The organism is Stenotrophomonas daejeonensis, from assembly GCF_001431505.1.
GTDB lineage: Bacteria > Pseudomonadota > Gammaproteobacteria > Xanthomonadales > Xanthomonadaceae > Stenotrophomonas > Stenotrophomonas daejeonensis.
The window spans coordinates 1-57,297 of record NZ_LDJP01000068.1 but is presented as its reverse complement, the minus strand read 5'-3'; the positions used below and the strand labels follow the sequence as shown (position 1 = coordinate 57,297).

Below are 57,297 nucleotides of genomic sequence, written 5' to 3'. Positions count from 1 at the left end.
GACGGCGGCAAGGGTCGCACCTTCCTGCACGTGCAGGAATACGCCGCGCCGGCGGCGATTCCCGACGCCGACGTGCGCCGCCGCCGCAACGAACTGCTGGCCGCCGCGCGCGAAGTGTTCGCGGTGCCGGCCGAACAGGTGGCGTTGAAAACGCGCGAGCGCGGCAAGGGCGGCAGCAAGTACGGGCGCTTCGAGCAGCGCGGCGAGTTCATCCTCGTGCGCGAGAACGATGCGCTGCTGCGGGTCAACCTGTTCGACTACCTCGACACCGGTCTGTTCCTCGACCATCGCCCGTTGCGCCGGCAGATGGCCGGGCAGGCGCGCGGCAAGCGCTTCCTCAACCTGTTCTGCTACACCGGCGTGGCCAGCGTGGAGGCGGCGGTGGCCGGTGCGGCTTCGACCACCAGCGTCGATCTGTCCGGCACCTATCTGCAATGGTGCGCCGACAACCTTGCACTCAACGGCATGGGCGGCAGCGCTCACCAGTTGGTGCAGGCCGATGCGATCCAGTGGCTGGAAGCCGAGCGCGGTCAGTTCGATGTGATCTTCTGCGACCCGCCGACCTTCTCCAACTCCGCGCGCGCCGAGGATTTCGACGTGCAGCGCGAGCAGCTGCGGCTGCTGCGCGCGGCGGTGGCGCGATTGGCGCCGGGCGGCGTGTTGTATTTCTCCAACAACTTCCGCCGCTTCAAGCTGGAAGAAAACGCGATCGCCGAATTCGCGCAGTGCCGCGAAATCAGCGCGCAGACCATCGGCCCGGACTTCGAGCGCAATGCGCGCATCCACCGCGCGTGGGAGCTGCGGCGCGCCTCCTGACTCGGGAGCTTTCCTCCAGATACATCCGGTAGGTCGGGGCTATGTCCCCGACGCCTCGCATCATGGAAGCCGTCGGGGCGGTAGCCCCGACCTACGAGGACTGCCGAAGGCCTGTCGCGACTCTTGTAGATGCGGGGCTTGCCCCGCATGGGGCATTCCCGATGAGGCCCAGTACGGGGCAAACCCCGCACCTACGACGGCAATCCGTGGGTCAGCGCATGCAGCAACAGGCCGATCAGGCCGCCGACCAGGGTGCCGTTGAAGCGGATGTATTGCAGGTCGCGGCCGACGCTCAGTTCCAGCTGCTCGACCAGCTTGGCCTCGTCCCAGCCCTTCACCGTCTGCGCGATGTGCGCGGTCACGCCGCTGCGCAGGCGCGTGGTGAGTTTCTCCGCGCCGGCCAGCATGTGCTGGTTCAGCGCGTCGCGCAGCGCCGGGTCGTCGCCGATGGCCGCGCCGAGCTTGCCGAGGCTGCGCTCCAGGTGCCCGGCCAATGCCGAATCCCCGCGCGACAAGTCCTCGCGCAGGTGCCGGTGGATGCGCTGCCACAGGCCCTGCACGTAGTCCTGCACCGCCGGGTGGTCGATCACCTGCTGCTTGAGCGCATCGACGCGTTCGGCCAGCGCCGGGTCGTGGTGCAGCCGCCGCATGTAGTCGCCGAGCCAGCGCGCATAATCCTGCCGCAGCGGGTGTGCGGGCTGCGACAGCACGTCCTGCAATTCCTCCAGCGCCGCGCGCGCCAGCCGCTCGGCCAGTGAATCGCCGATCTCGTCGATGGGCTTCACCCAGTCCACGGTACTGGCCAGCTTCGGCCATTCCTTGCGGATGTAGCGCACGATCAGCATCGATGCGCGCTGGCGCACGGCGTCGTCGTCGAGCCAGCCGGCGATGCGGGTCAGGCCTTCGTCGAGCACGCGCTGGTGGCGGTTGTCGGCGGTGAGCAGGCCGAGCAGGTCGCCGGCAGTGGCCGCGACGTTCCATTGCCGCAGCTGTTCGACGACGAAACGCTGGATGGCGGCGCGCACGGCGGTTTCATCCAGCAGGTCCAGCGCCTGCACGGCCCAGCCGCGCGCCATGCCGGCCAGCATCCGCGCCTGCTGCGGCTGCGCCAGCCAGTGCCCGAGCCGGGTGGCCGGGTCGAACACCTTCAGCTTGGCCAGCAGCGATTCCGGTTCGAGGAAGTGGTCGCGCACGAACACGGCCAGGCTGTCGGCGATGCGTTCCTTGTTGCGCGGGATGATCGCGGTATGCGGGATCGGCAGGTTCAGCGGGCGGCGGAACAGCGCCACCACCGCGAACCAGTCGGCCAGCGCGCCGACCGTGGCCGCCTCGCAGAACGCACCCACCCACGCCCACGCGCCGCGCTCGCCGTTGAGGTGGCTGGCGACGAAACCGGCCAGCATCGCCAGCAGCATCGCCAGCGCGTACAGCTTGAGCCGGCGCAGCTGCGCGCGGCGTGGATCGGCGGCACCCACGTTCAGTCCTTGTCGTCCACGCCGCGGCCGAAGCAGTGCGTGCCGGCCGGGTGCGCCCATTGCCCGGCTTGCGGCAGGCGCCAGCGTGCGCGGCGTTCACCGCTGTCGGTGGCGAAATCGGCGCACAGCTCGTAATGCGCGGCGTCGAGCGGGCGATAGCGGTAATCGCCGCCGCCGGCCGGGTCGTGGCGCGGCAGGTTGACGCCCGGTTGCGCGGCCAGCGTGTCGAGGTCGGCCGGCAGCGCCTTGTGCTCCTGCCACCATTGGTTGACGGCGATCTCCAGCGTCTGCAGGTCGCCGGTGCGGGTTTCGTCCAGCCGCAGCCGCCGTTGCTGCGCGGGCGAGTCCATCACCCACACGCCGGCGGCGATGGACAGGGCGGTGGCGATGCCGGCGGCCCACAGCACGCGGCGGCCGGAGGCCGTCTGGTCGGCGCCGGCGACCTCTTCGCGGCGCAGGTCGCGCAGGTAGTGGCCGAACACCGTGCCGGCGATGGCGGCGACCACGCCTACCTTGAGCACGAAGCGCAGGCTCAGTTCGCCGCCGAGCAGGTTGAACACCAGCGTGGTCAGGTCGCCGATCAGCACCGCGGCGGCGACGAACAGGGTCAGGTAGGTGAGCCAGCGGCGGATCGGCGACAGGCGCTTGATCGGATGCCTGGCGACGTCGTGGGCGAGATGGCGGGCGACGAAGGCGAATACCGGGAAGGCGATGACCAGCGCCGACAGCGACCAGCGGATCGAGCCGGTGCGCCGCAGCACCTGCCATTGCGCGTCGGCCGGGTCGGGCAGCAGGTGTTCGAGCAGCGCGAACAGCAGGCTGCCGAGGTTCCAGGCGAAGAAATACAGCGCGCTGAACAGCAGCAGGTAGAGGAAGGCTTCGCGCGCGGACAGCGAGGCGCGCGGGCGCGGCACCGGCAGCGCGAAGTCCACCTCGGCCCAGCCGTCGAGCACGCCGCGGACCTGCTCGGCGCTCCAGCCGGCGGCCAGCAGCGCCTGCGTCACCTGTTCGCGGTCGTGGCCGCGCATCAGCGCGTCGCGGACGAATTGCTCCAGTTCCGGGGATGCGGAGGCCATCGCGGGTTCCTCGTGGGAGATGGCGCATGGTTACCGGCTTGCCGGTGCGAGTGCAATTACGCGGTCGCACGCTGATGCAGGTGCGGGGCCTGCCCCGCACGGGGCTTCCCCGGTAAAGCTTCATGCGGGGCAAGCCCCGCATCCACGCGGGCTGGACGAGCAGCGGCGTAGGTCGGGGCTACTGCCCCGACGCCCTGGGCATCCGGTGCGAAGCTGTCGGGGGCGTAGCCCCGACCTACGGCTGGGGTTTTCCCGGTGAGGCCTGGGGCAATCCGGTTTCGACCTTCTCCGTTGCGGCGGCGGCCAGCCGCGCGCGCAGCGCGTCCAGTTCCATGCGCAGCGCCTGGTTCTCGGCGGTCAGCGAGGCCACGCGCTGGCGCAGCGCCTCCAGTTCGCCGTCGTCCGCCACGTTGGCCGTTGGCGTTGCCGCTTCTTCCGGCGCAGGCTCGGGCTTCGGCTTGCGCCGAGCTTCGCGCACGCGTCTGGCCGCCTGCTTCAGTTCCTCCTTGCCGCCTTGCGCCGCCGCGCGCTGTTCCTCTTCCGGCAGGCTGGCGACCACCGCCGCGGCGCTGATCGACAGCGCGCCGGTCTTCACCGCCTCGACCACTTCCGGCGCGGCGTGGCTGTGGATCTTCTCGATCATCGCCACCTGGCCGGCGCTGAGCTTGGCCTCGCGCGCAAGTTCGGCCTTGGACAGCTTCGGCGCCGGTTCCCACGGCGGCATGTCGGCGTCGGTGCCGGATGCGGCGGGCGCGGCCTCGCCTTCGCTCTCGCGGCGCAGCTGCTCCTGTTCGGCGGCATGGCGCGCATCGAGGATCGCGCGCTTGCGCAGCGCCAGCACGCCGCGCTGGAAGTCGGACACGCTGCGCCGGCCCAGGTGCTGCTCGATCATCCACAGGTGCACGTCTTCCATCGTCCGGAAGCGGGTGTTCTGCACGGTGTTGAACGGCAGGCCGTGCTTCATGCAGATGCCGTAGCGGTTGTGGCCGTCGATCAGCACGTTGCCCCACAGCACCAGCGCATCGCGGCAGCCCTCGGCGAGCAGGCTGCGCTCCAGCGCGTCGTGCTCGTCCGGCGTCAGCGGGTCGATGTAGGCCTTGAGTTCTTCGTTGACGATGATGTCCATGCATGCTGACGGTGAAACGTGGGCCGGCATTGTAGTGAGGATGCTTCCCCGATGGTTGCAGCGGCAACCGGGAATGCCGCTCCGACAGGCCACCGGCGGCTGTTTTCTTGCTTAGAATCGGCGTTCCCCACGACGGCTTCCGGTATTCCCCAGATGACTTCTTCCCCCGCCCCGCTGCGCGGCAGCATCGTCGCGCTCGTCACGCCCATGCACGAGGACGGCAGCGTCGATTACGACGCGCTGCGCCGCCTGATCGACTGGCACGTGGCCGAGGGCACCGACTGCATCGGCGTGGTCGGCACCACCGGCGAATCGCCGACGGTGAACGTGGACGAGCACTGCCAGATCATCCGTGTGGCGGTGGAGCAGGCCGCCGGGCGGGTGCCGGTGATGGCCGGCTGCGGCGGCAATTCCACCGCCGAGGCGATCGCATTGGCGCGGTTCGCGCGCGAGGTCGGCGCCAGCAGCCAGTTGCAGGTGGTGCCGTACTACAACAAGCCGGGGCAGGAGGGGCAGTACCGCCATTTCAAGGCGATCGCCGAGGCCACCGGCGATCTGCCGATCGTGCTCTACAACGTGCCCGGCCGCACCGTGGCCGACCTGCAGCACGACACCGTGCTGCGGCTGGCGCAGGTGCCGGGCATCGTCGGCATCAAGGAGGCCACCGGCAACCTGGAGCGTGCGCAGTGGTTGATCCGCGAGGCGCCGGAGGGCTTCGCGGTGTATTCGGGCGACGACGCCACCGCGGTGGCGCTGATGCTCTGCGGCGGCCACGGCAACGTCAGCGTGACCGCCAACGTGGCGCCGCGGCTGATGCGCGAGCTGTGCGCCGCGGCGCTGGCCGGCGACGTGGCGGCGGCAATGGCGATCCAGCGACGGCTGCTGCCGGTGCACCGGCAGATGTTCGTCGAGGCCAACCCGATCCCGGTGAAGTGGGCGCTGGCGCGCATGGGCCGTTGCGGCGGCACGCTGCGGTTGCCGATGACCGAGCTGGAGCCGGTCAACCAGGCCAGGCTGGAAGCGGCGCTACGCGAGGCGGGCTTGCTGGCCTGAGCGCCCGCCGCTCTGGAGGCGGGTTCGGCATGCCGGCTGGCGCAGGTGCCGGCCGCTCGCGTCTTCGACGAATGCATCGGTAAAGGCGGCCGGGATCGATCCGGTGGATCGATCCCGGCCGGTACCGCCCACGGGCCGCGGACCGGCCGGAGCAGTGCCGCCTCACGCGCCGGCCGTCAATCCTTTTCCAGCGCGACCACTTCGCCGGTGGCCGGGTCCAGGCGCACCTTCACCTTGGAGCCCTCGGCGGTCCGGCCCTTGGCCTTCCACAGGCCGTCGTCGAGTTTCACGCCATGCACGCCGCTGTAGCCGGCCGCGGCCAGCTGCGCGCGGATGTCGGCTTCGCCCAGCTGCGGGACCGCCTTGGCCGGGTATACGGTGCCGTTGGTCGGGTCCAGGCGCACGTCCACGTGTTTGCCATTGGCGCTGGTCGCTTCCGCCTTCCACATGCCGTCTTCGAACTCCAGGTCCTCCACCTCGGTATAGCCCTGTGCCTCCAGCTGTGCACGCACCTGCGGCGCGGTGAGCGCGTCCTGCGCCCGGGCGACGCCGGCGGCGGCCAGTGCAAGGGCCGCGGCAAGAAGGGCGGTATGTAGCGGTCGATCGTTCATCGGTCTGCTCCTGTGGTTTCGTCGCGCTTTCCACGCAGCGCCGATACTGGCAATGGCCTCCTGTACCCGGCCGTGAACCAGCGCGGATGCGTCGTGTCGCGGTCCGGGGCGGTTAACCGACGTGGACGGCAGGGGAAGAAAACGTTCGGCGGACGTGGGTTTTCCGTCGGCGCGCGGTGAAGGCGGCGCGCGCTGGTGGCGATTGCAACCAATGCCGGCCGCGACGCGACGCCGTGCCAGAATCACCGCCACTTCCCCATTGGCAATCCGATGACGCCTTCCACCGCCGCCCCCGTCGCCAACTCCCCGGGCCGCGTACTGGCGGCCAGCCTGGTCGGCACCACCATCGAGTTCTTCGACTTCTACATCTACGCCACCGCGGCGGTGCTGGTGTTCCCGAAACTGTTCTTTCCCGAGAGCAGCGAGAACGCGGCGATGCTGCAGTCGCTGGCGACCTTCGCGGTGGCCTTCATCGCGCGGCCGGTGGGCTCGGCGCTGTTCGGCCACTACGGCGACCGCATCGGCCGCAAGGCCACGCTGGTGGCGGCGTTGCTGACGATGGGCCTGTCCACGGTGGCGATCGGCCTGCTGCCCACCCACGACCGCATCGGCCTGGCGGCGCCGGCGCTGCTGGCGCTGTGCCGGTTCGGGCAGGGCCTGGGGCTGGGCGGCGAATGGGGCGGGGCGGTGCTGTTGGCCACCGAGAACGCGCCGCCGGGCAAGCGCGCGTGGTACGGCATGTTCCCGCAGCTGGGGGCGCCGCTGGGGTTCCTGCTGTCGGCCGGCATCTTCCTGCTGCTGGGCAAGGCGATGGACGATGCGGCATTCCTCGCATGGGGTTGGCGCGTGCCGTTCATCGCCAGCGCGCTGCTGGTGATCGTCGGCCTGTGGGTGCGCCTGAACATCCACGAGACACCGGATTTCCGCAAGGCGATGGCAACCGGGCAGCGGGTGCGCCTGCCGATGCGCGAGGTGCTGGCCGGGCATGGCTTCGCGGTGGCGGTGGGCACGCTGGCCGCGTTCGCCACCTTCGTGCTGTTCTACCTGATGACGGTGTTCACGCTGGGCCACGGCACCACGAAGCTGGGGTACACCCGCGAGGACTTCCTGCTGATGCAGATGGTCGGCATCCTGTTCTTCGCCGCCGGCATCCCGTTGTCGGCGTGGTACGGCGACCGTCGCGGCACGGTGCATACGATGCTGCTGGCGACGCTGGCGATCTTCGCGTTCGGCCTGTTGTTCCAACCGTTGTTCCAGGCCGCGCACCCGTGGCAGGTAATCGGCTTCCTGTCGCTGGGCCTGTTCCTGATGGGCCTGACCTATGGCCCGTGCGGCACCATGCTGGCCAGCCTGTACCCGGTGCAGGTGCGTTATACCGGCGCGTCGCTGTCGTTCAATCTGGCCGGCATCCTCGGCGCCGCGCCCGCCCCCTATGCGGCGACGTGGCTGGCCGGGAAGTTCGGCATTGCCGCGGTGGGCTGGTACCTGTGCGCGACGGCGCTGGTGACCGGCCTGGCGTTGTGGGCGATAGGGCGGCGCAATGCCGCCAGCAAGGCATAGGCGGCTTGTCTGGCGGAGCCTGGGGCGGGGCACGCACGCGGTGGCGTGATTGCAGGCGAGAGGGCCCGGATTCCCCTCAGTGTGTCGCCAGCAGCCCGCGTATGCGCGCCAGTTCCGCCTTGTCGCCGCCAGCGGCTTCCATTGCCTGCTCGGCAAGGCCATCCAGCAGATGCCGGGCTTCTTCGCGTTGCCCCTGTTCGATCAACGCTTCCGCCAGCGACATGCGGAAACTTTGCGCGGCGGCATTGTTCTCGCCGAAGCGCTGGCGAAGGCCATGCTCGGCCTTGCGCAGCAGTGCGATGCCGGTGCGCTGTTCGCCGCAGTTGTATTCCTTCAGCCCGAGGTTGCCGATTTCGACCAGCGTGGCCTGCTTGTCTTCGCCATAGCGCGCCGCCATGCGTCGCGTCACGTCACGCTGGATCGGGAGGGCAGCTGGGCAATTGTCGGCCATGTCGTGGATGCTGGCGATGGTGGAGCGCTGCACCAGCGTCTGGTAGTTGTCGGGACCGTAGACCTTTTCCGAAGTGGCCGCCGCTGCCTCGGCCAAGGGGAGCGCTTCGCCGTACTTCCCCTGGTTCCGCAATGCGCGGGCCAGGTTCATCTGTACGTTGGCGACGAGGGTCTCGCCGATGCGGTCCTTGGCGAACAAGGGATCGGCCAGTATCGACCGCATCAGGACGATGGCCTTGTCCGTTTCGCCGGAACGGGACAGTGCATCAGCCAGATTGTCGCGGATGGTGATGGCACGCTGCTCGTCCATGGGGAACAAGCGGCGCTGCAATGCATCGGCGCGTACCCAGGCGGGCAACGCCTGGCTGATCTGCATTTGCTGGTGATGGAATGCAGCGCGGGCGATGGCTGCGGACAATGCCAGTTCGCCATCCTGCCGCAGCCGTGCACCGGCCTTGGCGTCGGTTTCTTCCAGCAACCTGCTGGCTTCTCCGAAATCGGTGTTGCGGCTGGTGTAGGCCAGCGTACGCACAAGCGCGTAAGCGGTACGCAGGGACAATTCGTTATCCGCGCCGAAGGCGGCAGTGAAATCGCGTAGTGCCGCACGCAATTCTTCGGCACTGCGCTCGCCATTACCCAGCGCGCCCCACGATTGCCCCAGCGCGGCGTGGATACTGCCGTTGGTTGCCGGATCGCGCCCGAACTTGTCGTCGATTTTCCGGGAAGCCACGTCCAGCATGTCCTTGATGGTGGGGTTGCCCTGAAAGGCGGCGCCACCAAGCGCGACCATGCCAATCAGGTCGTTGCTGAGGAATGCGACCACTGCCTCGGCCCGCGCCGCCTGTTTTTCGGCAATGTCGCGCTGTTGCTTGGCGATGCGTTGCTGCTGTTCGCTGTACCGCCAGAAATACAGGCTGAAACCCAGTCCGAGCACCAGCGTGGCGAAGGCGGTGACCACCCATGGTCGCCGCGCGCGGGTACGTTCCAGCGCCTGCCGCAGCGCAGCGGCATCGCGCTCGGCCTGCTGCTGTCGTTGTTGTTCGGAGCGACGTGTTTCCAGTTGCCGCAATTGCTGCGCCAGCTCGGCCACGCTGGCGTGGCGGCGGGCGGGGTCCAGGTCGGTGGCGCGAGCGATGTCTTCGCACAGCAGAGGGTCATCGATCGCGCGCTCCCAGCCCGGCGCCAGCGGTTGGTGCAGGTCGCCGACCACGAGCTGGTAGAGAACCACGCCCAATGCATACAAGTCGCTGCGGATGCTGGCCGGTTGCCCGGCAATCAGTTCCGGGGCCAGGTACAGCGGCGTGCCGGAGGTGTCGGTGCGGGTGGTGGTCAGGCCCAGCGAGGTGATGCCCAGCTCTGCCAGCCGTTCCGGGTGCAGCAGGCGGCTGTTGCCGAAGTCGGTCAGGCGCGTGCGCCAGCCTTCGCCCTGTGCGGCCACCAGCACGTTGGAGGGCTTGAGGTCCTTGTGCAGCACGCCCACGCCGTGCGCGGCGGCCACGGTGTCGGCGATTTGCAGGAACAAGTGCAGCCGCTGCTGGCGCGGCAGCGCGGCCAGTCTGCCGTCCTGCTCGGCCCACTCGGGCAGCGATTGCCCGCCGTACTCGCATTCGAGAAAAAAGGGTGGCGATTCGAAATTCCAGTCCAGCACCCGTGCCAGGTCGTCGCGCTCACCGAGGCTGTCGCGCAATACCCGCGCCAGCGTGGCCTCGCGCTTGATCGAGGACAGCCGCTCGCCGTCCAGCGCGAACTTGAACACCCGCCCATCGCGGCTGCGCGGGTGCCGCGCCAGCCAGACCTCGCTGCCGAGGGTACGGCCGAGCAGGCGTTCGAGCAGGAAATGGGGACGCTCCGGCACCGCCTGTCCGGCGACCAGTTCCAGCCCGCTGGCGGTGCGCTGGCCCACAGTGACCCGCTCCATGGGGCCGTCGAAACGGTAGCCGATACGCGGCACGGTGACGATGCGTGCCTCGCCGGCCGCCTCCAGTGCCTTGCGCAACTTGCCTACGGCGGTGGACAGCACGTGATCCACCGTTGGCCGCCCGACCCAGACCTGGTCGAACAGTTCCTGCTTGGTCACCACCTCGCCGACGTGGCGCAACAGCAGCGACAACACTTCCAGCGGCCGGTTCTCCATTTCCACCGCCAGCCCGGCGATGCGCAGTTCGCGCTGGGCCTCGTCGTACTCCACCGGGCCGAAACGCCAGCGGTACAGGGTGGTGGGCGGCGTATAGGAAGTGTTCATGTGACCGGAGTATGGGCGGCGTGGACGGCGAGGGGCAATACCGCTCCGGATCCCGGGTTGAAATTCAAGTTGTTGATTCAAAAGGCCATGCGTGAGGGCGTTGAATGCCTTGAAGGTTTCTTGAAAGTGGCGTGAGGACTTGGGGCGAGGCCGGTGCCCAGCATCGCCCCGTCCCGTCGCCGAGGAACCACGTGCATGAAAGCCGCAAGACTTGTCGTCACCGCTGTTGCCGTTTCCCTGCTGGCCGCGTGCGCGAAGGAGCATGAAATCACCCTGCCGAGGAATGGCGGGGCCAGCGACGAGGTCTACCGGATCAATACCTCGCACGTGGTCGACCGCCCCTACTTGGTGGATGGCGAACCGTTTTCCGGGGTGGTGGTGGGGCGCAGGGGCGAGCAGGTGGTGTTCCGCGCGCAGATGCGCGACGGGCGCAAGCAAGGTGTGCAGGAATTGTTCTACGACAACGGCAAGCCGCGAAGCCGCGAGAAGGTGGCCTGGGACGAAAAGGACGGCACGCGCCACACCGGCGATTCGGAAAGCTGGTGCGAGAACGGCGAGCGCCGCTCGCTGACCGAGTACAGCCGCAAGGGAACGGAGCAACTGCGAAGGAGCTGGGATTGCGAAACCGGCAAGCTGGTGGCCGAGACGAAGTTCGATGCCGAGGGCCGGAACGACGGCGAACAGAAGGAATGGATGCCCGAGGGCACGCTGGTCGAGCAGGCGTCCTGGAAGGCTGGTGTCCTGGATGGCGACAAGCAGACCTGGACGCCGGAAGGCACGCTGGTGGAGCATGCCCGCTACCGTGGCGGCAAGCAGCAGGGCTTGCAGGAAGCCTGGTACGCCAGCGGCAAGCCCGCCCGCCGCGGAGAGTATGCCGACGGCAAACCCGTTGGCCGCCATGAAGCCTGGGCCGAGGATGGCCGCCTGATGGAAGCGGGCAGCTACGGCGCCGACGGCAACAAGACCGGCATGTGGCTGGAAAAAATTGGCGATGACAGCGTCACCCTGCATTACGGGCCCGATGGCCTGGTGCCGGTGGAATTGCTGGAGGCGTGGATATCGGCGCTGACGCGCCCCGATCCGCAGGTGGTGGCCTTCTACCTGGGCGAGGGCAAGCTCAAGTTGAGCGATGCCTTGCCGGCGGATTGCTGCGACGGCGGCCCGGCCTATGGCCGCCGACGCGCCTACGATTTCCCTCTGCACACCTGGACCTATCCGGTGGTGTTCGCCGACGACGCGGTGTTGTCGCTGCTGCTGGAAAAAGGCGCGGACATCGATCAGGCCGACAGCGAGGGCACCACGCGCCTGTTGCGCTGCGCCCGGCGCTACCGCCCCGATGCGGGAAGCAGCCCGGCCTACGTCTGCACGCCGGCGCAATTGCGGGCCTTGCTGGCCCGGGGCGCGAAAGCCGGGGTCGTGGATCGGCAAGGGCGCAACGCGCTCCATTACCTGTTGAACGTCGGTTCGTTGGACGACAAGGGCGACGTGTTCGGCCGCGGCGCTGACGAGCAGCGCCAGACGCGGGTGGACTTGCTGGCGGCGCTTGCCAAGGCGGGCGCGGACATCAACGCCGCCGACGCTGAAGGCTGGACGCCGCTGGTGCGGGCGCTGAAGTCGCGCCGCGTCGACCTGGTCAAGGCGGTCCTCGCCGCCGGCGCGCGCGCAGACGGCCCCGGCCCCGGCGATACCAAGGCCGTGCACTGGGTATTCCTGGACGAAACCAACCGCTACAACATCCGCGGCGATTTCGTCGCCGACGTGTTGCCGCTGCTGGCGGCGGCCGGCGCCGACGTCAACGCCCCGCTGGACTGGGACGGGCAGCCGGTGACCCTGCGCGACCTGGCCGTGCGCCACGGCCTGATCGACGTGGTGCGGGTGATCGAGCAGCAGGCCAGGCCGGCGCAACCGTGATTTCCTCAACCAACCGGAGCATCCGCATGACTATCAAACGCTTTGCGAGAAACACCGCCGCCGTGCTGCTGGTTTCCGTGTTTGCCGCATGCGGCAACGGCTTCGCCGGCGAGTACGGCCATTCCGTCAACGGCACGTGGGAAACCATCATGACCTTCAAGGGCAACGGCGAAGTGGAGCTGGACATGATGGGCAACATCATGGTCGGCAAGTACGAGGTCAAGGACGGCAAGGTCTACATCACCGGCGGCAAGGGCGGGCAGACGCAGGCCTTCCGCATCGACGAGCAGGGCTGCATCGACGGCGGCATGCTGTTCGGCACGATGTGCAGGAAGCAGTGAAGACCACCAACGACCGGACAAGGGGGACACCACCATGAACGTACGCGAATTGCTTTTCTTCGACTCGATGGTCACGCCGAAGATCATCACCTTCATCTACTGGCTGCTGCTGGCCGCCGCCGTGCTGGGTGGCCTGAGCACGGTGGTCACCGCCTTCGGCATGTTCCGCTACAACGGCTGGGCCGGGTTTGGCATGCTGGTGGTCTCGCCGTTCGTGGTCATCCTCGGCGTGCTGGTGGCGCGCATCTACTGCGAGATCATGATCGTGCTGTTCAAGATCAACGAGGCCCTGCAGGACATCCGCAGGAAGCCGTGAGGCAGCCGCCTTTGGGTATCGGCGGAGGGCGGCGCGCGGGCGCGGCCCTCGTTCCGGCCCGGTGGCCATCGGGAGACTGCAGGCATGGGGCGCATGGGCGGATTCCGCCTTCCGGCAGGCATGGCCGCGCTGTTCGCGGCCGCGTCGGCGTACGCGCAGCAACCGCCCGCGGGCGCTGCGCAGCTGATCGCGCAGTGGGGCCGCGAGGTGGTGGAGGACAACTGTTCGGGCGGCGGCTTCCGCGCCACCGGGACGCCGGCGAAGGTCGTGTTCCACGTGGACTTCAATGCCGACCGGGTGCCGGACTACGTGCTGGCGCCGGGCTTCGATTGCACGATGGACGGTGAGCCGGCATATGCGATCTTCGGGCCGCAGGTGCCGTGGGCGCTGGTGCTGTCCGGTGGCGGCGACGGGAGCGAAGGTTCCGGCTGGGAGCTGCTGCGCTTCCGCAACAGCGAGGCGCACGAACCGGTGGTGCGGCAGGTGGATGGTCACCCGGCCCTGATCCTGTCCGACGCCGGCCCCGGCCTGTGGCAACCGGCCTATGCCACCTATGCCTGGGCGGCGTTCCAGGGGACGGGCGGCATGACCGCGGTGGCGTGGTTCGACGCCGACGGCCGTCGCATCGATAAGGATGGCACCGCCCTCGGCGTGCCGCGCGACGGTGGCGATGTGGCCGCGCCGGTCCCGCCGCGGCAGCACCTTCCACTTTTCCCATGACGGCAGGTGCCACGGGCGGTCAGGATCGTATGAGCGAGAGCGACATGAAGCCAATTACCGGAAAACATCGCAGCATTCCCACGTGGCTGGTGCTGCTTTGCCTGCTCGCCCTGCCGGCATCGGCATGGCCGCAATCCGGGCCGACCACCGGTTCGCCCGAATACCTGGGTTCCTTCCCGTCGGCGGAAAAAGTGCGTGCCGACATCATTGCCAGCGCGGGAGACGCCAGGCCGGAGGAGATCGAGGGGCGCGTCGAGGGACGCCTGCGGACGCTGGCCAATGCCCTGGAGCACTCCTGGAAGACCGGATACACCAACCGGGAAACCGGATTGCCCATCATGGGAATCGGCAGCGCACCGCCTGCGGCAAAACGGTTGCACGAGGAATATTCGCAGCAGTACGTGGCCATCTACCGGAACGCGAATGACAAATACCCCGATTGCGGGTTGCCGACCAAGCTGCTTTATTTCATCGGCCTGCGCCCCTGCAAGTTGGTCAACTACCGCCTGGCCAGGGACGATTACGACGGCACGTACCGCAACAACGAGGCCGCGTCCATCGAGATCGCGCAGCTGTATTTCCCCGAGGCGGTCCGCGAGCTGTTCGTGGAAACCAGCGGTGGCGACGGGAAATACATGTCCCGCCACCAGGTGTCCGTCGGGAAGGAACAGCGCCAGGCCGAACAGTCGCGGCAGCGCGCCGAGGCGTTCTGGAAACAGGCTCCGAGGCTGGTTCCCCGCGCGCTTGCGCTGTTCATCGTGGCGTTGTTCCTCTGGCTGGCCTGGCGGCGCGCGCGTCCCAACGGCCCCAGAAGCAAGGACCGGGTCAATCCGATCATCGACATCGAGGACCTGTACCTGTTCGCCCGCAGGGGGCGTGTCTTGGGAGCGCATGAACGGACCAGCCTGCATGCGGAAACCACCACGACCACCAGCGGTGGCGGTGGCTACATGCATCAGGGATCCGGGTGGATTTCCGCGCCCAGCAGCAACACGACCACGACGGTCACCTCCACGCAGCACCAGACATTTTTCATCCGCGAAGACGGTGGCAGCGAACTGGAAGTGAAGTTCGTCGATCTGGATTTCTCGGTGCGTACCGACAACCGCGTCGCCATCGTCTACGCCGGGGACAAATGGTCGCGGTGCGGCATCCCGGTGGCCGCGGTCAACCTGGATACCGGGAACTGGGCCATCCAGCGCAACCGGGTGAAGGCGGTTCGCGTGGGGACGAGCGAGTCCGAAAGGAAAACGTTCGTTCTCGGCAGCATTGCCGTGGCGTTGATCGCCTTGGGCTACGCGGTGGTAGGGCACTGGGGGCCGGGCTTCCTTGTCGCCGGGCTGGTCGCGGCGGCGGTGGGTATCCTGGGGGGCAGGAGCGGGGTGTCGCGGGCCGCCATCGCGGAGCGGGTGGATGCCTGCACGCGGGAAATCGCCGCCGGGCGATGAAGTCGGGCAGGGCGGGAGCGTCAGCGCTTCATCGTGGAAGAACCACGGGCGACGGCTGCCGCCGCGCATCCAGTGCGACGACGCGCCCGGCGATGGCCGGCAGCGTGCGCAGCGCCGGCCGGCTGACGCGGGGCTCCATCGCGCGACAATGGCCCGGATCCCGTTCCCCCTGACCGGAACCGTGCCAACCTGTATGCGGAAGCGCTTCCGATCTTGTCAAGTGAGCGATTTCCGGATTTCGACCCGTCATCACGGGAGCATTCCAATGAACATCAAGCCAATGAAAATCAAGAACGTTCGTGGTGCTGGCTTCGCCGTCGGTGGCGTGCAGCAAGGCGATGCTGGACGAGGCGTGGTCGCTGCGAAGGGAGGGAGGACGTCATGAGGGCGAAATGGATTCCACGTTGCCTGGCCGCGGTGTTGCTGCTGGCCGGCACCGCGAGCGCGCAGACCGGGCGCGATGCCGAATCCCTGCGCCATTACCCCTCGCCCGAGCGGGTACGGGCCGATCTCGTCGCCAATGCGGGCAAGACCAGACCGCAGGAGCTCGAAGGGCGGATAGCGGGCCGGCTGCAGATGCTGGAGGGAATGCTTTCCAACACGTACAGCCGCAATGGTGGCTATCCGCGCGGCTTCGAGCAGGCGCCGGCCAGGGCCGTGCAGCTGTCCCGTGCGTACAGACTGGAGTACTCGAACCTCTTCAGCCACAAGGAGAAGTTGAACGAGGGCCAAAGAACCGGATGCAACGACAGGAGCCAGAACACGGCAGGCCAATGCGTCTACTGGAACTTCAGCGAGGCGGAGGAAGCGTACAGATACGATCTGGATCAGACCCGGGCCGTTCTGGAACTGTATTTCCCCCGGAAGTATCACGAACGGCTGCTCGACCGCTCGCCCCATGCGATGCGCCTGAGGGTCGAGGCTGAAAGGGAAGCCCAGCAGGCGCGCATCGTGGCGGAGGAAGCGGCGGCGTCGGACAAACGCACGGCCAGGTTGGCGTGGGGGGGCGGCAGTCTGGTATTCCTGCTGTTCTCGCTCGCCATTGCCGGCGGCGGCCTGCTGATGATCGTGAAAGCCGGCAGGATGGGCCACGCCATAAGCAAGTACGAATTCGACAACAGGACCGATGGCGGCGTGGTGCAGTTCGAAAGTTACGAGGCCGCGCAGCAGCACAAGCTCAAGCGCCAGGGCGGTGGATGCCTCCTCTCCGCGGGCATGATGCTGTTCGTGGTCGGGCTGGTGATGTCCCTGGTGGCGGTCTTGCTGGTAGTCGGGTCGATTGCCGGCTGAGCAGGGAGGCCGGGCAACCGGAATCGGCATGCGGCGGGCCCGGGCCCATGCTTATTGCACGCGGGAAATCGCCACCGGGCGCTGATGCCGGGTGGGTCGGGAATGGTGGTTCATCGTGGAAGGGCTGCGGGCAACGGCTGCCGCCGCGCATCCAGCGCGATGACGCGCCCGGCGATGGCCGGCAACGTGCGCAGCGCCTGCCGGCTGATGCGTTCGTAGAACTGCACGAAGCGCTCCACCTGCGCCCGGTTCATGCCGGTGCGGCCAGGGGAGGCCTGTCGCAGGCCCTGTTCCTGTTGCCAGCGCCACTGCGGCACCACCTCGAAACCGGGCGGTTGCAGGAACCACAAGGTGTCGATGCGCGCCCACAGTGCCGGGTAGTCGCGCGCCAGGGTGCGGTTGCACCAGCGGCGCCATTCGCCGCCGCTGTCCTCGTCGCGTTCCAGCACGTTGACCGGCTCGTCCAGTGCCGCCTCGTCCTCGGCGGGGGTGCCGAGGAACCAACCTTCGAACACCACCAGGTCGGCACGGGCATCGCTGCGTGGCCATTGCGCCTGCGGCAGGCGTTCGTCGGCCAGCTTGTCGAAGCGCGGCAACGCGATTGCTTCGCCGGCGCGCAGGGCGTCCAGCGTGCGCAACGCCAGGGCGAGGTCGTGCGTGCCGGGCGGGCCGCGGGTGGCCAGCAGCGGGTGCACGTCGCGGGCCAGAGCCTGGCGTTCCGAGCGGGGCAGGTAGAAGTCGTCGATCGAGACGGTCGCCGCGCGCAATCCGCGTGCCGCGGCCGATGCGGCAACCTGCGCCGCCAGCGTGGATTTGCCGGTGCCCTGCAGGCCGCTGATGCCCAGCACCGGCACGTGGCCGACGCGCAGCGCCAGCGTCGCGTCCAGCGCCTCGGCGACCAGTGCCGGCGCGAAACCGGCGGGGTGCGATGGGGGCTTCATCGCGCGACAATAGCCCGAATCCCGCTCCATCGAACCGGAACCATGACCGACCTGTACGCAGAAGCGCTTTCGACCTTTGCCCAGTTGTTCGATGAGGCCAAGGCCGGCAAGGAGATCGACGCCACCGCGATGACCGTGGCCACCGCCGACACCGACGGCCGGCCATCGGCGCGCACCGTGCTGCTCAAGGACTTCGACGAGCGCGGCTTCGTGTTCTACACCCACCTGCACAGCCGCAAGGGCCGCGAGCTGCACGAGAACCGGCAGGCGGCGTTGCTGTTCCTGTGGCGCAGCCTGCGCGAGGCCGGCATCCAGGTGCGGGTGGAAGGCGACGCGCAACTGGTGGCGGAGGCCGAGGCCGATGCCTATTTCGCCACGCGGCCGCGCATGAGCCAGATCGGCGCGTGGGCGTCGGTGCAGTCGCAGCCGCTGGCCTCGCGCGAGGAGTTCGAGCAGCGCCTGCGGAATTTCGAGGCACAGTTCGAGGGCCGCGAGGTGCCGCGCCCGGACGGGTGGAGCGGCATCCGCGTGGTGCCGCGGCGCATCGAGTTCTGGTACGGCGCCAACTTCCGCCTGCACGAGCGCTGGTGCTACGAGGCCGATGCCGCCGGCGCATGGAGCAAGCGGCTGCTGTATCCGTGAGCAGCATGCGCCTGCACCCGGTCTACCGCATCACCGTGTTCGTGCCGCCGGCACAGCTGGGGGCGCTCAAGCGCGGCATCCTCGCGGTGGACGACCTGGCCGCAGGTGGTTACGCGCATGGCATGTGGGAATCGGCACCGGGGCGTGAGCAGTTCCGCGTGCAGCCCGGCACCGCCAGCGCCGCCGGCCAGCCCGGCGAACTGGTGCGCGAGGCGACGGTGCGGCTGGAGTTCTGCATTCCGCGCGACCCGGTGCGGTTGCAGCGGTTGCTGGACGAGGGCATTGCCGCGCACCACCCGTGGCACAGCCCGGCGGTGTTCGTCGAGGCCGTGGAATTCGCCGCGCCATGACCGGCCCGCGCCGCATCGTCTGCCTGACCGAGGAACCGACAGAGACCCTGTACGCGCTGGGCGAGCAGGATCGCATCGTCGGCATCAGCGGCTTCACCGTGCGCCCGCCGCAGGCACGGCGCGAGAAGCCCAAGGTCAGCGCCTTCACCAGCGCCAAGGTAGAGGAGATCCTCAAGCTCCAGCCCGACCTGGCGATCGGTTTTTCCGACATCCAGGCCGACATCGCCGCCGAGTTGATCCGCCGCGGGGTGGAGGTGTGGATCGCCAACCACCGCAGCGTCGCCGGCATCCTCGACTACGTCCGCCGGCTCGGCGCGCTGGTCGGGGTGGCCGCGCGCGCCGAAGCCTATGCCGATGAACTGCAGCGCAGGCTGGACGCCATCGCCGCGCAGGCGGCGCGGTTGCCGCGGCGGCCGCGCGTCTACGTGGAGGAGTGGGACGAACCGATCATCACCGGCATCCAGTGGGGTGCCGAACTGGTGGAGATCGCCGGCGGCATCGACGTGTTCCCGGAACTGTCGCGCGAGCCGCTGGCGAAGGCGCGCATCCTTGCCGATGGGGCCCCGGTGGTCGCGCGCAACCCGGACATCATCATCGGCTCGTGGTGCGGCAAGAAGTTCCGCCCCGAACGGGTGGCGGCAAGGCCGGGCTGGGCGGCGATCAACGCGGTGCGCGACGGCGAGCTGCACGAGGTCAAGTCGCCGATCATCCTGCAGCCGGGGCCGGCGGCGTTGACCGATGGCGTGCAGGCGATCGCGGCCATCGTCCAGCGCTGGGCGCAGCGGAAGCCGTAGTGCGGGGCTTGCCCCGCACGGGCTTTGCCGGTAGAGCCTCATGCGGGGCAAGCCCCGCATCTACGGGATGCTGGTCGATACCTGTGGCCGGGGCTGGCGGCGCTGACCGGATGGTGTGCAGGCGATCGCGGCCATCGTTCAGCGTTGAGCGCAGCAGCGCCCGTAGGAGCGCACCTTGGTGCGCGATGGAGCTTTCCCAGTAAAACCCCATCGCGCACCAAGGTGCGCTCCTACGTGATGTGGCGGCCTGCTGCCCGAGCGTGGCCTCACGGCTTCAGGCCGCGGGTTTCATCGTCCAGCCTCTTCTCCAGATTGGCGCGCCCGGCCCGGGCGTAGCGTTCGCAGGCCCCGGCATCGACCAGCGGTTTGCCGGGCACGCCTTGCAGGCGGTCGAACAGATCCGAGGCCAGCGGGTGCGGGGTGATCTGGATGTCGCAGGGCAGCGCGGCCAGCGTGTCCAGTCCACGGCGGAACGCGGCGACCATCGCCGGGTGGTCGAGGTAGCGGTATGCGTGGTCGGAAATCGCGCTCGTGCTGTCGGTATAGGCCATGTCCAGGCAGCGCGTGCCCTCGCAGGAACGCCATGTCCAACTGGTGCCGCCGGGCGTGTGGCCGGGCGTGGCATGGGCTGTCAGCGCCAGTGGGCCGACCCGGACGACGTCGCCATCGCCGATGGCCTCCACCCACGGCACCGGCGGTAAGGCCGGATGCGGTTCGAGCTGCTGCGGGTCGTCGCGCCCGCTGCGGCCACTGTGCAGGGTGGCGACGGCGGGTTCGCGCGCGAGGAGGGTGGCGCCGGTGACGCCCTGCAGGTAGGCCAGACCGGCCGCGTGGTCGTAGTGCTCGTGCGAGTTCAGCAGGTACTTCACGTCCTTCGGGTCGAAGCCGAGCGCGCGTATGTTCGCCTCGATCAGCGGGCCGGCCGCCTCGGTGGCGCCGTCGATCAGGATGTGGCCGCGGTCCGAGGTCACCAGCAACGCGCTCAGGCCGCAGGTGCCGACATACCACGTATTGCCGAAGATGCGCCGTGGCGGCGCGCGGTCATTCCAGCCTTCCATCACCGTTGCGTCTGCGGGGCAGGCCGGGATTGCGGCAGTGGTGCCACCGGCGTGCGTTGGCCCTGTCGCGTCCGGTGCGGAGGCCGTTTGGCGTGGTCCGGCCTGGCAGGCGGCCAGGGCCACGGTGGCGGCGAGGGCGGCGATGCCCGGCAGGCGGCGGGTCATGCGGTTCGGTAGTGCAGGCGAAGTCGTCATCGGTATCTCTTGTCTCTCCCGGCAAGCGCAGGAGTGTATGGAGGGCCCGTGTGCCGGCACCAACGCGAAAAACCGGGCCCAGCCATGAGCTGGATGAATGCCTCGCAGGCTACAGCGGCCGGCCCGGCGCCAGCCCGGTGTAGCGCGCACGTGGGCGGATCAATGTGCCCAGCGCCTGTTGTTCCAGTGCATGCGCCAGCCAGCCGGTCAGGCGCGCGGTGGCGAACATCACCAGCGCATGCGCGGCCGGCAGTTCGTGGACGTAGCAGATCGCCGCCAGCAGGCCGTCGATGTTCGGGTGCTGGCCGCTGTGTTCGGCGGTGGCCGCCAGCACCGCTTCGACGTGCTGCATGCGCGGCGTGCCGCCGCGCAGTTCGCGCAACTGGCGCAGCACCTCGGCGCCGCGCGGGTCGCCATCGGGGTAGAGCAGGTGGTTGAAGCCGGGCAGGTCGTCGCCGCGCCGCCAGCGTTCGGCGATGAACGCGGCCGGCTTGCCGCCGGCCTGCGCATCGAGCAGCAGCGCATGCGCGCGCGCGGTGGCGCCGCCGTGGCGCGGGCCGGACAGCGCGGCCAGCCCGGCGCTGACCGTGGCGTGCAGGTGCGCGCCGGTGGAGGCGACCACGCGCGCGGCGAACGCCGACACGTTCAGCTCGTGATCGGCGCACAGCACCAGCGCCGAGCGCAGCAGTTCGGCGAAACCGGCATCGCCCGGCCGCCATGCGTCGGCGAGCAGGCGATGCACCGGGCGCGCGTCGGGCTGGGTGCCGACCAGCAGCGCGGCGTTCTGCCGCAGCAGCAGCGCGGCCACTTCGCGCCGCACCGGGGCCGAGGCGTTGAGCGATTGCCGCTGTTCCAGCGCCAGCAGCGGGATGCAGGCCATCGTCCGTTCCAGCGGCGGCAGCGCGGGGTCCAGCGCCAGCGTGGCGATGCGTTGCGGCCACGCGGCGGGAGGCGTTGCCGCGAACGGATCCTGTTCCTCGCACTCCCACAGCAGCCGCGCGATGTCTTCCAGCGTGGCGCCGCCCTGCGCCGCGGCGACTGCCGAACGGCCACGGTAATAGGGCGCGTCGGGGCGGATCAGCGAGATGCGCGTTTCCAGCACCGGCAGGCCGCGATCAAGGCTTTGCGCCGCCCCGCGCGCCGCGCCGCGGCCGGCGCGCTTGCGCTGCGCCAGCCGTTCCACCTCCGCACGCAGATAGACCCGGCTGCGCGGGTCGGGGCCGGGGCGCGAGCTGAGCTGGCCGCGGCTGACATAGGCATACAGCGTGGCCGCGCTGATGCCGAGCAGGGCGCAGGCGTCGCTGGCCGGGATCAGTTCCGGGTCGGTGGGGTCAGGTGGCGTATTCAATATGTTGATTTTTTGAATCAAGATTGATCAATGCGTGCGATGGTGCCAGATTGTGCGCCATCGCGGAACGGCCCCGCCGTCGCCGCCCGATCAGGAGCCAAGCCATGAGCCTTTCTTCCGCCGGCGCCCACTTCCGCGCCGCCCTCGCCGCCGAGAAACCCTTGCAGGTGATCGGCGCGATCAACGCCAACCACGCGCTGTTGGCCAAGCGCGCCGGCTACAAGGCCATCTATCTGTCGGGCGGTGGCGTTGCCGCCGGCTCGCTGGGCCTGCCGGACCTGGGCATCAACACCCTGGAAGACGTGCTGATCGACGTGCGCCGCATCACCGACGTCTGCGACCTGCCGCTGCTGGTGGACATCGACACCGGTTTCGGCCCCAGCGCGTTCAACATCGCGCGCACGGTGAAGTCGCTGATCAAGGCAGGCGCGGCCGCCTGCCACATCGAGGACCAGGTGGGCGCCAAGCGTTGCGGCCATCGCCCGGGCAAGGAGATCGTCACCCAGGGCGAGATGGTGGACCGGGTGAAGGCCGCCGCCGATGCCAAGACCGACCCGGATTTCTTCCTGATCGCGCGCACCGATGCGATCCAGGTGGACGGCGTGGACGCGGCCATCGAGCGCGCCATCGCCTGCGTCGAGGCCGGCGCCGACGGCATCTTCGCCGAGGCCGCCTACGACCTGGACACCTACCGCCGCTTCGTCGATGCGGTGAAGGTGCCGGTGCTGGCCAACATCACCGAGTTCGGCAAGACCCCGCTGTTCACGCGCGACGAACTGGCCTCGGCAGGCGTCGCCATCCAGTTGTTCCCGCTGTCGGCGTTCCGCGCCGCCAACAAGGCGGCGGAGAACGTGTATGAGGCGATCCGCCGCGACGGCCACCAGAAGGGCGTGGTGGAAACTATGCAGACGCGCGAGGAGTTGTACGACCGCATCGGTTACCACGCGTTCGAGCAGCAATTGGATGCGTTGTTCGCCGCGAAGAAGTAAGCCTGTTCCCTTCTCCCTCCGGGAGAAGGTGGCGCGAAGCGCCGGATGAGGGTCGGGCAGAGCCTCGTGTAATTGGATGTTGCGAGGCTTCGCCCGACCCTCACCCCAACCCCTCTCCCGGAGGGAGAGGGGCTTCAAAAACCCTGCTTTCCATTGAGGTGCACGTCATGTCCGAATCCACCACCGCCTCCGGCTTCAAGCCGAAGAAATCCGTCGCCCTGTCCGGCACCGCCGCCGGCAACACCGCGCTGTGCACGGTCGGCCGTTCCGGCAACGACCTGCACTACCGCGGCTATGACATCCTCGACCTGGCCAACACCAGCGAGTTCGAGGAAATCGCCCACCTGCTGGTGCACGGCAAGCTGCCGACCCGCGCCGAGCTGCGCGCCTACAAGGCCAAGCTGAAGTCGCTGCGTGGCATCCCGGCGGCGGTCAAGGCGGCGCTGGAGGAGCTGCCGCCGTCGGCGCACCCGATGGACGTGATGCGCACCGGCGTGTCGGTGCTGGGCTGCGTGCAGCCGGAGAAGGACGACCACAACCACCCCGGCGCGCGCGACATCGCCGACAAGCTGATGGCCAGCCTCGGTTCGATGCTGCTGTACTGGTACCACTGGAGCCACAACGGCCGCGTCATCGACGTGGAAACCGACGACGACTCCATCGGCGGCCATTTCCTGCACCTGCTGCATGGCGAGCAGCCGCCGGAATCGTGGGTCAAGGCGATGCACACCTCGCTGATCCTGTACGCCGAGCACGAGTTCAACGCCTCCACCTTCACCTGCCGCGTCATCGCCGGCACCGGCAGCGACATGCATTCGTGCATCGCCGGCGGCATCGGTGCGCTGCGCGGACCCAAGCACGGCGGCGCCAACGAAGTGGCGTTCGAGGTGCAGAAGCGCTACGAGACGCCGGACGAGGCCGAGGCCGACATCAAGGCGCGCGTTTCCGCCAAGGAAGTGGTGATCGGCTTCGGCCACCCGGTCTATACCGTGTCCGACCCGCGCAACAAGGTGATCAAGGAGGTCGCGCGCGAGTTGTCGGCCGAGCAGGGCAGCATGAAGATGTACGACATCGCCGAGCGCTTGGAATCGGTGATGTGGGACATCAAGAAGATGTTCCCGAACCTGGACTGGTTCAGCGCGGTCAGCTACCACATGATGGGCGTGCCGACCGCGATGTTCACCCCGCTGTTCGTCATCGCCCGCACCGCCGGCTGGAGCGCGCACATCATCGAGCAGCGCATCGACGGCAAGATCATCCGCCCGAGCGCGAACTACACCGGGCCGGAAGACCAGGCGTTCGTGCCGATCGACAAGCGCGCTTGATGCTTGAAGCTTGAAAGCCCCTCTCCCTGCGGGAGAGGGGTTGGGGTGAGGGGCGATGGAGTCCTGATGGTTCAGTTATTACTGACTCCGCTCGCCCCTCATCCGCCCTACGGGCACCTTCTCCCGAAGGGAGAAGGGAAAAGCACTGCCACATCCAGCCGCCAAGCCAGACCATGAACACCAACTATCGCAAGAACCTCCCCGGCACCACGCTGGACTACTTCGACGCGCAGGCCGCCGTCGATGCAATCCAATCCGGTGCATACGCCACGCTGCCCTACGTCTCGCGCGTGCTGGCCGAAAACCTGGTGCGCCGCTGCGACCCGGCCATGTTGACCGAGTCGCTCAAGCAACTGATCGAACGCAAGCGCGACCTCGATTTCCCGTGGTTCCCGGCGCGCGTGGTCTGCCACGACATCCTCGGCCAGACCGCGCTGGTGGACCTGGCCGGCCTGCGCGACGCCATCGCCGAAAAGGGCGGCGACCCGGCCAAGGTCAACCCGGTGGTGCCGGTGCAGTTGATCGTCGATCACTCGCTGGCGGTGGAATGCGGCGGCTTCGACCCGGATGCGTTCAACAAGAACCGTGCCATCGAGGACCGCCGCAACGAGGACCGCTTCCACTTCATCGACTGGACCAAGCTGGCCTTCGAGAACATGGACGTGATCCCGCCCGGCAACGGCATCATGCACCAGATCAACCTGGAGAAGATGTCGCCGGTGGTCTACGTGCAGGACGACGTGGCGTTCCCGGACACCTGCGTCGGCACCGACAGCCATACCCCGCACGTCGATGCGCTGGGCGTCATCGCCATCGGCGTCGGCGGGCTGGAGGCGGAGAACGTGATGCTCGGCCGCGCCTCGTGGATGCGCCTGCCCGACATCGTCGGCGTCAAGCTGACCGGCAGGCCGCAGCCGAACATCACCGCCACCGACGTGGTGCTGGCGCTGACCGAGTTCCTGCGCACCGAGCGCGTGGTCGGCGCGTGGCTGGAGTTCTTCGGCGAAGGCGCCTCGGCGCTGACCATCGGCGACCGCGCCACCATCTCCAACATGTGCCCGGAATACGGCGCCACCGCGGCGATGTTCCACATCGACCAGCAGACCCTGGACTACCTGCGCCTGACCGGCCGCGAGGAAGCGCAGGTGCAACTGGTCGAGAACTACGCCAGGACCACTGGTCTGTGGGCTGAAGCGCTGGCCACCGCGCAGTACGAGCGCGTGCTGGAGTTCGACCTGTCCAGCGTCGTGCGCAACATGGCCGGCCCGAGCAACCCGCATCGCCGCCTGCCGGTATCCGACCTGGCCGAGCGCGGCGTCGCCGACGAGGCCAAGCTGGCAAGCGGCAAGGACGAGGAAGCGCAGGGCCTGATGCCCGACGGCGCGGTGATCATCGCCGCCATCACCTCCTGCACCAACACCTCCAACCCGCGCAACGTGATCGCCGCCGGCCTGCTGGCGCGCAACGCCAACGCGCGCGGCCTGTTGCGCAAGCCTTGGGTGAAGTCGTCGCTGGCGCCCGGTTCCAGGGCGGTGCAGCTGTACCTGGAAGAGGCCGGCCTGCTGCCCGAACTGGAGAAGCTGGGCTTCGGCATCGTCGGCTTCGCCTGCACCACCTGCAACGGCATGAGCGGCGCACTCGATCCGAAGATCCAGCAGGAGATCATCGCGCGCGACCTGTACTCGGTGGCGGTGCTGTCGGGCAACCGCAACTTCGACGGCCGCATCCACCCCTATGCCAAGCAGGCGTTCCTGGCCTCGCCGCCGCTGGTAATCGCCTATGCCATCGCCGGCACCGTGCGCTTCGACATCGAGAAGGACGTGCTGGGCGTGGATGCCGACGGCAACGCGGTGCGGCTGAAGGACATCTGGCCGAGCGACGCCGAGATCGACGCGGTGGTGAAGGCATCGGTGAAGCCCGAACAGTTCCGCAGCGTCTACAACCCGATGTTCAACGTGCGCGTCGAGCATGGCCGCAAGGTCAGCCCGTTGTATGACTGGCGCCCGCAAAGCACCTACATCCGCCGCCCGCCGTACTGGGAAGGCGCGCTGGCCGGCGAACGCACGCTCACCGGCATGCGCCCGCTGGCGGTGCTGCCGGACAACATCACCACCGACCACCTCTCGCCCAGCAACGCCATCCTGCCGTCCAGCGCCGCCGGCGAATACCTGGCGAAGATGGGCCTGCCGGAGGAGGACTTCAATTCCTACGCCACCCACCGCGGCGACCACCTCACCGCACAGCGCGCCACCTTCGCCAACCCCAAGCTGTTCAACGAGATGGTGCGCAACGACGACGGCAGCGTGAGGCAGGGCTCGCTGGCGCGGGTGGAGCCGGAGGGCAAGGTGATGCGCATGTGGGAGGCGATCGAAACCTACATGCAGCGCAAGCAGCCGCTGATCATCATCGCCGGTGCCGACTACGGCCAGGGCAGCTCGCGGGACTGGGCAGCCAAGGGCGTGCGGTTGGCCGGCGTGGAAGCCATCGTCGCCGAAGGCTTCGAGCGCATCCACCGCACCAACCTGGTCGGCATGGGCGTACTGCCGCTTGAGTTCAAGCCCGGCACCGACCGCAACACGCTGGGCATCGACGGCACCGAGACTTACGACGTCGTCGGCGAGCGCAGGCCGGGCGCCGACCTGACCCTGCTGGTCCATCGCAGGGACGGCAGCACGGTGGAGGTACCGGTGACCTGCCGGCTGGATTCGGACGACGACGTGGCGACCTACGAGGCCGGCGGCGTACTGCAGCGCTTCGCGCAGGATTTCCTCGAAGCCAGCGCCACCTGATCATGCTGCCCCTTCCTGTAGGAGCGACGTCAGTCGCGACAGGGCTTTCCCGGTAAATCCCTCTGTCGCGACTGACGTCGCTCCTACAGGGAACAAGGAGACGAACATGAAACATGCGCCGCAACTCAGGATTCCCGCCACCTACATGCGTGGCGGCACGTCGAAGGGCGTGTTCTTCCGGCTTGAGGACCTGCCGGCCGCAGCACGGACCCCCGGCCCGGCGCGCGACGCGCTGTTGATGCGGGTGATCGGCTCGCCCGATCCCTACGGCAAGCACACCGACGGCATGGGCGGGGCGACGTCGAGCACCAGCAAGTGCGTGATCGTCGCCCCGGCCTCGGTGCCGGACCACGACGTGGACTACCTGTACGGGCAGGTGTCCATCGACACCGCGTTCGTGGACTGGTCGGGCAACTGCGGCAACCTCAGCACCGCGGTGGGGCCGTTCGCGATCGCCAACGGCTTCATTCCCGCCGAACGCATTCCGCGCGATGGCACCGTCACCGTGCGCGTGTGGCAGGCCAACATCGGCAAGACCATCCTCGTGCATGTGCCGGTCAGCGATGGGCAGGTACAGGAAACCGGTGACTTCGAGCTGGATGGCGTGACCTTCCCGGCGGCGGAGGTCGTGCTGGAGTTCATCGACCCGTCCGATGACGGTGAAGGCGAGGGTGGCTCCATGTTCCCTACCGGCAACCTCGTCGATGATCTCGACGTGCCGGGCATCGGCACGCTGAAGGCGACGATGATCACCGCCGGCATTCCCACCGTGTTCGTCAACGCCGCCGATATCGGCTACGACGGCACCGAGCTGCAACCGGCGATCAACGAGGACAAGGCGGCGCTGGCGAAGCTGGAAACCATCCGCGTGGCCGGCGCACTGCGCATGGGGCTGATAAAAACGCCGGAAGAGGCACTCAAGCGCCAGCACACGCCGAAGGTGGCATTCGTCGCGCCGCCGAAGCCCTACGTGTCCAGCAGCGGCAAGAGCATCGGGGCCGGCGACATCGACCTCAACGTGCGCGCGATGTCGATGGGCAAGCTGCACCACGCGATGATGGGCACGGCCTCGGTGGCCATCGCCACGGCGGCGGCCGTCCCGGGCACGCTCGTCAACCTCGCCGCTGGCGGCGGCACCCGTGAGGCGGTGCGCTTCGGCCATCCCTCCGGCACCCTGCGCGTGGGCGCGGCGGTGGCGCAGGTCGAGGGTCGCTGGGTGGTCACCAAGGCGGTGATGTCGCGCTCGGCGCGGGTGCTGATGGAAGGCGCGGTGCGGGTGCCGGCGGACGCGTCCTGACCTGCCGCTGCGCCGCCGGCATGCCCACGAAGGCTTGCCGGCGCGCACACAAGGCGTGCGCGGGCGGCGGCTATACTCGCCGCGTCCGCAGGAGAACGCCATGATCGACAGGAAGTGGAAGCACATGCGCTGGGCCGTCATCACGCTGCTGGCGCTGGCAACGGTGGCCGGCTGCAAGCGCAACGAAACCGGCCAGCTCCCCGGTGCCAGCGGCGAGGCGATCCAGGCCAAGCAGGAAGAGGTCAAGGGATTCGCGCTGGTGCGCACCTGGCCGGACCAGAAGGGCGGCGAGCTGGCGCTGGCGGTGGAGTTCTCCCGGCCGCTGGTCGGTACGCAGGACTTCGACAAGCTGCTGCGCTTCGAGGAGAAGGTCGGCACCGAGGACAGCAGCTGGTCGCTGTCCGACGACGGCAAGACCCTGCGCTACCCCTACGTCGAGGCGGCAAAGGATTACACCCTGATCGTGTCGGCCGACCTGCTCGCCGCCGACGGCAGCCGCCTCGGCAAGGACGTGCGCCAGCAGGTGTTCACCGGCGAACTGACGCCCGCGGCCGGCTTCGCCTCGCAGGGCAGCGTGCTGCCGGCGCGCGACAGCCGCGGCCTGCCGGTGGTGTCGGTGAACGTGCCCGAGGTCGACGTCGAGTTCCTGCGGGTGACCGGGAAGAACCTGCCGGCGTTCTTCAGCCAGTACCAGCGCGGCGGCCGCCGCGGCAGCTGGGAGCTGGACAGCGACTACGGCAACCACACGCCGATCTCGCAGCTGGCCGAGCCGGTCTACGTCAACCGCTTCGTGCTCGGCGGCAAGCCCAACGAGCGGATGCTGACCTACCTGCCGATCCAGGACGTCAAGGAACTGCAGCAGCCGGGGCTGTACTTCGCGGTGATGAAGCGCACCGGCAGCTTCGACAACGAGTACGACACCGCGTTCTTCACCGTCAGCGACATCGGCCTGCACACCCGCGCCTACAAGGACACGCTGTTCGTGCACACCGCCTCGCTGGCCAGCGGCGCGGCGGCGAAGAAGGTGGACCTGCGGGTCATCGACGCCAAGGGCGAGACCATCCTCAAGGGCCAGACCGACGCCAACGGCAACGCGCTGCTGAACTACACGCTCGACGCCGGGCACGTGCTGGTGGCCGCCAGCGGCAGCGATACCACGATGCTGCCGTTCAACCAGCCGGCGCTGGACCTGAGCGAATTCGCCGTGGCCGGGCGCCAGAACGCGTGGTTCGACGTGTTCGCCTGGTCCGGCCGCGACCTGTATCGCCCCGGCGAGACCGTGCGCGTGTCGGCGCTGCTGCGCGACAACGACGGCAAGCCGGTCAAGGCACAACCAGTGTTCCTGCGCCTGAAGCAGCCCGACGGCAAGGTGTTCCGCGAAACCCGGCTGCAACCGGGCGAGCAGGGCTATTTCGCGTTCGAGCAGGCCATTCCCGCCGAGGCGCCGACCGGCCGCTGGCAGGTGGAATTCCGCACCGACCCGGCCAGCAAGGAGGCGGTACAGGGCATGACCCTGCGCATCGAGGAATTCCTGCCCGAGCGCATGAAGCTGGACCTGGACAGCGCGCAGAAGACGCTCAAGCCCGGCGAGCCGCTGAAACTGCAGGCCGATGCGGCCTACCTGTACGGCGCACCGGCCGACGGCAACCGCTTCACCGCACGGCTGGCGGTGGCGGTGGAGCAGCACCCGGTCGAGTCGATGGCCGGCTGGTTCTTCGGCGACCCCACCGTGGAGCTGCCGCGCGAAGCCAACGACGTCATCGATACCACCCTGCCCAAGGACGGCAAGCTGCGTGAAGACATCGCCCTGCCCGAGGAAACCGGCAAGGGCACGCCGGTGGCGGCGGTGGTGTCCGGCAGCGTCTACGAGACCGGCGGCCGCACCGTCACCCGCACGCTCAAGCGCGTGCTGTGGCCGGCGCCGGCGCTGGTCGCGGTGCGCCCGCTGTTCAGCGACGCCGACGGCGCCGACGCCAATGCCAACGCGCGCTTCGAGCTGCTGCGCGTGGATGCCGACGGCAAGCCGCAGCCGGCCAAGGGGCTGAAGGTCACCCTGGTGCGCGAACTGCGCGACTACCACTGGAGCTTCAACGACAACCGCTGGGACTACGACTTCACCCGCCGCTTCGAGAACAAGGAAACCCGCACCCTCGACGCCGGCGAGACGTCGGTGAAGTTCGATTTCCCGGTGGAGTGGGGCGAGTACCGCGTCGACGTGTTCGACCCGGCCACCGGCCTGACCATGCGCTACCCGTTCCGCGCCGGCTGGAGCTGGAACGACGACAACCGCGGCCTCGACGCGCGCCCGGACAAGGTCAAGCTGGCGCTGGACAAGACCGGCTACAAGGCCGGCGACACGCTCAAGGTCACGCTGACCCCGCCGCACGCCGGCCGCGGCGTGCTGATGGTCGAAAGCGACGAGATGCTGTACGTGCAGGACATCGAGGCCAAGCCCGGCAGCACCTTCGAGATCCCGGTCACGCAGGACTGGGAGCGGCACGACGTCTACGTCACCGCGCTGGTGTTCCGCGGCGGCAGCGCGCCGAGCAGGATCACCCCCGCACGCGCGGTGGGCGTGGCGCACGTGCCGATGGAGCGTGGCAACCGCCGCGTCGAGGTGGGCCTGGTCGCGCCGAAGCAGATGCGTCCCGAGCAACCGATGGCGGTGACCGTCAGCGTGCCGGAACTGGCCGGCAAGCCGGCGCACGTCACCGTCTCGGCGGTCGATGTCGGCATCCTCAACATCACCCGCTTCCCGGTACCGGATGCCCCTGCGCATTTCTTCGCGCAACGGCGGCTGGGCGTGGATGCCTACGACATCTACGGCCGCGTCATCGAGAGCTTCGAGGGCAACAGCGGCAAGCTCAAGTTCGGCGGCGACATGGCCCTGCAGGCGCTGCCGCAGGCCAAGCGGCCGACCGCGCGGGTGCAGACCGTGGACCTGTTCTCCGGCCCGGTGAAGTTGGACGCCAAGGGCAATGCCCGCATCGAGCTGCCGGTGCCGGATTTCAACGGCACGCTGCGCGTCTCGGCGCTGGTGTATGCGGACGACCGCTACGGCAACCGCGACGTCGAGACGCTGGTGCGCGCGCCGATCCTGGCCGAGGCCAGCATGCCGCGGGTGATGGCGCCGGGCGACCGCAGCACGGTGACGCTGGACGTGCAGAACTTCACCGGCAAGCCGGGCGAGTTCAGCGTGCGCGTGGATGGCGAAGGCCCGCTGGCGATCGGCGAGGCCTCGCGCAAGGTGCAGCTGGCGGCCGATGCCAAGCAGACCCTGAGCTTCCCGCTCAGCGCGCAGGAGGGCTATACCGTCGCCAAGGTGCGGGTGCGCGTGGACGGCAACGGCTTCAAGGTCGACCGCCGCTACGACCTGCCGGTGCGCGCGGCATGGCCGCAGGTGCTGCGCGCGCAGACCCGCACGCTCGACCCGCTGGCGCCGGTCACGCTGGACAGCGGTTCCGCCAGCGGGATGATGGCCGGCTCGGTCAACGCGCGCATGCTGGTCAGCGCGTTGCCGCCGATCCCGTTCGCCAGCGCCCTGCAGGGCGCGTTGAATTACCCCTACGGTTGCGCCGAGCAGACCACCAGCAAGGGCTATGCCGCGCTGCTGCTGGACGAAGCCACTTCGACGATGCTCGGTGCCGACGGGCTGGACGCCAAGGCCCGCCGCGAGCGCATGGAGGGCGCGTTTGGGCGGCTGGCCTCGATGCAGGTGGCCAACGGCAACTTCTCGATGTGGGGCAACGACGACTACGTCAACCCGGCGCTGACCCCGTACATCGCCGAGTTCCTGCTCGACGCCAAGGACGCCGGTTTCGCGGTGCCGGACAACGTGCTGCAGAAGGCGTTGAACCGGATCAGCGAGGACCTGCTCAGCGGCGGCAACCAGTTCTACGGGCAGGATCGCCGCGACGCGTTGAAGTTCGCCAACCAGGCGTATTCGGGCTACGTGCTGGCCCGCGTCAACCGCGCCCCGCTGGGTACGCTGCGCGCGCTGTACGACAACGAGCGCGACAAGGCGGTCACCGGCCTGTCGCTGGTGCACCTGGGCATGGCCTTGTCGTTGCAGGGCGACGGCAAGCGCGGGCAGGCCGCCATCGCCGCCGGCTTCGCCAGGGACGGCAGCGACCGCCCGGCGTACTTCGGCGACTACGGCAGCCGGCTGCGCGATGACGCCCTGATGATCGCGCTGCTGCACGAACGCGGCCTGTCCAAGCCCGCCTACGACGCCCGCGCGGTCGCGCTGGGCCGCGAGCTGGATGCGCGCCGCAACAGCGGCTGGCTGTGGCTGAGCACGCAGGAGAAGGTGGCGCTGGCACGGTTGGGCAAGGCGTTGATGGCCGACCAGAAGAAGCTGGTATCCGGCGAACTGGCGGTGGGCGGCGAGCGCGAGGCCATCGGCGAGCGCAAGGCGTTCGCGCGCGTGTTCGATGCCGCGCAGCTGGCGCAGGGCGTGCGCTTCGCGCCGCAGGGGCAGGCGCCGATGTTCGCCAGCCTGGAAGTGGCCGGCATCCCGCGGCAGGCACCGGCGCCGGACAACAGCGTGATCGGCATCGAGCGCGCCTGGTACACCACCGACGGCAAGCCGTGGACGCCGCGCCCGCTGAAGGAAGGCGAGGCGCTGATCGTGCGGTTGAGCGTCACCGCCAACACCGCCATGCCCGACGCGCTGCTGACCGACCTGCTGCCGGCCGGGCTGGAGATCGAGAACTTCAACCTCGGCGATGCGAAGCAGTGGGCCGACGTGGTGGTGGACGGCATCCGGGTCAGCGACCGCTCCGGCGAAGCCGACGCCCGCCACGAGGAGTTCCGCGACGACCGCTACGTGACCGCGCTGAACCTGCGCCGTGGCCGTACCGCGCGTGTGTTCTACCTGGTGCGCGCGGTTACCCCCGGCACCTACACCGTGCCGCCGCCGCTGGCCGAGGACATGTACCGCCCCGAGCTGCGTGGCGTGGGGCGCTCCAACCCGAGCACGATCACCGTCGTGCAGCCATGACGACAGGGCGCGGGAGAAAAGCCCCTCTCCCCCCGGGAGAGGGGTTGGGGTGAGGGGCGAACGCAGCCATCATGCGGAAATGCAGGCAAAGCCCCGGCTTCTGTCCCGCTTCCTGCCCTGGCTGCGTTGGGGCACGGCAGCGCTGCTGACGCTGCTGCTGGTCCTCGACCTCGCCTTCCCGCCACCACTGCCGCAATCGCGTGACACCAGTACCCTGGTCGTCGCCCGCGACGGCACCCCGCTGCGCGCCTTCGCCGATGCCGAGGGCGTGTGGCGCTACCCGGCCGATGCGGACGCCATTTCCCCGCTGTACCTGCAGGCGCTGCTGACCTACGAAGACCGCTGGTTCTGGCGCCACCCCGGCATCAACCCGTGGGCGCTGCTGCGCGCCGGCAAGCAGATGCTGCGCGAACGCCGCATCGTCTCCGGCGGCTCCACCCTGACCATGCAGGTGGCGCGCATCCTCGACCCGCATACGCGCACGCCGTGGGGCAAGCTCAAGCAGGTGCTGCGCGCGCTGCAGCTGGAAGCGCACCTGGACAAGACGCAGATCCTCGACCTGTACCTGGAACGCGCGCCCTATGGCGGCACCATCGAAGGCGTGGAGGCGGCCAGTTGGGCCTACCTCGGCAAACCGGCGGCGCGGTTGTCGCATGCCGAAGCCGCCTTGCTCGCGGTGCTGCCGCAATCGCCCAGCCGGCTGCGCCCGGACCGCCACCCGGAAGCCGCGCGGCAAGCCCGCGACAAGGTGCTGGCGCGCATGGCCGACCTCGGCGTGTGGTCGGCCGAGGAAGTCGCCGACGCGCGCATCGAGCCGGTGGTGACGCGCTCGCTGCGGCAACCGCTACACGCGGCACTGCTGGCGCAGCGGTTGCGCAGCCAACAGCCGCGCGCGGCGCATATCGAAACCACGCTCGACAGCGGCCTGCAGCGCACGCTGGAGGAACGGGTGGCCGCGTATTTCTCGCAACTGCCCGAGCGCACTTCCGCCGCGCTGCTGGTGATGGACAACGCCACGCTGGAGGCGCGCGCCTACGTCGGCTCGGTCGCGTTCGGCGACAAGCAACGGCTGGGCCACGTGGACATGGTGCAGGCGTGGCGCTCGCCCGGCTCCACGCTCAAGCCATTCCTGTATGGCATGGCGCTGGACGACGGCCTGATCCATTCCGAAAGCCTGCTGGTCGATGCGCCGCAGAGCTTCGGCGGCTACCGCCCGGGCAATTTCGACGCCGCGTTCAACGGCCCGGTAGGCGCGGCCACCGCGCTGCGGCTGTCGTTGAACGTGCCGGCGGTGGACCTGCTCGACCGCGTCGGCCCGTCGCGCTTCGCCGCGCGCCTGAACAATGCCGGCATCAAGCTGCGCTTCCCGCGTGGCACGCAGCCGAACCTGGCGCTGATCCTCGGCGGCACCGGCGCGCGGCTGGAGGACCTGGTCGGCGCCTTCGCCGCGCTCAACCGCGAGGGCATCGCCGGCCGCGTGCGCTACACGCCGGACGATCCGCTGGTCGAACGCCGGCTGGTGTCGCCGGGTGCGGCGTGGATCGTGCGCGACATCCTCGAATCCAATCCGCGCCCCGGCTACGGCGCAGGCACCTTCGATACCGGCGGCCGCCCGCCGGTGGCGTGGAAGACCGGCACCAGCTACGGCTACCGCGATGCCTGGGCGATCGGCGGTACCCGCCGCTACACCGTCGGTGTGTGGGTGGGCCGCCCCGACGGCACGCCGCTGCCCGGCCAGTACGGCGCGGTCACCGCGCTGCCGCTGATGTTCGAGGTGATCGACAGCCTGCCGCGCCAGCCCGGCGACGCTGCCGCGCGCGCGATGCCGGCCAGCGTCGGCGAGGTGGAGGTGTGCTGGCCGCTGGGCATCGCCGCCGCGCGGACGCCGCCGGCGATGTGCCAGAGGCGGATGCAGGCGCTGGTGCTGGACGAGGCGGTGCCGCCCACCTTCGCCGAGCGCGAGGCGCGGCTGTGGCAGTCGGGCCGGGTGCGTTTCGAGGTCGATGCGCGCAGCGGGTTGCGGGTATCGGCTGGATGCGAGGGACATGCGCAACGCGCCGAACGCGAACTGGCGCGCTGGCCGGCGCTGGCCTCGCCGTGGTTGTCGCAGGCGCAACGGCAGGCACAGCGCCTGCCGCCGCTGGCGCCGGGGTGCCCGCCCGACGAACGCGGCAACGACGGCGTGCTGCACGTGGATGGCCTCAACGACCGCGCCACGCTGGCGCGCGCGCCCGGCGCCACGCATGGCCCGCGCCTGCAACTGCGCGCGCTGGGCAGCGAGGCGACGGTGGAATGGCTGCTGGACGGGCGCTGGATCGCGCAGACCCAGGGCGCGCGCGGCTTCGTGCGCGACTTCGACGAACCGGGCGAGCACGTGCTCACCGCGCTGGCCGCCGATGGCGCGTGGACGCGGGTGCACTTCCGCGTGGTGCGTTGAGCGGCGCGGCGCCGTAGGTGCGGGGCTTGCCCCGCACGCTTTCCGTGACCGGTGATGGGAACGGCTCCGTGCCGGGCAAGCCCGGCACCTACGAAAGCATTCGTTGGCGGCGGCGTTGCTACTCGCCGATCCAGCCCTCGAGCATGTCGGCGAAATCGTCGGCGTGCTCCTCCTCCTGCGCGAGGATGTGTTCGAGGATGCGCTTGGTGGTGGTGTCCTTGTCGCCGACGAAGTTGATCATCTCGCGGTAGCTGTCGATGGCGATGCGCTCGGCGACCAGGTTCTCGCGCACCATGTCGCGCAGGTTGCCGCCTTCCTTGTATTCGGCGTGCGAGCGCGCGGTGAGCGTGTCCGGGTCGAAGTCCGGTTCGCCGCCCAGTTGCACGATGCGCTCGGCCAGCATGCCGGCGTGGGCCTGCTCCTGCTGCGCGTGCTCCAGGAACTCGGCCTTCACCGCGTCGGCGAGCATGCCCTTGGCCATGTAGTAGTGGCGGTAGTAGCGCAGCACGCACACCCACTCGGTGGCCAGCGCGTCGTTGAGCAGCTTGACCACCGCCGTACGGTCGGCGCTGTAGGTCGGGGTGACCGCGCCGTCCTCGATGCGCTTGCGGGCATTGGCGCGCAGGGTCCTGCGGTCGCTGATGCCGGCCGGGCCGGTGGCCTTGGCGGTGGTCCTGGTGGGAGAGGGCTTGCTCATGGCTGGCTGCTCCTTGGGTCGGGAATCGCTATTCGGGGAGATGGGCGAGCATGTATTCGGCCGAGGACACCTCGAACTTGCCCGGCTCCTCGACATGGATGGCGCGGACGGTGCCGTTCTCCGCATACAGCGCGAAGCGGCGGCAGCGCATGCCCATGCCCGAGCCGCTGGCGTCCATTTCCAGCCCCAGCGCGCGGGTGAAGTCGCCGTTGCCGTCGGACAGCATCTGCAGCCCATCGGGCACCGACTGCGCCTGCGCCCAGGCCTGCATCACGAAGGGGTCGTTCACCGCCATGCAGTACACCTCGATGCCGCGGCCACGGAACTGCTCGAAGTGCTCGACGAAGCCGGGCAGGTGGCGCGCCGAGCAGGTGGGCGTGAACGCGCCGGGCACGGCGAACAGCACCACCTTGCGGCCGTCGAACAGGGCGTGCGTGTCGATGGTTTCCATGCCCTCGCGGATGCGCTTGAGGGTCACTTCCGGAATGGCGTCGCCGACGTGGATGGTCATGGGGGGCTCCTGGGTCTGGGTGCAGTCTAGTGGTCGGGTGCAAGGGTGGCGTCAACGGCTTGAAAAGACCGCCTTCACGCAGCATTTTCCGGCATGGGGGCGAGGCCGGCGCCGCGACCGCTAGAATGGCACTCCTGTGCTTGCCGAACATGTGGCGGCCATCGTCGCGGGGCGATCGACCCGACTTTTCCGAAAGGTGTCTGGATGGAATTCAAGGATTACTACGCGACGCTGGGCGTCGAACCCACGGCCGGCGACGCCGAGATCAAGACCGCCTACCGGCGGCTGGCGCGCAAGTACCACCCGGACGTGAGCAAGGAAGCCGGCGCCGAGGAGCAGTTCAAGGCGGTCAACGAAGCCTACGAGGCGCTGCGCGACCCGGCCAAGCGCCAGGCCTACGACCAGCTGCGCGCGCGCGGCTACCGGCCCGGCGAGGAGTTCCAGGCGCCGCCGGATTTCGGTGGCGGGCAGGGCTTCGACTTCGAGGAGGTGTTCGGCGGCGGTGGCGCCGGCGGCGGTTTCAGCGACTTCTTCGAGAGCCTGTTCGCGCGTCAGCGCGGCGGCCGCGCGCGGGGCGGCTTCGACGGTTTCGGCGGCAGCGCCGGCCCGCAGCCGCCGCGCGACACCCGCGCCAAGCTGTCGGTACCGCTGGAGGCCGCCTACGCCGGCGACTCGCTGCGCATCAACGTCGATGGCCGCCAGCTGGACGTGCGCGTGCCCAAGGGCATCCGCCCGGGGCAGGTGATCCGGCTGGCCGGGCAGGGCAGCGGCGGCGGCAACCTGATGCTGGAAGTGGAATACGCCGCGCACCCGCAGTTCGAGGTCGATGGCCGCAACATCCTTTACACCCTGCAGGTGACGCCGTGGCAGGCCGCGCTGGGTACCGGCATCAGCGTGCCGACCCTGGGCGGGGCGGTGGAACTGAAGGTGCCGGCCGACTCGGACAGCGGCCGCAAGCTGCGCCTGCGCGGCCGCGGCCTGCCGGGCAAGCCCGATGGCGACCAGATCGTGGAACTGGAGGTCGTCGCGCCGGTGGCGACCAACGAAGCGCAGCAGAAGGCCTACCGCGCGCTGGCCAAGGCCTTCGGCGAGAAGGTGTAGGTCGGGGCTACGGCCCCGATGGCGATGGGCAGGACGCGTCGGGGGCGTAGCCCCGACCTACGACTGCGTAGGTGTGGGGCTTGCCCCACACGGGGCCCTCCCGGGAAAGCTTCATGCGGGGCAAGCCCCGCATCTACAGGATCAGCCCGTTCGTACGGGTCAGGCGGCCGGTGGCTCGCCGCCCTCGAACACCCGCGCGATCACTTCGGAAAGATCGCTCTCCGAGAACGGCTTGGTGATGTAGGCCTTGGCGCCCTGGCGCATGCCCCACAGGCGGTCGGTGTCCTGGTCCTTGGTGGTCACCAGCACCACCGGGATGTGGGTGGTGCTGGCCTCGCGCTTGAGCGTGCGCGTGGCCTGGAAACCGTTGAGGTTGGGCATCACCACGTCCATCAGCACCAGATCGGGCAGCACCGCCTTGGCCGCTTCCACGCCGGCCGCGCCATCGGTGGCGGTGAAGGTCTCGTGCCCCAGTTTTTCGACGATGCGCTGGATGCCCAGCAACTGCGATGGCGAATCATCGACGATCAGGATGCGTGCCATGGTTCTCCCCAAGAATTCTTCCCCAAGAATCCGGGCAGTGTAGGCCGCTGCCGTGGCGGCGTGAAGCCGCTTGCGTCACGCTGCGTGCAACCGGCTTCAGTCGATCCTGACCACGGTGCGGCCGAACGACTGCCCGGCCAGCATCGTGGCGAACACGTCCGGCAGTTCGGCCAGCCCGACCTCGCGGGTGCACACGGTGTCCAGGTGGCGCGGCTTCCAGTCGTCGCCCAGGTGCCGCCAGACCTGCTCGCGGATGTCGCGCGCGGTGCCGGCCGAGGCCACGCCCAGCAGCGACACGCCGCGGATGATGAACGGCATCACCGTCATGTCCAGCTGCGCGCTGGCGGCCAGCCCGGCCGAGGCGACGTTGCCGTAGGGCGCGGTCTGCGCCAGCAGGCTGGTCAGCATCGGCCCGCCGACGTTGTCCAGGCCGCCGCCGAAGCGCGCCGACTCCATCGGCCGGGCGGTGGCCAGCGCCTCGCGGCCCAGCACCTGCGTGGCGCCCAGCGTGGTCAGGTAGTCCCCGGCTTCGGCCTTGCCGCTGATCGCATGCACCTCGAAGCCGGCGCGGCTGAAGATGTCCACCGCCAGCGAGCCGACCCCGCCGGTGGCGCCGGTCACGGCGAGCGGGCCGTGCTCCGGCGCCTGCCGGTTGTCCTTCATCCGCAGCAGCGCCAGCGCCGCGGTGAAGCCGGCGGTACCCAGCACCATCGCCTCGCGCAGCGACAGCCCGGCCGGCAGCGGGATGACCCACTTCGCTTCCAGCCGCACGTATTGGCTGTAGCCGCCGTCGCGGGTTTCGCTCAGGCCGCAGCCGGTGACCAGCACCGCGTCGCCCTCGCGGAATGCCGGGTCGGTCGAGGCCACCACCTCGCCGGCCACGTCGATGCCGCCCACCAGCGGGAAGCGGCGCAGGATCTTGCCCTGGCCGGTGCCGGCCAGCGCGTCCTTGTAGTTCACCGACGACCAGCGCGCGCGTACCACCACCTCGCCGGGGCCGAGCTGGTCCAGCGTTACCTGCTCGATGCCGGCGCGGTAGCCGGCGTCGTCGTTGTGGATGCGGAAGGCGGGGAAGGACGGGGTGGCGGTCATGGCGTTGCCTGCGCGGAAGCGGGCCGATCAAGATAACCGTTGCGAAACGGCAGGTCCTGCCCCATCTAGTAGAATCGGGATTCGATTGACGGCCGGTTGTCCCGCACCCGGCCCTGACAGATGGAGCATGCATGGCCTGGAACACACCTGGCGGCAATGGCAAAGACGGCCCCGCCGACAACCGGCGCGGCGCGCGCCGGCCACGAGGCGGCAACGGCGGCGGATGGGGCGGCCTGCCCGGCCCGTTGCGCGACCTGTTCGACGGTGGCGCATGGCGCTGGGTGCTGGTGGCGCTGGCGTTGCTGATCCTGCTCTCCAGCTTCCAGCTGATCGGCGAACAGCAGCGCGGCGTGGTGCTGCGCTTCGGCCAGTTCTCGCGCATCCTGCAGCCGGGCCCGAACTTCAAGCTGCCGTGGCCGATCGAGTCGGTGACCAAGGTCAACGCCACCCAGATCAAGACCTTCAGCAGCCAGGTGCCGGTGTTGACCCGCGACGAGAACATCGTCAACGTCTCGCTGAACGTGCAGTACCGGGTCGACGACCCGCGCCTGTACAAGTTCGGCTCGGTCGATGCCGACCAGGTGCTGGAGCAGTCGGCGCAGAGCGCGGTGCGCGAGCAGGTCGGCCGCGCCGACCTCAATACCGTGCTGAACAACCGCGGCCCGCTGGCCGCCGCCGCCGAGCAGCGCCTGCAGGCCTCGCTGGAGGCCTACCGCACCGGCCTGTCGGTCACCGGCCTGACCCTGCCCGACGCCCGCCCGCCGGAGGAAGTGAAGCCGGCCTTCGACGAGGTCAACGGCGCCCAGCAGGTCAAGGAACGGCTGATCAACGAGGCCCAGGCCTATGCCGCCAAGGTGGTGCCGGAGGCGCGCGGCCAGGCCTCGCGCACCCGCACCACCGCCGAGGGCTACAAGCAGGCGGTGATCGCCCGCGCCGAGGGTGACGCCAGCCGCTTCAGCCTGCTGCAGGCCGAGTACCGGAATGCGCCGGAAGTCACCCGCAAGCGGCTGTGGCTGGAAACCGTGCAGCAGGTGCTGGCCGAGAACCGCAAGGTCATCGGCGGCGATGGCCGCCAGCTGATCTACGTGCCGATGCCGGCCGATGCCGCCAAACCGGGTGGCAATGCGGCGCAGCCGGCGCCCGAAGCGATGGTGCCGGCGCTGCCGGGCATCACCGACAGCATTCGCAACGCGGACCGCACGGTTTCGCGCTCGGCAACGCGTCAGGAGGCCGGCCGATGAAGAACTCCCTTGTTATCGGCCTGCTGGTCGTGGTGCTGCTGGGCCTGATGGGCTCGGTCTACGTGGTGCGCGAGGACCAGACCGCGATGGTCCTGAACCTCGGCAAGGTGGTGCGCGCGGACATCAAGCCCGGGCTGCACTTCAAGGTGCCGCTGGTGGAGACGGTGCGGGTGTTCGACCGCCGCTTCCAGGTGCTGGACACCGCCCCGGCGCGCTATTTCACCGCCGAGCAGAAGGACGTCAGCGTCGACTTCTTCGCCATCGGCTACATCTCCGACGTGCGCGCCTACTACCGCGCCACCGGCGGCGACGGCAAGGTCGCCAATGCGCGGCTGGCGCCGATCATCACCGACTCGCTGCGCAACCAGATCAACTCGCGCACCCTGCAGCAGCTGGTATCCGGCGACCGCAGCGAGCTGATCGCCAACCAGCTCACCGCGATCAACGAGGCGGTGGGGACGCTGGGCATGCAGATCGTCGACCTGCGCATCAAGCAGATCGACCTGCCCACCGACAGCCAGGTCATCACCGACGTCTACGAGCGCATGCGCGCTCAGCGCAAGCAGGAGGCGGCCAAGCTGCGCGCCGAGGGCGAGGAGCAGTCGCTGACCATCCGCGCCCAGGCCGACCGCGAGAGCACCGTGCTGGTGGCCGAGGCCGAGCGTGACGCGCAGCAGCTGCGCGGCGAGGGCGATGCCCGGGCCGCGGCGATCTACGGCAAGGCCGGCTCGGCCGACCCGGCGTTCTACGCGTTCTACCGCAGCCTGGAGGCCTACCGCGGCTCGATGACCGACGGCAACGGCGTGATCGTGCTCGACAAGAACGATCCGTTCCTGCAGTACCTGAAGAACGACCGCTGACGGAACGGCGGCTTTTGCCGTCGTCGCAGGAGCGCACTTCAGTGCGCGATGGGGCTCTACCGTGAAAGCTCCATCGCGCACCAAGGTGCGCTCCTACGAGCGCTCCTGCAGGGGTCAGCCGCCACTCCAGCGTTGGTACAGCGTTGAAAGCTGACCCAGCAACTGCCCCGAGCCGAGGCCGAAGAAGGCCGCCGCGGCGATGCCGGCCAGCCAGTTGAACAGCATCAGCACGCCGTCGCGCTCGATCAGCGCCAGCGCGAACAGCAGCAGCTGGAAACCGAACAGGTAGTTGGTGAAGGGGATCGGCAGCGACAGCAGCACGCCGAGCAGCAGCAACAGCACGCCGCTGAACAGGCGTGCCGGCAGCGGGCACACCAGCGCCGGCAGGCGCGGCCTGAGCAGGCGGTCCAGCAGCCGCAGCGGACGGTCGATCCGGCCCAGGAAGCGCTGCATGGTGCCGCGCTTCGGCCCGCGCCGGGCGATGAAGCCGGGCACCCACGGGCGCGACAGCCCGCACATCATCTGCGCGCCGATCAGCAGCACCAGCGGGCCGCTGACCGCTCCGCCGATGCCGGGGATCGGGATGAACGCGGGCAGGATGGCGACGAACAGGAACACGCCGAACGCGCCTTCGCGCAGGCCGTGCAGGATCTGCCCCACCGGCTGGTGCTGCTCCGGGTCGCCGTGCTCGAACATCGCCAGCAGCGTGCGGATACCCTCGTTGCGGTAGCGGCCGGCGTCGCCTTGCGGCTCAGTCGACGATGTCATCGGTGTCTTCTTCCGGCAGCCTGCGCAGCAGCAGCTTGTCGATGCGGGCGCCGTCCAGGTCGACGATCTCGATGCGCCAGCCGGCCCAGTCGAAGTATTCGCCGGCGCGCGGGATGCGGCCGAAGCTATGCATGCACATGCCGGCCAGGGTGTAGTAGTCGCCTTCCTCGGCGTCGGGCAGCTCGGCGCCTTCCATCAGCTCGCGCAGGTCGTCCACCGGCAGCGAGCCGTCCACCAGCAGCGAGCCGTCCTCGCGGGTGACCACGAGCGCGTCCTCGTCGGTGTTCTCCACCGCCTGCAGGCGGCCGACCACCGCGCCCATCAGGTCGCTGATCGTCACCAGGCCCTGGATCTCGCCGTATTCGTCCACCACCAGCGCCATCGACTGGTGTTCTTCGCGGAAGATCTCCAGCAGCTTCATCGCGTGGGTGGATTCGGAAACGTACAGGGTCTCGCGCAGGCCGGCGAACATCGACGGCCCGATGCCGTCCAGCCCGTGCGTGACCAGCGTCTTCACCTCGAGGATGCCGGCGATGTCCTGGTCGTTGCCGCGGTACACCGGGTAGCGCGAGAACGCGTGCTCGCGCATGGTTTCCAGGTTCTTCCCCGCATCGGCGGTGGTGTCCAGCCAGGCGATGCGGTTGCGCGGGGTCATCAGGCTGTCGGCGGTGCGGTCGCCCAGGCGCATGACCCGGTTCATCATGTCGCGCTCGTGGCTGTCGATCACGCCGGCCTCGTGGCTCTCGGCCACCAGCATGCGGATTTCCTCTTCGCTGACCGTGGCCGATTCGCTCTTGCCCAGCCCCAGCAGGCGCAGCATCAGCTGGGTAGAGCGTGACAGCAGCCACACGCCCGGCGCGGCGATGCGCGCCAGCCAGCCCATCGGTACCGCGACCACGCCGGCGATGTCCTCCGAACGGGTGATCGCCAGCCGTTTTGGCAGCAGTTCGCCGAAGATCAGCGTCAGGTAGGTGATGAGCGCCACCGCCAGCACCTTGCCGGTGGCATCGGCATAGGTGAAGCCGGGCGCTACCTGGCGCAGCCAGTCGGCAATCCGCAGGCCGATGGATTCGCCGCCGTAGACGCCGGTCAGGATGCCGATCAGGGTGATGCCGATCTGCACCGTGGACAGGAAGTTCTCCGGCCGCTCGGACAGCGCCAGCGCGCGCGCGGCACGCTTGCTGGAGGCGGCCATCTGCTTGAGCCGGCTCTTGCGCGAGGTCATGACCGACATCTCGGACATGGCGAAGAAGCCGTTGAGCAGGATCAGGGCGAGGACGATCAGGAACTCAAGCACGGGTCACTCCCCGGGTTGGTGGCGGGGAGGGGAAGGGCTGGCGCGGGCGGCAGGGACCGGCAAACGGGGCCTGGCGCGGCGGCGGGGAATAAGGGTCGTCGTCCATAGGCTGCGCCGCACGGGCGCCGGCGCATCTTAGCAAACCGTCGTGAGGAGCCGGCAACCGCCCATTCATGTGGATGGGGACGGGACGCCGGGAATACCCGAGCGGTCATTCAGCCGTCATAATTCCCCCTCGATGCCGCCCCTTCCGCGACGGCGAACAGGTTCCCCATGTTTTCATTGCAGACGATCTTCGGCTCCGGCAAGCAGTTCTACACCTATCTCGACGAGGCCGCGCAGGCCGCCGCCGACGGCGCCAGGGCGCTGCACACGATGATGCGCGAGGCCGACCGCCAGCCGGCGCTGGACGCGTTCAAGCTGGCCCGCCTGCGCGAGCGCGCGGCCTCGGACAAGATCAGCCAGGCGCTGGTGGACAGCTTCATGACCCCGATCGAGCGCGAGGACATCGAGGCGCTTGGTTCGGCGCTGTACAAGATCCCCAAGCAGATCGAGAAGTTCGCCGACCGCTATTCGCTGGCCACCCAGCACCTGGCGCAGATCGACTTCGCCCCGCGCGCGGCGATGCTGGAGCAGGCCGCCGACGTGGTGGTGGAGATGGTCAAGGACCTGCGCCACATGAACATCGACCGCATGACGGCGATGAACGAGAAGCTGCGCGCGCTGGAGAACGAGGCCGACCGGCTGATGCTGGAGCTGTACCGGGAGATCTATTCCGGGCGCCTGGACCACCTGCAGATGTTCCTGCTCAAGGAGTTCTTCGAGATCCTGGAAAAGGCCATCGACCGCTGCCGCGAGGCCGGCGTGGTGGTCTACCAGATCGTATTGAAGAATTCGTGATCGCCATGATGGGGTTCTCGGGCATTTCCGGCTTCGGCGGCAAGGGCACCGGCTGTGCCGGTACCCGCAGGCCGTACTTCCACATCCCCCGTCCCGCCGCAGGGCGGCGGGCCTGCCGCCTTGACTCAAGGGGGCAATCGCGATGCTGACATTAGTGCTGGTGGTGGTGCTGGCCGCGCTCGTCTTCGAGTTCATCAACGGCTTCCACGACACCGCCAACTCCATCGCCACGGTGGTGGCGACCAAGGTGCTCTCGCCCGGCTGGGCGGTGATGCTGGCCGCGGGCATGAACCTGATCGGCGCGCTGACCGGCACCGCGGTGGCGCTGACCATCGCCAACGGCCTGCTCAACGCCGAGGTGGTCGACGTGACCCCGCAGGTGATCCTGTGCGCGCTGCTCGGCGGCATCGTCTGGAACCTGATCACCTGGTGGAAGGGCCTGCCGTCCTCGTCCTCGCACGCGCTGATCGGCGGCCTGTGCGGCGCCGGCCTGGCCGCCGCGCACAACAACTGGGATGCGCTGATCTGGTCGCAGAACCTCGGCAACTGGGCGCAGAACAAGGGCCTGTTGTGGAAGGTGTTCGTGCCGATGATCACCTCGCCGATCGCCGGCTTCGCGCTCGGCATCGTGGTGATGTGCCTGCTGTGGGCGATCATCGCCGGCATGGCGCGCGCCGGCGGCGTGCTGCGGCGGCTGGCGCGGCCGCGCTGGGTCAACGCCTTCTTCGGCAAGGCGCAGATCGCCTCGGCCGCCTACATGGGCTTCGCCCACGGCCACAACGACGCGCAGAAGACGATGGGCATCATCGCCATGACCCTGATCGGCGCCGAGGCCACCGGCGCGCTGGACGACCTGCCGTCGTGGCTGGCGTTCATGCACCCGGACGCGCACGGCGGCGACGGCATCGCCATGTGGATCGTGCTGACCTGCGCGGTGGTGATGGCCGCCGGCACGGCCTCGGGCGGCTGGAAGATCATCAAGACCCTGGGCCACAAGATGGTCAAGCTGCACCCGATCCACGGCTTCGCCGCCGAAACCAGCTCGGCCACCATCCTGACCCTGGCCGCGCACTTCGGCATGCCGGTGTCGACCACCCACAGCATCTCCACCGCGATCATGGGCGTTGGCTTCGCCAAGAACCCGAAGTCGCTGCGCATCGGCGTGATCGAGCGCATCGTCTGGGCGTGGATCCTGACCATCCCGGCGGCCGGTGCCTGCGGCTATTTCGCCCTGCGCCTGTTCGAGATGGCCGGCTGGACCTGACCGCCCTTCCGGAACGCATGAAGAAAGGCCCGCCGGAGACGGCGGGCCTTTGCGTTGGAGAGGCGGCGGCCGGTGGCCGGCGATTTCTCAGTTGCGCTGGTACATCGCCTGCACGTCGCGGCGGAACGCGGCCTGGCTGTCGGCGCGGCTGTAGAACATGTGCCCGCCGGGGTATTCGCGCACCTGCACCCGCTGCGGGTCCTCGCCCATGCTCGGCATCTGGTCCACGGTCAGGATCGAGCCCATGAACGGGCACGACAGGTCGTTCCAGCCGTGCGCGATCAGCACCCGCAGCCGCGGGTCGATGGCCACGGCCTGGCGCAGCTGGGTGACCGCGCCGGCGCGCAGGTCGCCGTTGCGGTCCCACAGCCGGTTCACCTCGTAGCTCAGCGCGTTGTAGCGGGCGTCGACCTTCCAGCCGACCACGCGGGTGACGAAGTCCACCATCGCGGTGGTGGTCGGGGCGATGATGCTGTCCAGCAGCGGGTCGTTGGCGCGCTGCTCGGGATCGGTGGGGAACGGGTCGAAGGCGGTGACATTGGAGTCGTAGCGGCTGCCCAGCGTGCCCTTGTCGCGGAATACCTCGCGCAGGTAGGCCTGCGTCTCCAGGCGGCCGCCGGCGCGGCGCACGAACACCGGGTCCAGCCCGGTCAGTTCGGTGACCCTGCGGATCATCGCCTCGGTCGCCTGCGGGTCGGAGCGGCCCTTCATCAGCGCGGTGGCGTAGTCGCCACGGGTGTATTCGACCACCTCGCGCATCGCCTCGTCGGTGAGCCGGCCCTGGCGCTCCAGGTGCGCGGCGGCAATCGAGGGCAGGGTCTGCAGCCATGCCATCGGCGAGACGTCGCTGTTGTCCTCCAGCGTCGGGCTCAGGTACGGCGAGACCAGCACCAGCCCGTTCATCGCCACGCCCAGCCGGGTCTGCAGGTAATGGGTGATGCGCGGGCCGCGGTAGCCGCCGTAGCTTTCGCCGGCCAGGTACTTGCGCGAGGTCAGGCGCTGGTTCTTCAGCAGCCAGTCGTAGACCGCCCGCGACAGGTATTCGACGTCGGCGGTGGGGGTGAAGAACTGCTTCCTGGCCTCGTCGTCGGGAATGCGCGAGCGGCTGAAGCCGGTACCGACCGGGTCGATGAACACCAGGTCGGTGAAATCCAGCCAGGTGCCGGGGTTGTCGTGCAGCGTGGCCGGGGCCGAGGCGCTGTCGCCCTCGCTGCCGAAGGCGACCACCTGCGGGCCGATCGCGCCGAGGTTCAGGTAGACCGAGGAGGCGCCGGGGCCGCCGTTGAGGGCGAAGGTGACCGGCCGGTCCTTGCCGGGCATGGTGTAGGCGGTGAACACCACGTCGCCGATGACCTTGCCCTGCGCGTCGCGCACCGGCAGCGAGCCGACGGTGGCGGTGTAGTCGAGGGTACGGCCTTCCAGCCGCATGCTCTGGCGGACCGAGGCATCGGCCGGCAGCGGTGCGGGGGCGGGCGTGGCGGCCTTGTCTTCGCCGTCGGGCTTGTCGGCGGCGAAGGCGGCGGGTGTGGCAAGCGCCAGGGCGCCGGCAAAGGCGAGGTTGCGTAGCAGTGGCATGGAAGGCACCGGGTGAAGGGATGCCCGATGCTAGACCGCGATCCTGATCGGCCGGATGTGCGTAAAGCCATGCCGGGCATGTACGGGAGGATTCAAGGCCCCTCGCCCGATTGCGGGGAAATCAATTCCGCATGCCGTGGATACCCCGCCTCTCGCAGGTGCCGGGCTTGCCCGGCACGGGGTTTGCCGGGAAGGCCCCATGCGGGGCAAGCCCCGCATCTACGTAAATCTCGTGTTCGAATGGCCGGGATCAGACTTCCAGCGAAGCCGCGCCAGGAGGTACCCACCGGGGTAGTCATGCCTGCGCCGTCGCCACGGCTGATGGCGGTGAATAGCCGGGGTTAAACCTCCAGGGAGGCGAGATCGCCCTTGTTCTCCAGCCACCCCTTTCTATCCGACGCGCGCTTCTTCGCCAGCAGCATGTCCATCAGCGAGCGGGTCTGCTCGTCGTCGTCCACGGTGAGCTGCACCAGCCGGCGCGTATCCGGGTGGATGGTGGATTCGCGCAGCTGCGCCGGGTTCATCTCGCCCAGCCCCTTGAAGCGGGTGACGCTGACCTGGCCGCGGACCTTCTCGCGCTCGATCTTCTCCAGCAGCGAACGCTTTTCCTCTTCGTCCAGCGCATAGAACACCTGCTTGCCCACGTCCACGCGGAACAGCGGCGGCATCGCCACGAACACGTGGCCGGCATCGACCAGCGCCGGGAAGTGCTTCAGGAACAGCGCCGAGAGCAGGGTGGCGATGTGCAGGCCGTCGGAGTCGGCGTCGGCCAGGATCACGATCTTGCCGTAGCGCAGGCCGGAGATGTCCTCCTTGCCCGGGTCGCAGCCGATGGCGATGGCCAGGTTGTGCACTTCCTCCGAGGCCAGCACGCTGCCGGAAGCCACTTCCCAGGTGTTCAGGATCTTGCCGCGCAGCGGCAGGATCGCCTGGAAGTCCTTGTCGCGCGCCTGCTTGGCGCTGCCGCCGGCCGAATCACCTTCCACCAGGAACAACTCGGTGCGCGACAGGTCCTGCGAAATGCAGTCGGCCAGCTTGCCGGGCAGCGCCGGGCCCTGGGTGACCTTCTTGCGCACCACCAGCTTCTCGGTCTTCAGCCGCGCGCTGGCGCGCTCGATGGCGATCTGGGCGATGCGCTCGCCGACCTCCACGTTCTGGTTCAGCAGCAGGCTGAAGGCATCGTGCGCGGCGCCCTCGACGAAACCGGCGGCCTGGCGCGAGGACAGGCGCTCCTTGGTCTGGCCGGAGAACTGCGGGTCGGTCATCTTCAGCGACAGCACGAACGACACCCGGTCCCAGACGTCCTCCGGCGCCAGCTTGACCCCGCGCGGCAGCAGGTTGCGGAAGTCGCAGAACTCGCGCAGCGCCTCGGTCAGGCCGGTGCGCAGGCCGTTGACGTGGGTGCCGTGCTGGGCGGTGGGGATCAGGTTGACGTAGCTCTCCTGCACCAGCTCGCCTTCCGGCAGCCAGGCCACGGCCCAGTCGACGACTTCGGTTTCCTTCTTCAGGCTGCCGACGAACAGCTCGGCCGGCAGCATCTCGCGTTCGCCCAGCTCGGCCTTCAGGTAATCGCGCAGGCCGTCCTCGTAATGCCAGCTCTCGGTTTCGCCGGTGGCCTCGTCGGTCAGCTTCACCGTCAGCCCGGGGCACAGCACCGCCTTGGCGCGCAGCAGGTGGCGCAGCGCGCGCAGGTTGAACTTCGCCGTGTCGAAATACTTCGGGTCGGGCCAGAAGCGCAGGCGGGTGCCGGTGTTCTTCCTGCCCACCGTGCCAACCACTTCCAGCGGGCTGGCGCGGTCGCCGTCGCGGAACGTGATGCGGTGCTCGTTGCCCTCGCGCTTGATGTGGATTTCCACCAGTGTGGACAGCGCGTTGACCACGCTGACGCCGACGCCGTGCAGGCCGCCGCTGAAGGTATAGTTGCGGTTGCTGAACTTGCCACCGGCATGCAGCCGGGTGAGGATCAGTTCGACACCGGGGATCTTCTCCTCCGGGTGGATGTCCACCGGCATGCCGCGGCCGTCGTCGCTGACCTCGCAGCTGCCGTCCTTGAACAGGACGACCTCGACGGTCTTCGCGTGCCCGGCCAGCGCCTCGTCCACCGAGTTGTCGATGACCTCCTGCGCCAGGTGGTTCGGGCGGGTGGTGTCGGTATACATGCCGGGACGGCGTTTGACCGGGTCCAGGCCGGAGAGGACTTCGATGTCGGCGGCGTTGTAGCGGGCGTTCATGTATCTCGATGCGGCAGTGCGACGGGCAAGTTTGCGGTCTGCCGGCGGAATTTGCACGCCGGGCATTCAGTGCCGGGAGGGGCGGGCGTGGGTATCCTGCACCGGTCGAGAGGCATGCAACCGGCCCCCTGCGCCGGTGCGAACCCGGAGGATGATGATGAAATCGTCGAAATTGCTGGCCTGGGCAGTGGCCGCTGCCGCCGTCGTGGCGGTACCGCTGGTGATGGCGCAGAGCGCCGCCAACAAGGGCAAGACGGCCGAAGCCGCACAGGATGCGTCCGCCGACAAGGCGAAGGCCGAGGCCGAGCAGAAGGCCCGGCGCCGTGCCGCGGCCGCCGCGCAGCAGAAGGCCCGGGGCGAGCAGCCGGCCCCGCGCGAGGAAGAGGAAGAAGAGGAAGCCCGCAAGCGTCGCTGACGCGGGTTTCCCGATGGTGGATGGACGCCCCGGCGCTGGCCGGGGCGTCTTTTTTTTGAGGTCGCCGCATCCCGCGCTTGGGTGTTCGCGCGACAACCTTTAAACTAGGGCTTTCCGGGAGGCAAGTGAGCCATGACCCCCCTTATTTTCGTTACCGGCGGCGTGGTGTCCTCGCTTGGCAAGGGCATCGCCGCCGCGTCGCTGGCCTCCATCCTCGAGGCGCGTGGCCTGAAGGTCACGATGATGAAGCTGGACCCGTACATCAACGTCGATCCGGGCACCATGAGTCCCTTCCAGCACGGCGAGGTCTACGTCACCGACGACGGTGCCGAGACCGACCTGGACCTGGGCCATTACGAGCGCTTCGTCCATACCCGGCTGAGCCGAAAGAATTCGGTCACCACCGGGCGCATCTACGAGAACGTGATCCGCAAGGAGCGCCGCGGCGACTACCTCGGCGCCACTGTGCAGGTGATCCCGCACATCACCGACGAGATTCGCCGCTGCATCGACGAGGCCACCGAGGGCTTCGACGTGGCGCTGGTGGAGATCGGCGGCACCGTCGGCGACATCGAGTCGCTGCCGTTCCTGGAGGCGATCCGCCAGGTGCGCACCGAGCGCGGCCCGGAGAAGGCGCTGTTCATGCACCTGACGCTGGTGCCGTACATCGGCGCCGCCGGCGAGCTGAAGACCAAGCCGACCCAGCACTCGGTCAAGGAGCTGCGCTCGATCGGCATCCAGCCGGACGTGCTGCTGTGCCGCTCCGAGCAGGCCATCCCCGATTCGGAGCGGCGCAAGATTTCGCTGTTCACCAACGTCTCCGAGCGCGCGGTGATCAGTGTGCCGGACGTGGACGTTCTGTACCGCGTGCCGATGGGCCTGCATGCGCAAGGGCTGGATGAAATCGTCGTCAACCAGCTCAAGCTCGCCGACAAGGCCGGCCCGGCCGACCTGTCCGAGTGGGAGGCGGTGCTGGATGCGGCGCTGCACCCGCTGGACGAGGTCACCATCGCCGTGGTCGGCAAGTACGTCGATCACCAGGACGCCTACAAGTCGGTGGGCGAGGCGCTCAAGCACGGCGGCCTGCGCCAGCGCACCAAGGTCAACCTCAGGTGGCTGGAAGCGCAGGAGCTGGAAGGCTCGGACCTTTCCGCGCTGGACGGCGTCGACGGCATCCTTGTGCCGGGTGGCTTCGGTGACCGCGGTTTCGAGGGCAAGGTGCTCACCTCCCGCCATGCCCGCGAGCACAAGCTGCCGTATTTCGGCATCTGCTACGGCATGCAGGCGGCGGTGGTGGACCATGCCCGCCATGTGGCCGGGCTGGACGGCGCCAACAGCACCGAGAACGACCGGCAGACGCCGCACCCGGTGATCGGCCTGATCACCGAATGGCGCACCGCCAGCGGCGAGGTCGAAAAGCGCGACGAGAAGTCCGACCTCGGCGGCACCATGCGCCTGGGCCTGCAGGAGCAACGGCTGAAGCCGGGTACGCTGGCGCGCGAGTTGTACGGCAAGGACGTGGTGGCCGAGCGCCACCGCCACCGCTACGAGTTCAACAACCGCTACCGCACCCAGCTGGAAGATGCCGGGTTGGTGATCTCCGGCAAGTCGATGGACGACACGCTGGTGGAGGTGGTGGAACTGCCGCGCGACGTGCACCCGTGGTTCCTGGCCTGCCAGGCGCATCCGGAATTCCTGTCCACCCCGCGCGGCGGCCACCCGCTGTTCATCGGTTTCATCCGCGCGGCGCGCGAGAAGAAGGCTGGCGGTAAGTTGCTGAAGGAAGCGCGGGCCTGATGTTCATCACAGCCACTGCAGGTGCGGCGTCAGTCGATGCTTTGTAGTGGCTTCCGAAAAGTGCAGTCGCGACTTGCGTCGCTCCTACCGAGGTATTGATTACATGAAGCTCTGCGGATTCGAAGTCGGCCTGGACCAGCCGCTGTTCCTGATCGCCGGCCCGTGCGTGATCGAGTCGATGCAGTTGCAGCTCGACGTCGCCGGCCAGCTCAAGGAGATCACCGGCAAGCTGGGGATGAACTTCATCTTCAAGTCCAGCTTCGACAAGGCCAACCGCACCTCCGGCACCAGCTTCCGTGGTCCCGGCATGGAGGAAGGGCTGAAGGTGCTGGCCGAGGTGAAGAAGCAGATCGGCGTGCCGGTATTGACCGACGTGCACGAATACACGCCGATGGACGAGGTGGCCTCGGTCGTGGACGTGTTGCAGACCCCGGCCTTCCTCGTGCGCCAGACCGACTTCATCAAGAAGGTGTGCGCCGCCGGCAAGCCGGTGAACATCAAGAAGGGCCAGTTCCTGTCGCCGTGGGACATGAAGCCGGTCGTCGAGAAGGCCAAGTCCACCGGCAATGCCGACATCATGGTCTGCGAGCGCGGCGCCAGCTTCGGCTACAACAACCTGGTCAGCGACATGCGCTCGCTGGCGGTGATGCGCGACACCGGCTGCCCGGTGGTGTTCGACGCCACCCACTCGGTGCAGCTGCCGGGCGGGCAGGGCGGAAGCTCCGGCGGCCAGCGCGAGTTCGTGCCGGTGCTGGCGCGCGCGGCGGTGGCGGTGGGCGTGGCCGGCCTGTTTGCCGAAACCCACCCGGACCCGTCCAAGGCCCTGTCCGACGGCCCCAATGCGTGGCCGCTGGGCAAGATGGAAGCCTTGCTGGAAACCCTGCTGGCGCTGGATTCGATCACCAAGAAAAACGGGTTTCTCGAAACCACGCTCTGAACCCGAACAATGGCCCGCCCCGCGCGGGCCATTGGTTTTCACTGTAGTGCCGGCCGCTGGCCGGCAACCTCGCATTTCCAGCATTCATGCAGATGCCGGCCAGCGGCCGGCACTACCCCGGCGCTTTCAGCCGCAAGCAACGCGCCGCGCCCGCCGGCGCATCGTTTAAACTGCGGGGCGGTTTCACATTCCGTCCCCTACGAGTCCATCCTGCCGACCATGACCAATATCGCCAAGATCCACGCCCGTGAAATCCTCGACAGCCGCGGCAACCCCACGCTGGAGGCCGAAGTTACCCTGGCCGACGGCTCGTTCGGCCGCGCCGCGGTGCCCTCGGGTGCCTCCACCGGCACCAAGGAGGCGGTGGAACTGCGCGATGGCGACAAGACCCGCTACTTGGGCAAGGGCGTGCGCGACGCGGTGGCCAACGTCAACGGCGCCATCGCCACTGCGTTGAAGGATTTCGACGCCGCCGACCAGGCCGGGCTGGACCGCCGCCTGATCGACCTCGACGGCACCGAGAACAAGGGCCGCCTCGGCGCCAACGCACTGCTGGGCGTGTCGATGGCTGCCGCCCATGCGGTCGCCGCGTCGAGGAAGCAGGCGCTGTGGCAGTACCTGGCGGGCATGACCGGCGCCACGCCGTCGCTGCCGGTACCGATGATGAACATCATCAACGGCGGCGCGCATGCCGACAACAACGTCGACTTCCAGGAATTCATGGTGCTGCCGGTCGGCTTCACCTCGTTCAGCGAGTCGCTGCGCGCCGGCACCGAGATCTTCCACTCGCTGAAGTCGGTGCTGAAGGGCCACGGGCTGAGCACGGCGGTCGGCGACGAGGGCGGCTTCGCCCCGGATTTCCGCAGCAACGTCGAGGCGCTGGACACCATCCTCGAAGCCATCGGCAAGGCCGGCTACACCGCCGGCGAGGACGTGCTGCTGGGCCTGGACGTGGCCTCCAGCGAGTTCTACGAGAACGGCAAGTACAACCTGGTCGGCGAGAACAAGCGCCTGACCTCCGAGCAGTTCGTCGATTTCCTCGCCGACTGGAGCGCGCAGTACCCGATCATCACCATTGAGGACGGCCTGGCCGAGAACGACTGGGCCGGCTGGAAGCTGCTGACCGAGCGCATCGGCGGCAAGGTGCAGTTGGTCGGCGACGACCTGTTCGTCACCAACCCGAAGATCTTCGCCGAGGGCATCGAGTCGGGCACCGCCAACGCGATCCTGATCAAGGTCAACCAGATCGGCACCCTGAGCGAGACGCTGGAGGCCATCGCGATGGCCGACAAGGCGCACTACGCGGCGATCGTCTCGCACCGCTCGGGTGAAACCGAGGACACCACCATCGCCGACATCGCCGTGGCCACCACCGCCACCCAGATCAAGACCGGCTCGTTGTGCCGCAGCGACCGCGTGGCCAAGTACAACCAGCTGCTGCGCATCGAGGAAGCCCTCGGCGCCGGCGCGCGTTACGCCGGGCGTGACGCGTTCGTCTCGCTCAAGCGCTGACGGCCCATGCGCAACTGGCGCTGGCTGTTGCTGGTGCTGGCGGTACTGCTGGCCGGCCTGCAGTACCGCTTCTGGTTCGGCCCGGGCAACTCGGGCGAGGTGATGATGCTCGAGGCCCAGGTCGCCAACCAGAAGCGCGACAACGAAGGCCTGCAGCAGCGCAACGACGCGCTCGCCGCCGAGGTCAAGGACCTGAAGGAAGGCGAGGCCGCGATCGAGGAACGCGCGCGCAGCGAGCTGGGCATGATCAAGCCCGGCGAGAAGTTCTACCGCGTGGTCGAGGACGCGCCGGTCGCAGCGCCGGCGCCGGCCGGCAGCGGCGCGCACGGTGCCGCGACGACGGAGCCGTTGCCGTGAGCACGCAGGTGTGGGCGGTGGTGCCGGCTGCCGGGCGCGGTACCCGCTTCGGCGGGCCGCTGCCCAAGCAGTACCTGTTGGCGGCGGGCGAACCGCTGCTGGCGCACACGCTGGACGCCCTGCTGTCGCACGCGGGCGTGGCCGGGGTGATGGTCGCCATCGCCGAAAACGACGCCGACTGGCCCGGCTGGACCGAACTTGCCGGCAAGCCGGTGCTGACCTGCACCGGCGGCGCCACCCGCGCCGACTCGGTGCTGGCCGGGCTGCAGGCATTGCCGGACAGCGTGCGCGCCGACGACTTCGTGCTGGTGCACGATGCCGCACGCCCGAACCTGCCGGCGGCCGACCTCGGGCGCCTGCTGGAAGTGGGGCGCATCGACCCGGTCGGCGCGATCCTCGCCGCGCCGGTGCGCGATACCCTCAAGCGCGCCGGCGATGACGGCGGCATCGACCGCACCGAGCCGCGCGAGCGCCTGTGGCGCGCATTGACCCCGCAGTTGTTCCGCCGCCACCAGTTGACCCGGGCCCTGCTCGACGCGACCGGTGCCGGCGTCGCGGTCACCGACGAGGCGATGGCGATGGAGCGGCAGGGCGCGCGCCCGCTGCTGGTCGAGGGCGACGAATGCAACTTCAAGGTCACCACGCCGGCCGACCTGGCCCGCTTCGAATTCGAGCTGTCGCGCCGCGGCGGCTGATTTCCCCGCCCGGTGCGAGAATGCCGGGCCCTACACGACGTACACGACCGCGATGAATGCCTCCGCTCCTTTTCCGCCCATCCGCATAGGACAGGGCTACGACGTCCATGCCTTCGGCGAGGGCGACCACGTCATGCTCGGCGGCGTGCGCGTACCGCACCGCTGCGGCGTGCTGGCGCACAGTGACGGCGACGTGATCCTGCACGCGCTGTGCGATGCCATGCTCGGCGCGCTGGCGCTGGGCGACATCGGCCAGCATTTCCCGCCCAGTGACGCGCGCTGGAAGGGTGCGGACAGCAGCGATTTCGTCCGCCATTGCAACGGCCTGCTGCGCGAACGCGGCTGGCAGGTGGGCAATGCCGACGTCACCGTGATCTGCGAACGGCCCAAGGTTGGTCCGCATGCATTGGCGATGCGCGGGAAAGTGGCGCAATTGCTGGGCGTGGAACCGGACCGGGTCAGCGTCAAGGCCACCACCAGCGAAAAGCTGGGCTTCACCGGCCGCGAGGAAGGCATCGCCGCGCAGGCGGTGGTGCTGTTGGTGGCGGCATGACCGCACTGCCGCTGGCGTTCGGCGCGCCACTGCTGGATGCCATCATCCGCAGCGTACCGGAGGACTTCCAGGTGGACGAACTGCCGGCCTTCGAGGCCAGCGGCGAGGGCGAGCACCTGCTGCTGGAGATCCGCAAGCGCGGCGCGAATACCGTGGCCGTCGCGAAGCGGCTGGCGCAATGGGCCGGCGTGGCGGAAATGGGCGTCAGCTACGCCGGGCAGAAGGACCGCCATGCGGTGACCACGCAGCGCTTCAGCGTGCACCTGCCCAAGCGCGTCGCGCCCGACCTGGCGCTGCTGGAATCGGACGAAATCCACGTGCTCGCCTCGACCTGGCACAACCGCAAGCTGCAACGTGGCGCGCTGGCCGGCAACCGTTTCAGGCTGGTGCTGCGGCAGGTGCAGGGCGAGCGCGGGGCCATCGACGAACGCCTGCGGACGATTGCCGCGCGCGGCCTGCCCAACTGGTTCGGCGAACAGCGCTTCGGCCGTGACGGCGGCAACGTGCCGGCCGCGTTGCAGATGTTCGCCGGCCGCCGCATGCGCAGGGACCAGCGCTCGATGCTGCTGTCCGCCGCGCGTTCGGCGTTGTTCAACCGGGTGCTGGCCGCGCGGGTGGAGCAGGGCTGCTGGGATGTCGCGCTGGATGGAGAGGTGTGGGTGCTGGACGGCAGCCGCTCGGTGTTCGGTCCAGAGCCGATGAACGACGCGCTGGCCGAGCGGCTGGCGCATTTCGACATCCATCCCAGCGGACCGTTGTGGGGCGCGGGTGAGCTGCGCAGTACCGGCAAGGCACTGGAACTGGAACAGGCGGCACTGGCCGACGAGCAGGCGCTGGCATTGCGCGTGGGGCTGGAACAGGCCGGGCTGAAGCAGGAACGCCGCGCCCTGCGGTTGCGCCCGGCATCGATGCAGCACGCATGGTTGCAGGATGACGCGTTGGAGCTGTCCTTCGCATTGCCACCCGGTTGCTACGCCACTGCGGTGCTGCACGAACTGGGCAGCGTGGTTGAAGCCCAGCGTCCATAGCCGCTCGTGGTGGTGGCGACATGGGGCGTGGATGCGAGGCAAGCCCCGCACCTTGTGTCTTGAAGCCTGCCCCGATCAGGCAGACTTCCCCGGAGTGATCCGGGAGGTTCCGATGATGCCGTCTCCGCACTTGAGCCTTCGAGCTCGCACCGTAGATCCGGCACATCGGAACCCTTTTCCGCCTTGGAGCTTGAACGGTATCTTCGGCCCGCTTTTGCGAGAGCCAGCACGAACAAGGGCAAGCCCGGCGGTCACTGGATCCGGTTCGACAGCAGGAGACAGAGACATGCAGGTGATAGGCATCGACGTGGCCAAGGGCAA

47 protein-coding genes (1 of these 47 only partly in view) are annotated in these 57,297 nt (G+C 68.8%); 31 read left to right on the top strand and 16 right to left on the bottom strand.

The features are described from left to right. On the top strand, positions 1–816 hold the 3' portion of the coding sequence (gene rlmKL, locus ABB34_RS11505) for a bifunctional 23S rRNA (guanine(2069)-N(7))-methyltransferase RlmK/23S rRNA (guanine(2445)-N(2))-methyltransferase RlmL (protein ID WP_057641466.1). The gene continues 1,326 nt to the left of window position 1, outside the view; 816 of the gene's 2,142 nt are visible here — the last part of the coding sequence; its start codon lies beyond the left edge, outside the window; the stop codon is at positions 814–816. A 191-nt stretch (positions 817–1,007) separates the two neighbouring features. On the opposite strand, the gene ABB34_RS11500 is transcribed toward rlmKL, so the two are convergent. The 3 genes from ABB34_RS11500 to ABB34_RS11490 form a co-directional block, all read right to left on the bottom strand. Continuing rightward, a complete protein-coding gene (locus ABB34_RS11500) occupies positions 1,008–2,231 on the bottom strand; it encodes a DUF445 domain-containing protein (RefSeq protein ID WP_245625442.1) in 1,224 nt (407 codons plus the stop codon). 62 nt (positions 2,232–2,293) lie between these two features. Beyond that, a complete protein-coding gene (locus ABB34_RS15540; RefSeq protein WP_211258201.1) occupies positions 2,294–3,367 on the bottom strand; it encodes a DUF5671 domain-containing protein in 1,074 nt (357 codons plus the stop codon). Between the two features lie 235 nt (positions 3,368–3,602). Next, positions 3,603–4,493 (bottom strand): ParB N-terminal domain-containing protein, encoded by an 891-nt coding sequence (locus ABB34_RS11490; protein WP_057641465.1) that lies wholly within the window; start codon positions 4,491–4,493, stop codon positions 3,603–3,605. Positions 4,494–4,646: 153 nt separating this feature from the next. Between ABB34_RS11490 and dapA the strand changes: the two genes are divergently transcribed. Further along, complete coding sequence (dapA, locus tag ABB34_RS11485) at positions 4,647–5,546, top strand: 4-hydroxy-tetrahydrodipicolinate synthase (protein ID WP_057641464.1); 900 nt, start codon at positions 4,647–4,649, stop codon at positions 5,544–5,546. A 176-nt stretch (positions 5,547–5,722) separates the two neighbouring features. Here the strand turns inward: dapA and ABB34_RS11480 are convergent, their stop codons facing one another. Continuing rightward, positions 5,723–6,157: a PepSY domain-containing protein gene (locus ABB34_RS11480; RefSeq protein ID WP_057641463.1), complete on the bottom strand. Its 435-nt coding sequence runs from the start codon at positions 6,155–6,157 to the stop codon at positions 5,723–5,725. 270 nt (positions 6,158–6,427) lie between these two features. On the opposite strand from ABB34_RS11480, the gene ABB34_RS11475 reads away from it, so the two are divergent. Next, complete coding sequence (locus ABB34_RS11475; RefSeq protein ID WP_057641462.1) at positions 6,428–7,717, top strand: MFS transporter; 1,290 nt, start codon at positions 6,428–6,430, stop codon at positions 7,715–7,717. A gap of 76 nt (positions 7,718–7,793) precedes the next feature. On the opposite strand, the gene ABB34_RS15265 is transcribed toward ABB34_RS11475, so the two are convergent. Then, positions 7,794–10,409: a protein kinase domain-containing protein gene (locus ABB34_RS15265; protein ID WP_057641461.1), complete on the bottom strand. Its 2,616-nt coding sequence runs from the start codon at positions 10,407–10,409 to the stop codon at positions 7,794–7,796. 195 nt (positions 10,410–10,604) lie between these two features. Between ABB34_RS15265 and ABB34_RS11465 the strand changes: the two genes are divergently transcribed. The 6 genes from ABB34_RS11465 (at position 10,605) to ABB34_RS11440 (ending at position 16,435) form a co-directional block, all read left to right on the top strand. Further along, positions 10,605–12,320: an ankyrin repeat domain-containing protein gene (locus tag ABB34_RS11465; protein WP_057641460.1), complete on the top strand. Its 1,716-nt coding sequence runs from the start codon at positions 10,605–10,607 to the stop codon at positions 12,318–12,320. Between the two features lie 26 nt (positions 12,321–12,346). Further along, positions 12,347–12,661, top strand: a complete 315-nt coding sequence (locus tag ABB34_RS11460; RefSeq protein WP_152979598.1) for a hypothetical protein — start codon at positions 12,347–12,349, stop codon at positions 12,659–12,661. Between the two features lie 34 nt (positions 12,662–12,695). Continuing rightward, complete coding sequence (locus ABB34_RS11455) at positions 12,696–12,977, top strand: DUF4282 domain-containing protein (RefSeq protein ID WP_057641458.1); 282 nt, start codon at positions 12,696–12,698, stop codon at positions 12,975–12,977. A gap of 93 nt (positions 12,978–13,070) precedes the next feature. After that, the gene (locus ABB34_RS11450; RefSeq protein WP_211258200.1) at positions 13,071–13,697 is read left to right on the top strand and encodes a hypothetical protein; all 627 of its coding nucleotides are present in this window, start codon (positions 13,071–13,073) and stop codon (positions 13,695–13,697) included. Between the two features lie 44 nt (positions 13,698–13,741). Continuing rightward, on the top strand, positions 13,742–15,145 hold the full coding sequence (locus ABB34_RS11445) for a hypothetical protein (protein ID WP_152979597.1): 1,404 nt from the start codon (positions 13,742–13,744) through the stop codon (positions 15,143–15,145). 381 nt (positions 15,146–15,526) lie between these two features. Then, entirely contained in the window at positions 15,527–16,435 is a 909-nt protein-coding gene (locus tag ABB34_RS11440; RefSeq protein WP_152979596.1) for a hypothetical protein, read from the top strand. 110 nt (positions 16,436–16,545) lie between these two features. Here the strand turns inward: ABB34_RS11440 and ABB34_RS11435 are convergent, their stop codons facing one another. Further along, on the bottom strand, positions 16,546–17,376 hold the full coding sequence (locus ABB34_RS11435; protein ID WP_211258199.1) for a kinase: 831 nt from the start codon (positions 17,374–17,376) through the stop codon (positions 16,546–16,548). Between the two features lie 42 nt (positions 17,377–17,418). Between ABB34_RS11435 and pdxH the strand changes: the two genes are divergently transcribed. The 3 genes from pdxH to ABB34_RS11420 are packed head-to-tail and all read left to right on the top strand — an operon-like array spanning position 17,419 to position 19,162. Then, a complete protein-coding gene (gene pdxH, locus ABB34_RS11430; RefSeq protein ID WP_057641454.1) occupies positions 17,419–18,018 on the top strand; it encodes a pyridoxamine 5'-phosphate oxidase in 600 nt (199 codons plus the stop codon). 5 nt (positions 18,019–18,023) lie between these two features. Continuing rightward, on the top strand, positions 18,024–18,368 hold the full coding sequence (locus ABB34_RS11425) for a YqfO family protein (RefSeq protein WP_057641479.1): 345 nt from the start codon (positions 18,024–18,026) through the stop codon (positions 18,366–18,368). After that, positions 18,365–19,162, top strand: coding sequence for a cobalamin-binding protein (locus tag ABB34_RS11420; RefSeq protein ID WP_057641453.1), 798 nt, complete (start codon positions 18,365–18,367; stop codon positions 19,160–19,162). The genes ABB34_RS11425 and ABB34_RS11420 overlap by 4 nt, the downstream gene beginning before the upstream one ends. A gap of 266 nt (positions 19,163–19,428) precedes the next feature. Here ABB34_RS11420 and bla read toward each other — a convergent pair whose 3' ends face one another. Then, positions 19,429–20,415 (bottom strand): subclass B3 metallo-beta-lactamase, encoded by a 987-nt coding sequence (gene bla, locus ABB34_RS11415; protein ID WP_152979595.1) that lies wholly within the window; start codon positions 20,413–20,415, stop codon positions 19,429–19,431. Positions 20,416–20,524: 109 nt separating this feature from the next. Beyond that, positions 20,525–21,763, bottom strand: coding sequence for a citrate synthase family protein (locus tag ABB34_RS11410; protein ID WP_152979594.1), 1,239 nt, complete (start codon positions 21,761–21,763; stop codon positions 20,525–20,527). A 104-nt stretch (positions 21,764–21,867) separates the two neighbouring features. On the opposite strand from ABB34_RS11410, the gene prpB reads away from it, so the two are divergent. The 6 genes from prpB to pbpC all read left to right on the top strand — a co-directional run bounded on the left by prpB (position 21,868) and on the right by pbpC (position 35,602). After that, positions 21,868–22,752, top strand: coding sequence for a methylisocitrate lyase (prpB, locus tag ABB34_RS11405; protein ID WP_057641451.1), 885 nt, complete (start codon positions 21,868–21,870; stop codon positions 22,750–22,752). Between the two features lie 167 nt (positions 22,753–22,919). Next, complete coding sequence (gene prpC / locus ABB34_RS11400) at positions 22,920–24,077, top strand: bifunctional 2-methylcitrate synthase/citrate synthase (RefSeq protein ID WP_057641450.1); 1,158 nt, start codon at positions 22,920–22,922, stop codon at positions 24,075–24,077. A gap of 173 nt (positions 24,078–24,250) precedes the next feature. Then, on the top strand, positions 24,251–26,866 hold the full coding sequence (gene acnD / locus ABB34_RS11395) for a Fe/S-dependent 2-methylisocitrate dehydratase AcnD (RefSeq protein WP_057641449.1): 2,616 nt from the start codon (positions 24,251–24,253) through the stop codon (positions 26,864–26,866). A gap of 106 nt (positions 26,867–26,972) precedes the next feature. Beyond that, positions 26,973–28,163 carry a 2-methylaconitate cis-trans isomerase PrpF gene (prpF, locus tag ABB34_RS11390; protein WP_057641448.1) on the top strand — a complete coding sequence of 397 codons (1,191 nt, stop codon included), beginning with the start codon at positions 26,973–26,975 and terminating at the stop codon, positions 28,161–28,163. 100 nt (positions 28,164–28,263) lie between these two features. Further along, on the top strand, positions 28,264–33,165 hold the full coding sequence (locus tag ABB34_RS11385; RefSeq protein WP_057641477.1) for an alpha-2-macroglobulin family protein: 4,902 nt from the start codon (positions 28,264–28,266) through the stop codon (positions 33,163–33,165). A gap of 79 nt (positions 33,166–33,244) precedes the next feature. Continuing rightward, complete coding sequence (gene pbpC / locus ABB34_RS11380; protein ID WP_057641447.1) at positions 33,245–35,602, top strand: penicillin-binding protein 1C; 2,358 nt, start codon at positions 33,245–33,247, stop codon at positions 35,600–35,602. 118 nt (positions 35,603–35,720) lie between these two features. Here the strand turns inward: pbpC and ABB34_RS11375 are convergent, their stop codons facing one another. Next, complete coding sequence (locus tag ABB34_RS11375) at positions 35,721–36,299, bottom strand: ferritin-like domain-containing protein (protein ID WP_057641446.1); 579 nt, start codon at positions 36,297–36,299, stop codon at positions 35,721–35,723. A 28-nt stretch (positions 36,300–36,327) separates the two neighbouring features. Beyond that, positions 36,328–36,810, bottom strand: coding sequence for a peroxiredoxin (locus tag ABB34_RS11370; protein ID WP_057641445.1), 483 nt, complete (start codon positions 36,808–36,810; stop codon positions 36,328–36,330). A gap of 204 nt (positions 36,811–37,014) precedes the next feature. Between ABB34_RS11370 and ABB34_RS11365 the strand changes: the two genes are divergently transcribed. Continuing rightward, positions 37,015–37,911 carry a DnaJ C-terminal domain-containing protein gene (locus ABB34_RS11365; protein ID WP_057641444.1) on the top strand — a complete coding sequence of 299 codons (897 nt, stop codon included), beginning with the start codon at positions 37,015–37,017 and terminating at the stop codon, positions 37,909–37,911. A gap of 159 nt (positions 37,912–38,070) precedes the next feature. Here the strand turns inward: ABB34_RS11365 and pilH are convergent, their stop codons facing one another. After that, positions 38,071–38,454 carry a twitching motility response regulator PilH gene (gene pilH / locus ABB34_RS11360; RefSeq protein ID WP_057641443.1) on the bottom strand — a complete coding sequence of 128 codons (384 nt, stop codon included), beginning with the start codon at positions 38,452–38,454 and terminating at the stop codon, positions 38,071–38,073. Positions 38,455–38,550: 96 nt separating this feature from the next. After that, positions 38,551–39,546: a YhdH/YhfP family quinone oxidoreductase gene (locus ABB34_RS11355; RefSeq protein ID WP_057641442.1), complete on the bottom strand. Its 996-nt coding sequence runs from the start codon at positions 39,544–39,546 to the stop codon at positions 38,551–38,553. A gap of 131 nt (positions 39,547–39,677) precedes the next feature. On the opposite strand from ABB34_RS11355, the gene hflK reads away from it, so the two are divergent. Together hflK and hflC are read left to right on the top strand one after the other, a co-directional pair. Continuing rightward, complete coding sequence (gene hflK / locus ABB34_RS11350; RefSeq protein ID WP_057641441.1) at positions 39,678–40,787, top strand: FtsH protease activity modulator HflK; 1,110 nt, start codon at positions 39,678–39,680, stop codon at positions 40,785–40,787. After that, entirely contained in the window at positions 40,784–41,647 is an 864-nt protein-coding gene (gene hflC, locus ABB34_RS11345) for a protease modulator HflC (protein WP_057641440.1), read from the top strand. Before hflK ends, hflC begins: the two co-directional genes overlap by 4 nt. Before the next feature lie 114 nt (positions 41,648–41,761). Here the strand turns inward: hflC and ABB34_RS11340 are convergent, their stop codons facing one another. Both ABB34_RS11340 and ABB34_RS11335 read right to left on the bottom strand, forming a co-directional pair. After that, positions 41,762–42,415, bottom strand: a complete 654-nt coding sequence (locus tag ABB34_RS11340) for an exopolysaccharide biosynthesis protein (protein ID WP_057641439.1) — start codon at positions 42,413–42,415, stop codon at positions 41,762–41,764. Continuing rightward, positions 42,399–43,712, bottom strand: coding sequence for a hemolysin family protein (locus ABB34_RS11335; protein ID WP_057641438.1), 1,314 nt, complete (start codon positions 43,710–43,712; stop codon positions 42,399–42,401). The genes ABB34_RS11340 and ABB34_RS11335 overlap by 17 nt, the downstream gene beginning before the upstream one ends. Before the next feature lie 273 nt (positions 43,713–43,985). On the opposite strand from ABB34_RS11335, the gene ABB34_RS11330 reads away from it, so the two are divergent. Together ABB34_RS11330 and ABB34_RS11325 are read left to right on the top strand one after the other, a co-directional pair. Further along, positions 43,986–44,612, top strand: a complete 627-nt coding sequence (locus ABB34_RS11330) for a DUF47 domain-containing protein (protein ID WP_057641437.1) — start codon at positions 43,986–43,988, stop codon at positions 44,610–44,612. Positions 44,613–44,754: 142 nt separating this feature from the next. Next, a complete protein-coding gene (locus ABB34_RS11325; RefSeq protein WP_057641436.1) occupies positions 44,755–45,876 on the top strand; it encodes an inorganic phosphate transporter in 1,122 nt (373 codons plus the stop codon). A gap of 87 nt (positions 45,877–45,963) precedes the next feature. Here the strand turns inward: ABB34_RS11325 and ABB34_RS11320 are convergent, their stop codons facing one another. Together ABB34_RS11320 and parE are read right to left on the bottom strand one after the other, a co-directional pair. Beyond that, positions 45,964–47,451, bottom strand: a complete 1,488-nt coding sequence (locus ABB34_RS11320; protein ID WP_057641435.1) for a S10 family peptidase — start codon at positions 47,449–47,451, stop codon at positions 45,964–45,966. Positions 47,452–47,792: 341 nt separating this feature from the next. Beyond that, positions 47,793–49,682 carry a DNA topoisomerase IV subunit B gene (parE, locus tag ABB34_RS11315; protein ID WP_057641434.1) on the bottom strand — a complete coding sequence of 630 codons (1,890 nt, stop codon included), beginning with the start codon at positions 49,680–49,682 and terminating at the stop codon, positions 47,793–47,795. 157 nt (positions 49,683–49,839) lie between these two features. Between parE and ABB34_RS11310 the strand changes: the two genes are divergently transcribed. From ABB34_RS11310 to truD, 8 genes are all read left to right on the top strand, one after another. Further along, complete coding sequence (locus ABB34_RS11310) at positions 49,840–50,097, top strand: hypothetical protein (protein ID WP_057641476.1); 258 nt, start codon at positions 49,840–49,842, stop codon at positions 50,095–50,097. 132 nt (positions 50,098–50,229) lie between these two features. Then, entirely contained in the window at positions 50,230–51,894 is a 1,665-nt protein-coding gene (gene pyrG, locus ABB34_RS11305; protein WP_057641433.1) for a CTP synthase, read from the top strand. Positions 51,895–51,997: 103 nt separating this feature from the next. Further along, positions 51,998–52,831, top strand: coding sequence for a 3-deoxy-8-phosphooctulonate synthase (gene kdsA, locus ABB34_RS11300; protein WP_057641432.1), 834 nt, complete (start codon positions 51,998–52,000; stop codon positions 52,829–52,831). A gap of 219 nt (positions 52,832–53,050) precedes the next feature. Continuing rightward, positions 53,051–54,343 (top strand): phosphopyruvate hydratase, encoded by a 1,293-nt coding sequence (gene eno / locus ABB34_RS11295; RefSeq protein ID WP_057641431.1) that lies wholly within the window; start codon positions 53,051–53,053, stop codon positions 54,341–54,343. Between the two features lie 6 nt (positions 54,344–54,349). Then, positions 54,350–54,700: a cell division protein FtsB gene (gene ftsB, locus ABB34_RS11290; protein WP_057641430.1), complete on the top strand. Its 351-nt coding sequence runs from the start codon at positions 54,350–54,352 to the stop codon at positions 54,698–54,700. After that, positions 54,697–55,395 (top strand): 2-C-methyl-D-erythritol 4-phosphate cytidylyltransferase, encoded by a 699-nt coding sequence (ispD, locus tag ABB34_RS11285; RefSeq protein WP_057641429.1) that lies wholly within the window; start codon positions 54,697–54,699, stop codon positions 55,393–55,395. The genes ftsB and ispD overlap by 4 nt, the downstream gene beginning before the upstream one ends. Positions 55,396–55,447: 52 nt before the next feature. Further along, the gene (gene ispF / locus ABB34_RS11280; RefSeq protein ID WP_057641428.1) at positions 55,448–55,948 is read left to right on the top strand and encodes a 2-C-methyl-D-erythritol 2,4-cyclodiphosphate synthase; all 501 of its coding nucleotides are present in this window, start codon (positions 55,448–55,450) and stop codon (positions 55,946–55,948) included. Further along, entirely contained in the window at positions 55,945–56,976 is a 1,032-nt protein-coding gene (gene truD / locus ABB34_RS11275; protein WP_057641427.1) for a tRNA pseudouridine(13) synthase TruD, read from the top strand. Before ispF ends, truD begins: the two co-directional genes overlap by 4 nt. Positions 56,977–57,297: the final 321 nt, after the last annotated feature.

Bases quoted from the DNA above. Each gene is read 5' to 3' on its own strand.
- ABB34_RS11445 (WP_152979597.1), top strand. From the start codon at position 13,742: ATGAAGCCAATTACCGGAAAACATCGCAGCATTCCCACGTGGCTGGTG.
- ABB34_RS15540 (WP_211258201.1), bottom strand. From the start codon at position 3,367: ATGGCCTCCGCATCCCCGGAACTGGAGCAATTCGTCCGCGACGCGCTG.
- ABB34_RS11480 (WP_057641463.1), bottom strand. From the start codon at position 6,157: ATGAACGATCGACCGCTACATACCGCCCTTCTTGCCGCGGCCCTTGCA.
- eno (WP_057641431.1), top strand. From the start codon at position 53,051: ATGACCAATATCGCCAAGATCCACGCCCGTGAAATCCTCGACAGCCGC.
- acnD (WP_057641449.1), top strand. From the start codon at position 24,251: ATGAACACCAACTATCGCAAGAACCTCCCCGGCACCACGCTGGACTAC.
- pbpC (WP_057641447.1), top strand. From the start codon at position 33,245: ATGCAGGCAAAGCCCCGGCTTCTGTCCCGCTTCCTGCCCTGGCTGCGT.
- ABB34_RS11310 (WP_057641476.1), top strand. From the start codon at position 49,840: ATGAAATCGTCGAAATTGCTGGCCTGGGCAGTGGCCGCTGCCGCCGTC.
- ABB34_RS11340 (WP_057641439.1), bottom strand. From the start codon at position 42,415: ATGACATCGTCGACTGAGCCGCAAGGCGACGCCGGCCGCTACCGCAAC.
- ABB34_RS11490 (WP_057641465.1), bottom strand. From the start codon at position 4,493: ATGGACATCATCGTCAACGAAGAACTCAAGGCCTACATCGACCCGCTG.
- ABB34_RS11425 (WP_057641479.1), top strand. From the start codon at position 18,024: ATGCGCCTGCACCCGGTCTACCGCATCACCGTGTTCGTGCCGCCGGCA.
- bla (WP_152979595.1), bottom strand. From the start codon at position 20,415: ATGACGACTTCGCCTGCACTACCGAACCGCATGACCCGCCGCCTGCCG.
- pdxH (WP_057641454.1), top strand. From the start codon at position 17,419: ATGACCGACCTGTACGCAGAAGCGCTTTCGACCTTTGCCCAGTTGTTC.
- kdsA (WP_057641432.1), top strand. From the start codon at position 51,998: ATGAAGCTCTGCGGATTCGAAGTCGGCCTGGACCAGCCGCTGTTCCTG.
- ABB34_RS11355 (WP_057641442.1), bottom strand. From the start codon at position 39,546: ATGACCGCCACCCCGTCCTTCCCCGCCTTCCGCATCCACAACGACGAC.
- prpC (WP_057641450.1), top strand. From the start codon at position 22,920: ATGTCCGAATCCACCACCGCCTCCGGCTTCAAGCCGAAGAAATCCGTC.
- ABB34_RS11385 (WP_057641477.1), top strand. From the start codon at position 28,264: ATGATCGACAGGAAGTGGAAGCACATGCGCTGGGCCGTCATCACGCTG.
- ABB34_RS15265 (WP_057641461.1), bottom strand. From the start codon at position 10,409: ATGAACACTTCCTATACGCCGCCCACCACCCTGTACCGCTGGCGTTTC.
- ABB34_RS11465 (WP_057641460.1), top strand. From the start codon at position 10,605: ATGAAAGCCGCAAGACTTGTCGTCACCGCTGTTGCCGTTTCCCTGCTG.
- ABB34_RS11460 (WP_152979598.1), top strand. From the start codon at position 12,347: ATGACTATCAAACGCTTTGCGAGAAACACCGCCGCCGTGCTGCTGGTT.
- ABB34_RS11435 (WP_211258199.1), bottom strand. From the start codon at position 17,376: ATGAAGCCCCCATCGCACCCCGCCGGTTTCGCGCCGGCACTGGTCGCC.
- pyrG (WP_057641433.1), top strand. From the start codon at position 50,230: ATGACCCCCCTTATTTTCGTTACCGGCGGCGTGGTGTCCTCGCTTGGC.
- ABB34_RS11375 (WP_057641446.1), bottom strand. From the start codon at position 36,299: ATGAGCAAGCCCTCTCCCACCAGGACCACCGCCAAGGCCACCGGCCCG.
- ABB34_RS11320 (WP_057641435.1), bottom strand. From the start codon at position 47,451: ATGCCACTGCTACGCAACCTCGCCTTTGCCGGCGCCCTGGCGCTTGCC.
- hflC (WP_057641440.1), top strand. From the start codon at position 40,784: ATGAAGAACTCCCTTGTTATCGGCCTGCTGGTCGTGGTGCTGCTGGGC.
- truD (WP_057641427.1), top strand. From the start codon at position 55,945: ATGACCGCACTGCCGCTGGCGTTCGGCGCGCCACTGCTGGATGCCATC.
- ftsB (WP_057641430.1), top strand. From the start codon at position 54,350: ATGCGCAACTGGCGCTGGCTGTTGCTGGTGCTGGCGGTACTGCTGGCC.
- ABB34_RS11455 (WP_057641458.1), top strand. From the start codon at position 12,696: ATGAACGTACGCGAATTGCTTTTCTTCGACTCGATGGTCACGCCGAAG.
- prpF (WP_057641448.1), top strand. From the start codon at position 26,973: ATGAAACATGCGCCGCAACTCAGGATTCCCGCCACCTACATGCGTGGC.
- ABB34_RS11440 (WP_152979596.1), top strand. From the start codon at position 15,527: ATGAGGGCGAAATGGATTCCACGTTGCCTGGCCGCGGTGTTGCTGCTG.
- ABB34_RS11500 (WP_245625442.1), bottom strand. From the start codon at position 2,231: ATGCTGCTGGCGATGCTGGCCGGTTTCGTCGCCAGCCACCTCAACGGC.
- pilH (WP_057641443.1), bottom strand. From the start codon at position 38,454: ATGGCACGCATCCTGATCGTCGATGATTCGCCATCGCAGTTGCTGGGC.
- ABB34_RS11330 (WP_057641437.1), top strand. From the start codon at position 43,986: ATGTTTTCATTGCAGACGATCTTCGGCTCCGGCAAGCAGTTCTACACC.
- parE (WP_057641434.1), bottom strand. From the start codon at position 49,682: ATGAACGCCCGCTACAACGCCGCCGACATCGAAGTCCTCTCCGGCCTG.
- ABB34_RS11325 (WP_057641436.1), top strand. From the start codon at position 44,755: ATGCTGACATTAGTGCTGGTGGTGGTGCTGGCCGCGCTCGTCTTCGAG.
- ispF (WP_057641428.1), top strand. From the start codon at position 55,448: ATGAATGCCTCCGCTCCTTTTCCGCCCATCCGCATAGGACAGGGCTAC.
- hflK (WP_057641441.1), top strand. From the start codon at position 39,678: ATGGCCTGGAACACACCTGGCGGCAATGGCAAAGACGGCCCCGCCGAC.
- ABB34_RS11450 (WP_211258200.1), top strand. From the start codon at position 13,071: ATGGGCGGATTCCGCCTTCCGGCAGGCATGGCCGCGCTGTTCGCGGCC.
- ABB34_RS11370 (WP_057641445.1), bottom strand. From the start codon at position 36,810: ATGACCATCCACGTCGGCGACGCCATTCCGGAAGTGACCCTCAAGCGC.
- dapA (WP_057641464.1), top strand. From the start codon at position 4,647: ATGACTTCTTCCCCCGCCCCGCTGCGCGGCAGCATCGTCGCGCTCGTC.
- ABB34_RS11365 (WP_057641444.1), top strand. From the start codon at position 37,015: ATGGAATTCAAGGATTACTACGCGACGCTGGGCGTCGAACCCACGGCC.
- prpB (WP_057641451.1), top strand. From the start codon at position 21,868: ATGAGCCTTTCTTCCGCCGGCGCCCACTTCCGCGCCGCCCTCGCCGCC.
- ABB34_RS11475 (WP_057641462.1), top strand. From the start codon at position 6,428: ATGACGCCTTCCACCGCCGCCCCCGTCGCCAACTCCCCGGGCCGCGTA.
- ABB34_RS11420 (WP_057641453.1), top strand. From the start codon at position 18,365: ATGACCGGCCCGCGCCGCATCGTCTGCCTGACCGAGGAACCGACAGAG.